The organism is Puniceibacterium sp. IMCC21224 (genome assembly GCF_001038505.1).
Taxonomy (GTDB): domain Bacteria; phylum Pseudomonadota; class Alphaproteobacteria; order Rhodobacterales; family Rhodobacteraceae; genus Puniceibacterium.
The window spans coordinates 1-57,671 of the sequence record NZ_LDPY01000001.1; the positions used below are offsets into that span (position 1 = coordinate 1).

The window sequence follows — 57,671 nt, forward strand, 5'->3', positions numbered from 1 at the left end:
GCCTTCGGAGGTGGTCCTCCGATCTTCGAACAGGATTTCACGTGTCCCCGCCCTACTTAATACGTTCCATTGAGCTTCCCATACGGGGCTGTCACCCGCTATGGCCGACCTTCCAGGTCGTTCTGGTCACTCTCAGGACTCGCTGGTCCCCCGTTCGCGTCGCCGCTACTAGGGAGTCTCTATTGATGTCCTTTCCTCCGGGTACTTAGATGTTTCAGTTCCCCGGGTTTGCTCTTAAAACCCTATGTATTCAGGTAATAAGTACCTGTTTCAGCCCATTATAAGCAGCCCGAAGGCTATTATAACAAACTGTCAGGTGGGTTGCCCCATTCGGAAATCCATGGATCAAAGCTTATTCTCAGCTCCCCATGGCTTATCGCAGAGTATCACGTCCTTCATCGCCTCTTACTGCCAAGGCATCCACCAAACGCCCTTTTCGCGCTTGATTTGATCCAGTAAAAGCTAGGCTCTTTTACACCGCTATTGCGTTGCTACTTGAGCGCTCTTACTGCGGTCACAGAGCCTTTTGACTTCCCTGTGACACTAATCAAAAGCATACTTTTCCCGCTCAGACCCTTTGGTCTGAACTTTTGCGATGGTTAAATCGCAGTGGCCCAACATCCGTGCGAATGTTGAACCGGGTTAGTGTACTTGACTTGGACAACTCTGTTCGTTTTCAGCGAGGCAGACAGGGGTTCGGTCGAGGAAACAACCTAAAGTCCTGCTCGCATCAGCCTTGCGGCCTTTGCTCCCCACTGAGATCATTCCCATACTCGGGTGATCAAACAGTGTTGATTTTGTATCTCTCTATACGATGTCAATTCGTCCGATTGGACGGTTAAACACTTAACAGTGCTTAACGATCTAATCGAAGAAGAATGGTGGGTCGAGGAGGACTTGAACCTCCGACCTCACGCTTATCAGGCGTGCGCTCTAACCACCTGAGCTACCGACCCATTCTTAAGGGCCATCAGCGCATCAGTTGGAAGGGTCGCCAAATTCGTGGTGGAGCCTAGGAGGATCGAACTCCTGACCTCCTGAATGCAAATCAGGCGCTCTCCCAGCTGAGCTAAGGCCCCTTGCCCGGAATTCCGCGGATATCCACCCTATTGCCTTACGGCTACCTAGGGCAGGATCCATGCGGAACCTAGCGTTTCTGAAGAGATATGAGGACGGCCTGGCCCGTATGATGTTTGGTTTCCAAAGGTAGAAACCATGCTAAGTGATCCACGTTGATAGCAAGCTATCAATCTAGGATCATCCTTAGAAAGGAGGTGATCCAGCCGCAGGTTCCCCTACGGCTACCTTGTTACGACTTCACCCCAGTCGCTGAGCTTACCGTGGCCAGCTGCCCCCTGCGAACAGGTTGGCGCACCGTCTTCGGGTAAACCCAACTCCCATGGTGTGACGGGCGGTGTGTACAAGGCCCGGGAACGTATTCACCGCGTCATGCTGTTACGCGATTACTAGCGATTCCGACTTCATGGGGTCGAGTTGCAGACCCCAATCCGAACTGAGACAGCTTTTGGGGATTAACCCATTGTCACTGCCATTGTAGCACGTGTGTAGCCCAACCCGTAAGGGCCATGAGGACTTGACGTCATCCACACCTTCCTCCCGCTTATCACGGGCAGTTTCTCTAGAGTGCCCAGCCGAACTGCTGGCAACTAAAGATGTGGGTTGCGCTCGTTGCCGGACTTAACCGAACATCTCACGACACGAGCTGACGACAGCCATGCAGCACCTGTCACTAGGTCTCTTACGAGAAAGCCAAATCTCTCTGGCGGTCCTAGGATGTCAAGGGTTGGTAAGGTTCTGCGCGTTGCTTCGAATTAAACCACATGCTCCACCGCTTGTGCGGGCCCCCGTCAATTCCTTTGAGTTTTAATCTTGCGACCGTACTCCCCAGGCGGAATGCTTAATCCGTTAGGTGTGACACCAACAAGCATGCTTGCTGACGTCTGGCATTCATCGTTTACGGTGTGGACTACCAGGGTATCTAATCCTGTTTGCTCCCCACACTTTCGCACCTCAGCGTCAGTATCGAGCCAGTGAGCCGCCTTCGCCACTGGTGTTCCTCCGAATATCTACGAATTTCACCTCTACACTCGGAATTCCACTCACCTCTCTCGAACTCTAGACTAGTAGTTTATGAGGCAGTTCCGAGGTTGAGCCCCGGGATTTCACCCCATACTTTCTAATCCGCCTACGCGCGCTTTACGCCCAGTAATTCCGAACAACGCTAACCCCCTCCGTATTACCGCGGCTGCTGGCACGGAGTTAGCCGGGGTTTCTTTACCAGATACTGTCATTATCATCTCTGGCGAAAGTGCTTTACGACCCTAAGGCCTTCATCACACACGCGGCATGGCTAGATCAGGCTTGCGCCCATTGTCTAAGATTCCCCACTGCTGCCTCCCGTAGGAGTCTGGGCCGTGTCTCAGTCCCAGTGTTGCTGATCATCCTCTAAAACCAGCTATAGATCGTAGACTTGGTAGGCCATTACCCCACCAACTATCTAATCTAACGCGGGCCGATCCTTTCCCGATAAATCTTTCCCCCGAAGGGCTTATACGGTATTACTCTCAGTTTCCCGAGGCTATTCCGTAGAAAAGGGTACGTTCCCACGCGTTACTAACCCGTCCGCCACTACACCCGAAGGTGCCGTTCGACTTGCATGTGTTAGGCCTGCCGCCAGCGTTCGTTCTGAGCCAGGATCAAACTCTCAAGTTGAAAAGCATTACTGCTTATCCTTGACGTTCGAACCTCTGCACATCGTTCTTTGTCTCACCGCTTCACTAATCGATAACAGTCACCCGCCATCTCATAATAAAACGTTAAAACCAAAGAACAGTCTTCTGTCTGATGTACATCAGTTTCCATTGGAAACCGAAGTCCGTCAAACAGTGAAGCTGACACTAGATCATCGGGTTGCCCCTACTAGCGCGATATGCAGCGTCTGTTCATCGATTGAACCAAACCGCCCACATATCTCTTCAGATATTAGCAATGTCAAAGAGCACGAGACAAAAACAAACCAAGATGCGCCCTAACTTTCGGCGCGCCCCGCCTGCAATACCTCTAATTTCCGTCGCCGCCTTCCGATCCGAACCAACCTCGGTGACCTGCGCCACCCCGTCCCGTCCGCCCCGTCCGGCGTCCCGTTAGCACCTCAGCGCCGCCGGTAGGGGGTGTCTAAGGTTTGATGCCAAAGTCCGCAAGCGATTTTTTCATCGATCGTCACTTTTTCTTCAAAAACTCTATTTTCTTAGGAAAATCAGCCGTTTGCGAACCTTTCTTGCGTCGGACCTAGCGTCGCACGCAACATTTTTCCCGCACGTTAAGGGGAGTAATACCCACATCTTGGGTTACCCACAGACTTACCCCCAGCCAGCCGCGCGAGAACGGCGAATCCAAGCGTGACGCGACTCGGATCGCCCGACTCGAGGCGTAAAAAAACCGCCCAAAGGCGGTTTTTAGTCTCCGAACTGCGAATCCGACTTCAGGCGGCGACTCGCTGGCGCTGAGTCCATCGTAGTCGCAGGGTCAACAGCCCGATGATTGCGCCAAAGTACAGCAGCGGTTCGATCTGAAAGCCTTTGACCAGCATCACATAGTGAATCGCCCCCAGCAGCACCGCGCCATAAGTCAGCTTGTGTAGCTTGCGCCAAGTCGGCCCCAACCGACGGACCGACCAGTTGTTCGAAGTAACGGCCAAGGGAATCAGCAGCGCAAAGCCCGCCATCCCCACAGTGATATAAGGACGCTTGAGAATATCGGCCCATATCTGCCCGACGATCTGCACATCCAACACCAGCCAGACCAGCAAATGCAGCGCGACATACGTAAAGGCGATCAGGCCAACGGCGCGGCGAAACTTTAGAAGGTTGACCCCCAGATGCCGCCGCAGCGGTGTGATCGCCAACCCGGCCACCAGCAATTGCAGCGCCAGCTCACCCAGGCGGTGCTCCAGTTCTTTGATGGGTTCAAAACCCAGCCCACCATTGAAGCCCTGCCAGACCAGCCAAACAACCGGCAGCACGCCCACTATATAGAGCGCCCATGCCGGTACGCGGCGAACCGTGCGGTTCAGTGGGTCAACAAGGCTGCGCATCAGTGGAACTCCGCCAGATCCATGCCGTCATACAGGCTGGCCACTTCGTCATAGCCGTTGAACTTGGTCGTTGGCTGGCGTTTGGAAAAGAACCCGCCCCCGACACGCCGCTCGGACGCCTGGCTCCAGCGCGGATGATCCACCTCGGGGTTCACATTACTATAGAAGCCGTATTCGCGGGCGCTCGCCTTATTCCAACTGGTCGGCGGCTCTTTGTCGGTCAGAGTGATGCGTACAATCGACTTGATGGATTTGTAGCCATATTTCCACGGCACCACCAAACGGACCGGCGCCCCGTTCTGATTTGCGATATCGCGGCCATAAATGCCCGTTGCCATCAGGGTCAGCGGATGCCGCGCCTCGTCCAGCCGCAGACCTTCGACATACGGCCATTCCAGAACGCGACTGGACACACCCGGCATTTCATCCGGGCGTAGCGCGGTTTCAAAGGCCACGTATTTCGCGCCCGACTGAACCCCCGCCATATCCAACAGATCCGCCAGTTCAAAACCGTTCCACGGCACAACCATCGACCAGGCCTCAACACAGCGGAACCGGTAGATCCGCTCCTCAATCGTCATCTGCTGCTTGATATCAGCCAGCGCATAGTCGCCGGGCTTATCCACCATGCCGTCGATCTTGATCGTCCAAGGCGCGGTTGTCAGCGACCCGGCATAATTCGCGGGATCTTCCTTGCCGGTTCCGAACTCATAATAGTTGCAGTAGCCGGTGATCTCTTCCCAGCTGTTGGGCTCCATATCCGGGGCGTCCTGCGCCTGCGCGCTTGTGCCGAGCGCCCCCGCTATGCTGCCCGCCGCCAACCCCGCCATAATCTGGCGGCGGTTGAGGAACAGCGCCTCAGGGGTCACGTCATCATGTGTTAGGTCGTTCGTCCAGCGGTAGGCCATCTATCTCTCCTGCATATGTTGAGAAAGATGTAGGCCAATGCCACATATTCACCAAACCACGTCTCGTCACGTTGACGTGCCGGGATTGTAACGTTCACCAGCCCCGCCGAGGTGTTTGGATTTCCGCGCAGCATCCGGCTATACTGACCGCAGCACAATCCGAAAGGTTCGCTATGTTTCGCCCCCTTGCCTTGCTCTGCCTGCTTGCCGGTCCGGTGCTGGCACAGGATGTTGTCACCTATGATACCGATCAAAGCTTTGATGACGTGCTCTTTGGATTGGAGAATGCGATCGTCGATCAGGGGTTGGTGGTCAGTGCGACCAGCCATGTCGGTGAAATGCTGGACCGCACCCGCGCCGATGTCGGATCTGATGTGGTGCTGTTTGAACAGGCCGAGGTGCTTAGCTTTTGTTCCGCGGTTGTGTCACGCAAGGTGATGGAGGTCGATCCACTCAACATCCGGTTTTGCCCCTATGACATTTTCGTCTTTACCAGCCCGGACACGCCAGACCAGACCACCATCGGATTCCGCAGTTTTCCCGAAGGCGCAATGAAAGAGGTCGAGACCCTGCTCGACACCATCACCCGCGCCGCTATCGGATTGGACGACTGACCCAGCGGTGACTTGATTTATCGGAAATGGGTCAGATCGCAGCCCGGTAAACGCGCCCGGCTTAAAAACACAAAATCTCGGCTTCGGCCTGCGCGCGCCGCAAGTCGGCAACAATCACATTGGCCATCGCCGCCGAGCGAAAGATCGACATCCGCTCGCCGCCCGTCAAGCGCAGCGACAGCACTGTCTCGGCCTCGACATATTTATCGTACGGCAGGATCGACGCGATTTCATCAATCGAGCACGAGCAGTTCTCAAGCGCCTGACGGCTTTGTCCATTGCTCGCCATACATCCGAAAACGTAATCCGCCCGTGCCACAGTCGGATAATCGTTCAGGCGCTCTGCCACGCTTTGGGCTGATGCCGGTAGCGCCATTACCCCGGCCAGAGCCACACAGAACCATCTCATTTAGACTCCTCCAGTTCCGAGAAGCTCAGAACAGAGCTATAAACCGGCGCTTCGGCGCCTTGGGCCGCAGCACTTAGCGTCAGATACCAGCCGGGCACGGCATCCGACATTGTGACACTAAGCGCGAGATCTCCGAATCCCTTCATCTTGTCCCGGTTCGGATCCTCGGCAAAGGGGTGCAGAACCACCGTCTGAGTCGACACAATGCGATCCCCGAACTGCGCCTCGCCCTCAATCACATCAGTCGGTGTGATCAGCGCTTCTTTCACCCTGTTACGGATATAGAACGGACTGCCTCCCGCAGATTCGGCCATATCCCGCACCACGGTTTCGACAAAATACATGATGATCGGATTACCGACGCTCGCTGGAAAAGTACCAAGGTTGCGATGCTTGCCATCCCGTTCGAACAGCAGGCTTACCTGTAGCGGCTCTCCGCCCTCAAAGGATAGGGTCACATCGCCAGTGTCGCGCGGCCCCGCTTCGGTGACCAGCGCATTTGTGACATCGCGCTCGTAATGCAGCATTACATCCTTTGACACGGAATCCAGTGTACCGTCGCGAAACAGCAGATCATAGGTCGCCGCTCCATCAGCCTGCGCTGCCGTGCCCAGCATTATGGCCATAGCGACTCCGCACAGGCGTGTTCTCAGTTTCGACATGTCGTGATCCTCCCGGTGTCTGAGCCTAGCCTTCAGCCCGCCGCTGTCATGCGATACTTTTGTCGGTGGCGCGTGGCGCAGGTTCGGCACCGGGCCGGGTCTTCCAGTCAATCAGCGGCCGCAACCGCGACAGCTGTACCGGCTTGGTAAGCACGGTAAAGTCCTCCTCTTCGCCGATGCGAACCAGTGCCGGACCCCTGTCAGCCGTGATCATGATCGCGGGCACCGCCACGCCAGTCGCCGCACGCACCGCCCGGATGGTGTGAACCCCGGTGTCATCGCCGTCCAGCTGATAATCCGCCAGCAGAATATCGGGGGCCATGCCGATATCCGCCACCAGCGCCAACGCCTCTTCGGTGGATCGGGCGGCCAGAACGCTCGCGCCCCAAGTCTCAAGCTTTTGCGTCGTGGCAAACAGCACATAGGGGTCATTTTCGACCACCAGCGCAATCAGGTTCATATCGCCGTCATGGCTGGCCTGTTCCGGCACTTCCCGGACAGGCTGCGTCGGACGTCCCGCCACCATCTCCATCTCGATGGAAAAGACCGATCCAACCCCGGGCTTGGAGCGCACGCTGACCCGGTGGCCCAGATGACGGCAGGTCCGGTCGACAATCGACAGCCCCAGCCCCATGCCTGACCCTGGCGGCACATTGTCTGCGCGGGTGAATTCGTCAAAGATCCGGCCCTGATCCTTGTGTGAGATACCCATCCCGGTATCCCAAACCTGCAACACCACTGACGAGCCACGCTGGCGGCATCCGACCAGGACGCGACCCTTTTCGGTGTACTGGATCGCGTTGACCACAAGGTTCTGCAACGACCGCAACAGATATCGCTGATCACTGCGCACCCAAAGCGAACAGGGCACCACATCCAGCCGCACCCCTTTTTTTGCCGCGACCGGGGCGTGATCTTCGATGATGCCCTGCATCAGCGAATTCAGGCAAACATCCGTCACCGTCAGCGCACTTTCCGTGCTTTCCAGCCTCGAAATGTCCAGCAGCGCATGCAGCAGCGATTCGATCGAGACGAATGACCCCTCTAGCCGCTCGACCGTCGGGCCCAGCGACGTGTTTTGCGACATATCCCACAGGGTCGAGATCAGCAGCTTGGCAGCATTGATCGGTTGCAGCAGATCGTGACTAGCCGCAGCCAGAAACCGTGTCTTGGAGGATACGGCCGCCTCGGCCAGCTCCTTGGCCTTGCGCAATTCCTCTTCGACGTCCGCCTGCGCTTCATATTGCTCGGTCAGACGTTGGTTCGCCTTGGTCAGATCCGATGTACGCTCTTCAACCCGCCGCTCCAGCATTTCTGTGGCGCGGCTTTCCAGCGTGACATCCTTGATATCGACCAGAAACCCACGATCCGGCAACAGATGCGCATGCAGATCCAGCACCCGCCCGCCGCCATGACGCAGCCGTTTGCGCAACCGCCCTTCGGTGCGCAGCCGATACGGCCAGCGGTCGATATCCGTGATGTCCGACTGCACCAACAGCCCGTTGGCCTGTACAAATGCCAGCACCTGCGGAAACGTGGTGCCCTGATGCATCAGCGTGAATGGCAGCCCCAGCAATTCGCGAAACCGGTCGTTGTGAATCATCACCGAACCGTCGCGCGAAAACGTGCAGATACCTGCCGTCATGTTGTCGAACGCCGCTTGCAGGTAATGCCCCTGCATGTCGATCAGCCGGTCCTTTTCCGACTGGTTCTGCCGCACAATATCGGTAATCTCGGTTTGCAGGATGACCACATTGTCCGAAGACGTGCGCTGTTGGCTGATCTGAAACCAGCGGTCGCCGGTTAGCGCCATGACAAATGACAGCAAGGTCGCGCCTGACGGCCCTTGACGTGCTTCGGCCAATTGATTGCGGATTGCACGATCAGGATCAACCAGATGGCCGCTGCGTTCCAAAGCGCTGAAATAGGCGGACATGCTCAGCCCCGGCAGAATGCGGTCGGTAATATCTGGCAACAGCGTCTTGAACAGATCGTTGCAGACCTGCAAATCCCCATCGGTGAATAGCGCGAATCCCCCCTCCATCGCTGACAGTGCATCGGCCAGATTGGCCTGCGTCCGCTCGCGGTCGAACCGTACCAGCTCAAGCTCGTTCGAGGTACGTTCCAGATCACGGGTCTTGGCCCAGACCTGCCCCTGAAGGGCGATTGCCGACTGGAAGGCCGCATAGGCTGACTGGCCGACGTCATGCTGCCGCGCGTGGCGTCGCACCAGCGCGTCAATAATCTTGCCCTGCTTGACGACCTGAATGTCGAGTGGATCGTCAGGATTGATCAATGCAGGTCCCGCCTTTGAGGTTCAAAGAACGCCACGCCAACAAAGGTCTGGTTCACATGCACCCCGCAATGTTGTTCGCCATAGGTGTTGAACCCCAGCACCTTGAAGTTGCGGAATATCTCGGACACCGGGCCGCTCAGCTGTTTTTGCTCGATCTCTAATTTGCGCAGCACGCAGTCGAACCCAAGGATAAAGTCCGGCCGATTGCCCTGTTCGTTGCGTACATCCAACCCGGCCTCAAGGGTCCGCAGGATTTCCTTGCCGCGGCCCAGCGTCAGCAGCAGGCCATCGTCGATCGCAGACAGGAACGACAGCGCATGCGCGCCCGGCGCCTCCTGAATTGCACGCACGTGATAGTTCATGTGGTTGCGCACCAGCACCGGGTTTTCGGCAAAGACCTGCGGCGACAGGCTGTCCACATCAACACCTACAAGCCGGGCATATTCCAGCGCGGCGGGCGATCCGTTGATTTCCAGCACCAGCCGCTCTTCGGGCAGGGCGTGGGTCACGACCATCTGCTTGTCCGTCGGCAGGAAATGGTCGAACCCAAGTCCGGTAAAGCCAAGGTCGGTTTCCAGCAGAATCAGCAGCGCCGCATTGGTATGAAATGTGCCGTTGTGCAGCACAAAGGTTTCGCGAAAGTTCAGCCCGTTGCCTGCGGACCCGCCAAAAACCGGCATATCGTCCAGCCCGGTTTCCAGTGCGGTGACCAGCATGTCCTCTTGCTTGGACAGACCATCGGCAAAGATCAGCGCCAGCCGGTTCCACTCCGCCGTCCGCTGGAACTGCGCGGCGTGGCGCCGGGCATCCGCCGCGATCTGTTTCATCGACAGCGGCTTGAGCGGCTCGATCAGCATCGACGCGCAACGGAAATGCTTTTTCGGAAAGGCGATGATTTGCAGCGCCTCAGTCTCGTATCCTTTGGGCGTGATCTGGCCAGCCGTGGTGCAGCCAAAGACCGGCACCCCTTCGTAGTGCCGGTTCAACGCGATCGCCAGCGCGTCAAAATCCAACCCCTCCGGCACCAGCACCAAGGCAAAGCAAATCTCGCGCAGGTCAAGCTGCGTTACCGTCTCTTGAACGGCGGTGTCGGCATCGCGGGCGTAGGATACCGCCACGCCCACCGACGTCGGCGACGAAAGCGGTTGATGCAGCATTCCGGCTACTGGCTCAGAAACGCGCGGGCATCCGCGTCACCAATATTGCCAGCCGGATCCAGATTGCCACTTTCCACCAGAACTGCGGCCTGTGTCCGATTCTGCACCCCAAGCCGCCGCAACAGCGCCGTGATATGCGCCTTGACCGTCGCCTCGGCCAGATTGAGCTCATAGGCAATCTGTTTGTTCGGCTTGCCGGCGCAGATCAGCTTCATGATCCTCGTCTGTTGCGGTGTCAGATCGGCCAGCTTGTGGTTGACTTGCACGCAATCAGGGCGTTGCTGTTCGGCATTTGCTGTGCGCTGATAGCCCTTGGGCACATATTTGCGTCCCGAACTGACATCGAACAACACCGCGCGCAGAATCTGCGACGACGCGTCCTTTGGCAGAAAACCCGCCGCGCCGGCATCCATCAGCGCATGCACCACATCAACCGAGGTCAGCGACGAGATCACCAGAATCGGCGAATCCGGGATACGGTCGCGCAGCGACAGGAACCCGCTGATGCCGCTGACATCGGGCAGTTTAAGATCAAACATCACCAAATCGGGTTCCATCCCGCGGTCAAGCGCCTCCATCGCCTCACCCAGCGATCTGGCCGTCTCAATTCGGCAATCCTGAAATTCATGGCGCAAAGCCGAGGCAAGCGCATCGCCGTACAGTGGATGATCGTCGACGATCAATACCGAACGGATGCGGCCAGCGGGGTGCGCTACCGGTGCGTGTTTCATAAAATGTCCTCCCTGCCGCAAGGATATCAACAAAACCGGGCATCACGCAACTCTGACGCATCCTCGTGGCGGTTATCACTGGACCGGGGCGTGGGTGGCCCCTGCCCAGGTTAGGCGCGCCAGCGCTCAGCCCTTTTGCGTGCCGTTCGCCTTGCCGATATGTGTTGCGATGGCATCCATCAATGCAGGCGACAGGCAATCATAAGGCGTTAACCCCAGCTCCGTCAGACGCCCCCGAACCGGGCCCATCTTGTCCGGTGCATACCCAGCTTCGAGGATAGAGGACACAAAAGCCGCGAATTCCGGCGCCGCCCAGCCTGACGCCTGCGATAGTTCGGTGTGAACAAAGTCCAGACCGTGGAAAGGATGATCCTTGTTCTCAATCCGACCGTACATATGCACGCCGCAGCCTTTGCAGGCATAGCGCTGGATCGCGGCATGGGCATCTACCCGGTCCAGCTTTTCCCCGTTTTCGGTGACGGCCACCTTGTCGCGCGAAACAACGGCCACCTGCGAAAAGGTGGCGCCTTTGGGTTTCCAGCATTTCGAACAGCCACAGACGTGGTTGTGCGCGGTCTGGCCGCTGATTTCGACGACAACCTTGTCCGTTGTGCAATGACACTTGAGTGCGCCGCCACCAAAACCCGCAGCGCCCGGTTTGACCCCGTTGTCCACCGCTGGATGAATCCGCACGCTGGTATAGCGCGGCGCGTCATTCGAGCCTGCCGACGAACCGCCGCCAAAAAGACTTGAAAGGAATCCCATGAATATCTCTCCCCCTAGACCGCCAATTATTTTTCTACGGCGGCACGCCGAATGGTGCCTGCCACGCCAGATCGAAGCAATTTAACCAAAGGTATCGGTTTTGCGACGGCTTTGAGACAAAAAACGACGGGCAAAGGCGCGGCTGTCAGGCGTTCCGGCGCCGGGATCAAAAACGGCGCGATCCAACTCTGACAGCACTGCCATACGGTTGGAATCAGCACCATCGCGGCGCATCATCGCCACCGCCGCGCGCCGCAGCCCCGACAGATCCCGCGCCACCGCCGCCGCCTGCAAGGCCCGCCGCAACGGATCGAACAATGGCAAACGCCGCACCTGATCCAGTCCGCCGAATCGCCGCCCCAACATCGCCGCCGCCAGCCCAAGACCCAACGACAATACCAATGTCGTCAGCACTGCCCCGCGATAGATGTGCCCGGCTTCGGGCGACGTTTCCGGTGGCGGCAGCGTGGCGGCATCCATCGCCACCCGCTGCGCTGAAATCGTGACCGTCCGTGCCACCCGGTTGCGGGTGTCGAAATAATCAAAACTCAGCGGTTCGACGATGGCTGAAGTGTCGTTTCCAGGCCGGATCGTCCAGCGCCAGTAAGCGACCGAGACCGGCCCCTCGGGCGACAGATCCACCAACCGCTTTTCCGGATGAGCAAAGATCATTGCTGATGGCGAATGCAGCTCAGGCATCGGCGGCAGCATGTCGGGACCGACACCAACCGCCTCGAGACGGATCACCCGCAAGACACCTTCGCCCGGCTGCAGCTGATCCGGTGCGTTCGACCAGTCGTCTGATACCCGCAACTGCCGCACAGGGAGCCACCAGCCCGCGACCTTGGGCGCCGGCTGAACCTGAATGGTGAACGGCTCGGACCGGATTTCATGATCGAACCAGTCGTCACCTTCGTCCGTCAGCGTCAGATGATGCACAAAGGCACCAATTTCCAGCGTGCCCGCCTTGTCGGGGTACAGCGCCATGCGCCGCACCAGATTCTTGACCTTTTTGCCCGCGACCTGGGTATCGAACCAGTGATCCTGTCCAAGTTGCAGCCAGTTGAAGCCGGGCATCTCGGGCTGTTCCAGCTTTTCCAGCGTGATGTGGCGGCGGTATTCTCCGTGGATCGTCACCAGCACCATCTCTTGCTCGTATGGCACAACATCGTCGTTTTCGACCGAAACGGTCAATTTCAGCTCGCCGGGGAAAACCTCGGTTGTCTGCGCCCCGGCGATACTGGCCCAGATCAGAAACACCACGATCAGCGCTCTCATGACGGATCCTCCGGGTCGGGTGGAGTCAGGCCCAGTTTGTTGCGCCGCTTGAACTCGTGCAGAATTCGCGCCGCCAGATAATCCCCCGGCACGTCCTGAAGCGTACTAAGCCAGCGCGTATTTGCCACCATGAATTTATCATCGAACACCTTGCGCACACCGACCCGACCACGGCTGTCGAGTTCCGGTAATCCGATCAGTGCACCTGCGTTGGTCGTGTCCGATCCGGTGCTCGCGGCGCGGGCGTTGCCCTTGGCGATCCCCGATTCCACCTTTGGACCATCGGGGTCACGCTCACTCTCCCACAGGAGCGGCGCGTCCGGGTCGAGCGCCAATCCAGCGTAATAGGCTGAGACCAGATTGAAATTCGCCGCCGCCTCGTCGTCGCCGCGCATCCGCGCCACGTCATAGGCTTCTAACGCGGCTGCATAGTCGCCTTGGTACACCTGCGCATTGCCGAGATTCAGCATCATCCGCGCGTCGCGAAACGACTCGGCGGCACCCGACATATCGCCCGAACGATAGAGCGCGACGCCCCGCCATCCCGGGTCGCGGAACACCTGCGCCGCCAGTCCGGGCTGACCCGCGCTGAGCAACACACGGCCCAACGGGGCGGTGCCCCCCAGCGCCAAAGATCCCAGCAGGCAGACAATCGCCACTCCAAGTATCCAGCCCAGCCTCATGCCATGCCCCTGCGCCGGAACAGCATCAGCACCGGAATCATAGCCAGTACCAACAGCCAGCGGCCATAATCGGCCCAAAACAGTAGCGGGTAGTCCTGCTTTTCCAACCTGTCGCGGCCCTGTCCAGCCAGAAAAGCCGCAAAGGCATCGGTTTCGTGCAACCCAAAGATCTGGCCGCCACCGGTTGCGGCCAGGGTCTGGATCTCAGGCCCCAAAGACCCGAGACTGACGACCGATAGCCGCCCGCCCTGCCCCTTGATCCGCGCCGCCTCTTCCATTGCGCCCGCCCCCAAGCCACCACCGTCGGTCAGCAACACGACGTCACCGGCCAGCACTTCGGCCTCGCTCAGCATCCTTGCGGCCAGCGCAAGGCCGCGTTCGGGCCGCGATCCAGGATCGGGCAGCGTGTCGTCATCGACAACCGCCAACATCTGGCCCAGTTGCCGCGTGTCGCCGGTCAGGTCCATCGCGACATAGGCGTCGCCGGCAAAGACAACGAGACCGCCGGGCCGCGATCCCAGCGCGCCGGTACCGAACCGCCCCATGGTCAGCAATTGCGGCCAGCGGTCGCTTTGCAGCACCGAAGGTGACGCATCCAGCACAAAGACCACCCCATCAAGATTACGAAACGCAGCTGCATCCCGCCGCTCGATTGCGGGGCCCGCCAATGCCAGCATTATGAGCCCCGCAGCCACCAATGCGCCCATACCACGACGTGCGGCCCCTTGCTGATCAATACGCCCCAACGCGCGCAACCCGGCCATCAGTGCAGGGTCCACCACCTTGTCCCAGTCGCCCAAACCGGTCCTGCGCCGACGTACCAGCACCGCCAACACCGCCAATGCGGGCAGCGCAATCAGCCACAGCGGCCGCAGCAGGGACAAATCAAAGGTCACGTATCCGCCCTCCAGGCGACCCAAAGGCACAGGATAGCCGCCAATAGCGCCGGGTACACCCAGAATTCGCGGAACACCTCGGCGGCCAGCCCGTCGTTGTCGGTCGCCTCAAGTTTATCGAGCGCCTCAGCCACGTTTTGCAGATCCTCGGTCGTGCGAACCCGAAACGAGGTGCCGCCGCTAAGGTCGGAAATCGCGCGCAGGGTGGCCGCGTCGACCACGCCGTTTTCACCCGGCTCCGAATCGGTCAGATCCTTGGGGCCCATGGCAATCGTGTGGACCCGGACCCCCAGATCTGCGGCAAGGCCCGCAACGCCGCGCGGATTGGTGTCACCTGCATTGCTGATCCCGTCCGACAGCAGGATGACCACCTTGCTCGCCGCTTCTGACGGCTCAAGACGTTTCAGCGCAAGACCCAGCGCGTCGGACACGTTCGTGGCCCGCCCGGATATACCGATGACCGACGTTTCGATCGCCCGCGCAATCGCTTCGGTATCGTAAGAGAATGGTGCGGCGTAATAGGCCTCGGACCCAAAGACGATCAGCGCAACGTGGTCGCCTGCCCGGCGTCGGGCAAAGTCGGCGCCGACGCGCTGCACCGCCTCAAGTCGGGTGATCGGCTGACCGTCAAGAAAAAAGTCGTCGCGCACCATTGACCCAGAAAGGTCGAGCGCAATCGCAAGGTCCCGCCCCGACACCTTGAGCGCAGACACAGGCGTCAGTTCGCGCGGCCCCGACAAGGCCAACACCAGCAGCGCCCAGATCATCCACGGTAACGCGCGCCGTCGCCAGATCGGCGCCCCCCCCTGCCCCGCACCGGCCAGAATACCCAGCCCAATCCGTTCCGGCACGTCGAGTGCAGCGCCCTGTGCCGGAACCGGCGGCAAGAATCGCGCCAACAGCAAAGGCAATGGCAGCAACACCAAGGCAAGGGGCGTCGCCAGATCAATCATGCGCCAACACCTGGGCGCGCAGCGCAACCAGTTCGGGCATCCCGCCGGGACGATAAATCTCGCCCACCAGCGCGCGATACCGTTCGGGCGCGCGGGCTTTTAACAAATGCAGCAATGCGATTCGTTGCGCATCATCGGGCAGCACCTCTAGCGACGTTACCTCTCGCTTTAGGCTAGTTCGCGATGCTTTGGGCCGGGACAGAGTCACAAACCGCGCGAGCAACCCCAGAAAAACCGCGCACAGCAGCCCAATCGCCAAGGCCGCAAGCAGATCTGCCGCCAACCCGCCAGCCGCCTCCATCGGCAAGCGGATATCGCGCAAACCGCTGCGCACCGCCTCTTCTGTCAGGGCGCGGTCTGCCATGGTTCAGGGCTCCCGATCTGGGGGAAAGGCGGCGTTCAGCAGCCGTGCGGTCATCTGCGGTTCGGCCCCGGCATCCAGCGCCAGTGCCGGATGTCCGGCGATGTGACGTTCGAGCACCGGAGCGGCCACTTGCGCTCCGATCCGTGCCCGTGCCCGCCCGCCGTCCGGAAGGCGAATCGGATAGTTTCCGGGGGGCAAACCTGCTGCGACGGCATCCTGCACCAGCAACAGACGCGGCACCCGGCGCTGCGCCAGCGCACTAAGCCGATCGGCCAGCCCTGCACCCGGCGCATCAAACCCCGAAGCTATGACCAGTTCCGCCCCCTGCGGCGCCACCCGCGCCAGTCGCTCAAGTGCCGCGTCCAGCGGCGGATCCTCGGTCACACCGGCTAGCGTCAGCTGCAGCGCCGCGTCATGCGCGCGTACCATCCCGCCGATCACGGCAAGCATTCCGCGCGCCCGTCCCCGTACCGGGACGGCCACCGGATCACCTGCCCCCAACGCAAGCAGACCGACGCGACCACCATCCTCGACCACGCGCCAGCCGATCATTGCCAACGCTTCGGCAGCCGCCACTGACCGAAACGCCCGCCGCGTCCCCCAGAGCATCGAGGGACGGAAATCTGCCACCAGCAGGGTGACGCGGTCCCGCTCTTCCTGAAACCGTCGGACATGCAGCGTGCCGGTCCGTGCCGTGCTGCCGCGATCCAGATGCCGGATGTCATCGCCGTCGACATATTCACGCACGTCAGCCACCTCTTGGCCATGGCCGCGCCGTTTCGTCACAAACCCGCCCGGAAGCGTCGACAGCGGCACGGTTTCGGCCCCCTGCCCGGACAAACCGCGCAGGCCAATCAGCGCCTCGGCCCGCAGCGCAATGCCCGGAGCGTCAAGCGCGGCGGTCACAATGCCTCCACATCGCGCAGGACATCGGCGATCAGCGCACGGGCCGTGCGCCCTTCGGCCACCGCGCGCCAGGTCATCACCATACGATGCGCAAGCGCGTCGCCCGCTACATCGGCCACATCCTCGGGCATGGCAAAGTCGCGATTGTGCAGATACGCCCGCGCCTTGGCCGCCGATGCCAGCGCCAACGATCCACGCGGACTGACTGCGTGGTCGATGTCGCGCGCATAAGGATCGGCGCGGGTCGCCGTCACCAACCGCACGATGTAGTCGCGCAGCGGTTCGGACAGATGCACCGCCATCGCCGCCTTGCGCGCCGCGCGCACATCTTCGAGAGACAGGGACATCGGAGCGGGGGCAACGCCCTGCCCCTCGGCCTCGACCAGATCAAGGATACGCCGTTCGGTTGCTGCATCTGGCAAGTCCAAAACCACATGCATCAGAAACCGGTCTAGCTGTGCCTCGGGCAGCGGAAAAGTGCCATCGTGTTCGATGGGATTCTGCGTAGCCACCACCAGAAAGGGATCCGGCAGCGGCATCGTCTCGTTGCCGCTGGTGACCTGGCCTTCGGCCATTGCCTCAAGCAGGGCGGATTGCACCTTGGGGGGGGCGCGGTTGATTTCATCCACCAGCACAAGATTGTGGAACACCGGGCCGGGGACAAATTCAAAGGTGCCAGTCTGGGGACGAAACACCGGTGTACCGGTGAGGTCGGCCGGCATCAGATCGGGCGTACACTGAATCCGGGCAAAGGCAGCGTCCATCGCACCGGCAAGACGCTTGACCGCCCGTGTTTTGGCCAGGCCCGGCGCACCTTCGATCAGCAGATGCCCCCCTGCAAGCACCCCAATCAAAAGCCGTTCGATCAGCACTTCGTGGCCGATCAGTCCCTCCGCCAGATGCCGGGACAGCGCCGCAACACCCCCCGGCGCGTTGTCCGTCAATGCGTCCATAGCTCCTCCCATGCCGCCATATTGGGCGTGCTTTTGGCGACAGCCTAGCCCAGCCGTAGAAACAGTCAAACCTGTTCGTAGGTATCAGTCGGGCAGCTTCCGGCAGCGTCGGCCACGACTATCGACGGCAATCATCAACCGCGTTGTCAGCTGACAAGAGGCTATTCCACCGTCTGCGGAATCGGCTTTCCGGGGGCGCTGCGATAGACCAGCTCAGCAGCATCGTTTGCCGCATGGGCGTCAGCCTGTGCCTGCAATGCGCCGTGATGCGGAGATTTAATGCAGACTGGATCGGTGGCCGACGCATCGCCGACAATCGCCATCGCCTGACAACGACACCCGCCGAAATCGACGGTCTTACGCTCGCACGACTGGCAGGGTTCGGGCAGGAAATCAGTGCCGCGATAGGCCTGAAAGGCGCTGCCGTGGTACCATATCTCGCGCAGCGATTTGTCCTTTACGTTGTCGAACACCAGATGTGGGATGGTTTCCGCTGCATGACAGGGCAGCACCTTGCCTTCGGGGTTGATGTTCAACCCAGTGGTGCCCCAGCCGCCCATACAGCGTTTGGGAAAATCCGAATGATAATCAGCGGGAACATAGTCGATCACCAGAATGCCCTTGAGCCGCGTGCGGGCGTCCTTGACCAACGCATCCGCCTCGCGGGCCTGTTCCCGCGTCGGCATCAGCGTATCGCGGTTTTTCAGTGCCCAGCCGTGGAATTGCACGGTCGCCACCTCGATCCGCCGCGCGCCCATTTCAACCGCCATCTCAATGGCCCGGGGAAGTTGATGCAAATTGCGCCGATGAAGAACTGCGTTCAGCGTCAGGGGAAACCCGATTTCCTTGATCCAGGCGGCGACCTGCATCTTGCGGTCAAACCCGCCGCGATAACCGCCGATCTTGTCGGCCATTGCCGCGTCGGTTCCCTGCAACGACAATTGCACATGATCAAGGCCCGCCGCGTCCAATTCGGCCAGACGTTTCTGAGACAACCCGATCCCGCTGGTGATCAGATTGGTGTAAAGCCCGGCATCACGCGCAGCGCCAACCAGTTCGACCAGATCCCGGCGCGAGGCGGGCTCACCCCCCGACAGGTGCAACTGCAAGACACCAAGATCGCCAGCCTGGCGGAAAACCGATTTCCAAGTCTCTGTGTCAACCTCCTGATCCTGACGCGCCAGTTCCAGCGGGTTCGAACAGTAGGGACAGGACAACGGACAGCGATGCGTCAATTCGGCCAGCATTGCGATGGGGGGACGAACGGTCATGACAGCACCTCCAGAAAACGCCGACCCTGAAGCGCCGTCAGAAATCCTGTTGAATCCTTGATGATCTCTTCGGCCGGGGCGTTGTATTTTGTGGCAAGTGCAGTCGTGATCTCACCCAGGCTGCGGATGCCGTCTACCTCGGTCAGGATCGCGTGGCCGATGGCATCCAGTGTGATCGCCCGCTCCGGTGCCAACAGCACCCAGGCGTCGCGCACACGGTCACGGTGGACCCGCACGCCGCGCGGCAGATAGGGGATATCCTGCGCCGAAATCATGACGCACGGGCCAGCAACAGACCCTGATCGGGCTGCCATGCACCGGGCGGAATCCGGGCGGGCGCGACGTAGGCCGAATACAGCGCATCAAGCTGCGACCACAGCACATCTGTCTTGAACTCAAGCGCCCGGGCCGCCGCATCCTGTTTTTCCTGCGTATCGGCATGATCCAGCACCCAAGCGAGGCCAAAGGCCACATCCTTTGGTGCCTCTTTCAGCCGGTTCTGAAAATACGACAGCGAAGAATCGTCGGCAAAGGCATAGTTTTTCAGCAGCCCGGCGATTCGGTCCTTGTGGATCTTGGGCGCGAACAATTCGGTGAGAGAGGCCGCAACAGCCTCTAACAACGTCTTGTCCCGCACAAACCGCACATAGGCATCCACCGCGAATTTCGTCGCGGGCAGTACCCCGGCAGTTGAGGCGACATAGTCTGGGTCCAGACCCACCGCTTCGGCCAGTCGCAGCCAGCGGCGGATTCCGCCTTCGTTCGTGTCGGTTCCGTCGTGATCCTCGATCCGTGACCGCCATGCGCGGCGCAGGGCAGAATCCTCGACCCGCGACATAAAGGCGGCGTCCTTCATCGGGATGGAATACTGGTAGTAATAACGATTTATAACCCAGGCGCGCACCTGATCAGGCGTGCAATCGCCGCCATGCAGCAGGTGGTGGAACGGGTGTTTGTCATGATAGCGATCGGCGCCGATCTGGCGCAGGCGCGCCTCGAATGCATCGCGGCTCTGGGTCATGTGGTGATCTCCATTCCGTCGTGACCAATGATCCATCCTGCCGCCTCGGCCTTGGCCTTCTCGGCAGAGTCGGGTCGTAGGACGGGGTTGGTGTTGTTCATGTGAACATAGATTTTGCGGGCGACATCCAGTCCCGCGAACCCGGCAATGGACCCGTCGGGGCCGGACATCGACATATGGCCCATACGCTTGCCGGTCTTAGCACCCAACCCGGCGCGGACCATCTCGTCATCCTGCCAAAGCGTGCCGTCAAAGAACACCATCGATGCGCCACGCAGTCGGTCACGCAGATCGTCGTTCAGCAGGGCGCAGCCGGGAATGTAATAGGCGTCATCATCGCCAGCTCGCAGATGCACCCCCACTGTCTGTTCGCCGATCAGGTCGGTCTGCACCGTCTCGCCCTCAAGATACAGCGGCACCTTGCCGGGGACCGCAAACAGCGTTGCGTACAGACCCGGCGCAATCTCTGCCGGCGCATCAAGCGCAACAGTTTCGCGCGGGACGACCTTTTCGTTCACAGCCGCAAAGATCGGATTGTCGCGCAGCACATCATGGATGCCACGCGTTGCAAATATGGTAAACGGCTGCATTTCGCGCAGGGTCAGCAGACCTGCCACATGGTCGATGTCACCATTAGTCAGCAGGACCGACCGCAACGGCATTTCGCGCAAGCCGGTTGGATGCAGCGCCGGGGCATCCGCAAGCTGCTGACGTATATCAGGTGATGCATTGAGGATCGCCCAATCCGTCCCATTGGCCGACACGGCCAGCGACGATTGAGTCTGCGCAGGAATACGACCCGCGCGGGCCAGATTGCAGTTTTCGCAACCGCAGTTCCATTGGGGAAGGCCGCCGCCGGCTGCCGCCCCCAAAATTCGCGCGCGGATTGTCATACTACTCTCCGCGCGCCGGATCTTAGAACAGATCGCTGTCGTCTTCGCTCTCGGGGCCGTACATGTTGATTTCCATGCCGCACTCGATTTCGCGCATAATGGGTTTTGCCCAAGCCATGATATTTCCTCCTCATTGGGTTACGTGAACACCTTTGGAGCATTCTCTTCTTTCCGATTCCGGTCAAAGCTTATGCTCTAAGAAAAAATAAAATCCGTTCAATTACAATAAATTAGTCGATCTCAGGACTCGCGCCATCCAGCATGAAGCCACGATTGCGCAGCGTCTTGATCTCGAATCCGAAATCCGAAATCGGGTCAAGCTTGCGGCGCAGGTACCCCAGATACACATCCACCACGTTTTCGGAACTGGTGCCCTCGCCGGCCCAGAGCGTGTCAAAGATCATGCCGCGCGACTGGACCTTACCAACGTTGCGCGCCAGCAGCAAAAGCAGCGCGAATTCACGTTCCGTCAACGCCACGTCGCGCCCTGCGGCGCTGACCCTGCGCGTCGCCGTGTCGAGGCGCGCGCGGCGCGGTTTGTGAACCTGCGCCCGTCGTTCCTGCACCTTGAGTCGCGCAACCAGCTCATCAAACGAAAACGGCTTGACGATGTAGTCGTCTGCCCCGGCCTCAAGCCCGCGGGCGCGATCCTCGACCTCGGACAAGGCTGAGAGCATGACAATGGGCAGATGGTGCCCTTCGGCACGCAGCGCACGAACGAGGTCAATGCCGCTGTCAGCGCCGATCATCACGTCGACTATGGCCGCGTTCAGTGGTTCGGCCCGAATCCGTTCAATCGCCGCAGAAACGCCGTGTTCGGTCTGTGTATCATAGCCGTGCAACGTCAGTCCCCGCGACAGGGCCGAGGTGATTTCCGGGTCGTCATCGACAATCAGGATGCGCGGCATGGTCATAGGGTTGAATCTAGGTCCGACCGCTGGGAATGCCTACCGTGACTTTTGTCCCGGGCGCATCGCCCAGCGCGGCGGCGCGCGGCAGGGGGCTGGTGACGGCGATAGTTCCCCCCTGCTGTTCAACCACCCATCGGGCCAGCGACAGGCCAATCCCAAAACCTTCGGAGCGCGCACTGCCGCTGCCTTGCTCAAAGCGATCGAAAATCCGGACTTGCTGATCTGCGTCAATACCTGGGCCGTTGTCGATGACATGAATCCGGGTGAAGTCGGGGGTCAGCTCGACCTGCAACGCGATCAAACCACCGCTTCGGGCATGGCGCGCCGCGTTCTGGATCAGGCTCAGGATCACCTGGCGAATCCAGTTGCGATCCCCAATCACAGGAACCGGCGCCGCGCCGACGTAGCGAATCTGCATCCCCGCGCTGCGCAGTTCCGACTCGGCCTCTTCGGTGGCCTCACGCAACACCTGTGACAGGTCAAATGCGCCGGCCTCAAGGGCAAGCTGTCCGGTTTCCGAACGGGCGATGCGCAGCAGATCGTCGATCCGCCGGTTCAGGCGCAATGCGCGGGCTTCGATCGTCTCGAATGCGGCGGCGGGGTCGGGGATACCTTTCTGGCCCAACTGCGCCTCCATCAGGATCACCGTCAGCGGGGTGCGCAATTCGTGGCTGATGTCGGCAAAGAACCGGCGGCGGTTTTCGTCGATGCGTGCCAGTTCCTGATTGGCGGCGCGCAGATCCTCGGTGCGGGCGGCGATGGTGGTGTTCAGACGATCCCATTCCCGCGCGACTTCAGCCTCGCGCGTGGCGAGAGCAGTCGCCATTCGGCTGGTTTCGACAAACAGACTGCCAATTTCGTCGCTGCTGTCCTGCGGCAGGGAAATGGCGAATTCCTGACGCGCGATTTGCTGCGCTGCCCGGCGCAATATATCAAGTCGCGCAAACTGCGGCCGCACAAGCCCGAGATAGTAACCAGCCATCATCAGCAGCACCGCCCCGGCCACACCAAGAGCGGTCAGCGTCAGCCTGCGCCGCAGGTCCGCGATGCTGTCAATAATCTTACTGCGCGCGCGCAGCTCATCCGTGATGACGCCATTCAGCAGCGGATCGAATCCTATGGCAAAAATGTCGATATAGCCCTGCAACCGCTCGCGGTTGGCGTCATGCGACAGAAAGGCATCGCGCGTGGACAGAAACAGTGCCTCCATCCGGGCGATGCCGATGCTCTGGGTGGCGCGGCGCGATTGTTCGTCGAATCCCAGCTCTCGCGCTTCGGCCACCGCCTGCCCAAGATCAGAGCGCAACCCTGCAAAGGTGCGCGTGATATTGGCCGTCACGGTGTCGAGTCGCGCAACCCGTTGATCGACGGGCAGGCCGGACTGAAGCGATTCCGCCGCGACCACGATAAACGTCGACACCTGTGTCGAGAGGACGGAATACCGTTCGACCCGCTGTTCAGCCACAACTGCCGCATCGATTCGCAAAGCCACACGCTGCATTCCGACGATCAGTAATCCTGCCATGATCAATGCAGCAAAGCCTAACAGAAGGGCCCCAAGGCCAAGCCGCGCTCGTAACGAGATGCTGCGACGTGGCGTGCCTGCGGCTCTGTTTCTGATAGCATCTGGGCGCGGACTCATCTGAATTCTGCCCAACCTATGATCTATTGATTACGTATTGTGCCGATATTTGGGAGATTTCTGCCGACAGCCCCCAACGACCGCGAAGTTTTCGGGTTTTCTACCGGCTTGTCTCTAGCTTTGGGACTACGACCAAGGATTCAATTGACAAGAGGGTAACATGATAGAACTCGTATTTGTAACCTGCCTCAGTTTGGCACCGACAGAATGTCGTGAGCGCAGCCTGCTGTTTACCGACATCACTCCGATGACCTGCATGATGGGTGCGCAGCCGGAACTCGCGAAATGGGCCGACAGCCACCCGAAATGGGTTGTGAGCCAGTGGAAATGTCAGTCGATCCGCACCGCCGGAATGAAGGCCTGACCGGATTACGCGGCTCCACGGGAGGGCCGGTCGCGTAATCCACCCAACCCCGCGTCCAATTCGGCGCGGTCCCAATTTTTCCGGAACCCCATTTCAGGATATGCACGGCCCGCTTCAAACCCCACAGGCCGCCGGTTTTTGCAACCTGATGATATCGCCGCCCGCAGCACCAGCGTCGTCGGCGTCATGGGTGACCATCAGAACCGGCAACGCCAGCGCCCGCGCGCGATCAAAGACCAGCCGCCGCATCTGATCACGCAGGGCGGCATCCAGCCCCGAGAACGCCTCGTCCAGCAACAGCGCGCGTGGCTCGGATAGCAGCATCCGCATCAGCGCCACCCGCGCCTTTTGCCCGCCAGACAACGTGGCGGGATCGCGGTCGGCGTAGCCATTAAGCCCGACATCCGCGAGTGCTGCGTCAATACGGGCGCGCCGCGCTTTGGTTGTGCCCCCGGGGACCAGGCCGAACCCAAGGTTAGCACCAACCGACAGATGCGGAAACAACAGATCGTCCTGAAACAGGATACCGAGTCGGCGCTGTTCGGCTGGCAGATCAGTGATGTCGGTCGCCCCCAGGCAGACCCGGCCCATTCCAGTAAACCCGGTCGGCAGCGTCCCGGTGAGAAAGGCCAGCAAGGTCGATTTTCCGACGCCGGATGGCCCCATCACGCTGAGCACCGTGCCGGGAGCGATGCAATGGTCGACCTCGATCAGGGGGGTGTCGCCGCGCAATATGCAGATGTTGTCGAGCGTCAGTGCCTCAGCCATGTAAACCCTTTCGGTTGCGCCAGATCAGGGCGGGCAGGATCAGCGCCAGAGCAAAGGGGCCCAACACCGCCAGCGTCTGCGCCACCGCGTAGGCGCCGATCGCCCGCCGATCACCGCCCGACGCAAGCGCCACCGCCTCGGTTGTCAGGGTCGGGACCCGGCCACCTCCGACCAGCAATGTCGGCAGGTATTGTCCGACGGAAACAGCAAACCCTACCGCTGCTGCGGTTAAGATCGGGCGCAGCAGCATCGGCAGACGTATGCGCCACAGCACAGCCCAAGGCCCGGTGCCAAGGGCCGCGGCGACACTGCCCAAACGCGAATCCCAGGCGCGCCAGGGATCGCCCAGCGACAAAAAGATATAGGGCAGCACAAAGACCATATGCGCCAGCACCACAGCCCCAAGCGTCCGGTCCGCACCAAGCGTCAGCAGCAACGTCTGCAACCCCGGCAAAAATGCGATCTGCGGCACCAGAAGCGGCAGATAGATCAACCAAAGTCCGCGACGACTGAGGCGCCAGCCTGATCTGTATTCGGATTCCAGGCAGCCGATGACCAACGCCAGCGCCAGCGCGGTCGCCAGCAGCGCAACAACGGCCGTGGTCGCGGCGCTGCCCGTGATTGAGGGAAGATGCCGACTCCAACTGCGCAGATCAAAGCTGACAGGGAGCGCGTCGGGAAAGCCCCAGAACCCGGCAAACGACCACACCACGAGCCCTGCCAGCCCAAACAGCACAACCAGCGCAGATCCCGCCCCGGCAATCAATCCAAGCGGACGCAGCACCCCATCACCGCCCCCCGTCTGCCGCCCGCCGCCCAGCGCAGCCCAAGCCGCGCCACGACGATTTCCCCCACCCGCCAAAGGCACAGCCCACCAACGACCAGCACCAGTTGAAGCAGTGCCGCCGCCGAGGCGGTCAGGCGTTGGGACAGATCCGGATCCGACATCCACCGGACGATTTGCACCGACAGGGTTGGCGGTGTTGATGGCCCAAGGATCATCGCCACGTCCACCACGGACATCGAAAATGCCAGCACCACATAAACCGGCAGCCGGATTTGTGCATAGATCGCCGGGAAAACCGCCCTGAGCCAGCCGCCAAGCCTACCGTACCCCAGCGTTTGCGCCACGCGCATTCGCCGTGACGCATCGCTCTGGCCCTGCGCTGCCAGCGCCATCAGCAGCAGAAACGGCATCTCTTTGGCAGCCAGACCTGCGATCAGCGCCAGCCCCATTGGATCCTGTACGATCAGCAGATCGGGCGGTCGGTCCCAACCAGTCAGGCCCGGTGACAGAACCCGCGCGATCCAGCCCGACGGTGCGATCAGGAAAGCAAGGCCAAAGGCGGTGGCAGCATGAGGCACCGACAGCAGCGGCGACAGCAAACGCTCGATCACGCCAAAGACTCGGGTCCCCGACCAGCCAGCCATGACCAGCGTGACGATGCCCAGTGACAGAGCCGTGGCCGCAAGGCCGGATTGTAGTGACAGTTGCGCCGCAAGCGCCAGGCCGGGCCAGTCCAGCAACGCCCGCACTGGTTCGATCGAGATATCGCGCAGACCGGCGGCGGGCAGATATCCAATGGCCGGCAGGATCGTTCCGCCAAGTCCGGCGATCACCGGACCCAGCATGGCCAATAGCGTCAGCGCCGGAACCAACCCCAGAAACGACAGCTTTGGCAGGGCACTTGCCCGTGCCGCGCGGGTGGCGGCAATCCTTCGGGCAAGCGCTCGCATAGTTTATTGTCCGGCGCTGTAGCGTCGGGTCCAGTCCTCGCCGATGCGGGTCATCCAGCTTGGATGTGGTTCTGGCTGCACCTTGCCCAGCGCAGCGGGACTAAGGGTTGCGATACCCAACTCAAGCGCGTCAAAGGTTGCACGGTCATCGTCAGACAGCGCGTCCATGTTCAGTACCGTGCCATATCCCAAAATCGCCGGATCCTGCGCCCGCGCCTGCGCGGCTGGGGACAGCAGCGCGTTGGCAACAATCATCGCGCCCGCCTTGGCGCCCGAATTGTACGGGATCGCCACAAACGAAGCGTTGCCCAGCGTGCCATCATCCAGCACGTAGGTCCGCACCGTCGGAGGCAGTTGATTGTTGGAAATTGCAGTCGACGCCTCACCCGGGCTGAACGAGATCGCGAGGTCAATTTCGTTATCCGCCATCAGCTGAAGCTGCGCGGGACCGGTCGCGGGATAGGCCATGCCCTGCCGCCACAAAACCGGCGTCAGCGCATCAAGATACGCCCACAGTGGCGCAGTCACGGCTGCATAGCTCGCGTCATCCACTGGGTGCGACAACGTTTCGTTGTCGTCGGCCAGGTCGATCAGCACCTGTTTCAGGAATGTCGTGCCCAGAAAATCCGGCGGCTGCGGATAGGTGAAACGGCCGGGATGTGCCTTGGCCCAATCAAGGATCTCTTCGACGCTGGTTTGGGGATCCATGTCGGCGGTATCGTACATGAACACAACCTGCGCCATCGCCCATGGCGCTTCGTAGCCTTCGGTCTGCACGGTGAAATCGGTTTGAACCGTTTTGCCCGCCACATCAACATATTGCCAGTTCGGCAGGGCCTCGGCAAACGGGCCAAACAGCAGATCCGCCGCCTTCATCGCGGCAAAATTCGGCCCGTTGATCCAGATCATGTCGACCGCGCTATCGTCATTCTGACCAGCCTGCTTTTCGTTCAGCACGCGGGTCACAGCGTCAGCGGTGTCAGACAGCTTCACATGCTCCAGCGTGACGCCCTGCTGCGCCACTTGTTCGCCGATCCATGCGATGAAATCATTGGTGGCTGTCGATCCGCCCCAGGCGTGCCAATAGACGGTCTGGCCCTGTGCCTCGATCAGCACGGCGTCCCAATCCGAGGGATCGGGATCGGCAAGCGCGGGCAGCGGCATCATCAGGGCGGCCAGCAGCGGCAAGGTTGATGTGAATCGTGTCATGGGATCTCCGTTGGTTCGGTGAACAGGGTGCGGGCGGCAAAGATTCGCAAAGTTGCAGTGGCGTAGCAGAGGGCGCCAAAGACCCAGGCCATCAGCGCAAAGCCTTGGGGAAACAGGCACAGCAGCACAAAAAAACCGATGGTTTCCGCCCCTTCGAGCAACCCATTCGAGAAGTAGAGTGATTTTGCCCCCTGCGCGTCAGTTTGCATCCCGCGCTTTTCGGCAAGAATTGCATAGCCGAGAAAGCTGGTGCCGTTGAAGTAGAATGACGCCAGCAGAAACGCCCCGGCGATGCCGTTGGCGGCGGGGTCAAGCAGCACAAAGCCCAGCGGCACCGCGCCGTAGAACAGGAAATCGCAGGCGATATCGAGGTAGCCACCGAAATCGGTCTTGCGACCGGCGCGTGCCACGGCACCGTCCAGTCCATCGGCGATCCGCGACAGCAGCAGCGGCAGCAGCGCCCAGCCCGGCGCACCGCCCGCAATCATCGCCGCCGCCAACAAGCCAAGCACCAGGCCCGTCAGCGTCACATGATCCGCCCCCACGCCCCACCCGGCCACGCGCCGACCCACCGCATTCAGCGGCGGATCAATCAATTTGCGGGCGGTCGCGTCAAACATGAGGGCCTCATCAGGGTTGCGTCGCATAAAGCCACGAGGCGTCCCATCGGGCAATGGCAATACGGGAATGTGAAACTTTGTGTGTCGCGGCGATTTGCGGCCGACCTCAACTGTCATTGCGGCGCGCCAAATATGCTGCGGATGCAGCGACGGGGCTTGCCTCTGGTCGCGACCTTGCGCATCTTCCACCCGTCTGGCCCATATCCCCGAGAGGACCTCTGATGGACCCTGCCGACCTGACGGCCCTTGATGCCCTGAGCCTGATCCGGTCACGCAAATTGTCGCCGGTCGAGCTGGCCCAAGCCTGCATCGCACGCACCGAGGCGATCAATCCAGCGGTCAACGCTGTCATCGCCTGGAATCCGGATCAGATCCTGACCGAAGCGCGCCGCGCCGAGACTGTGCTGACACGGGGGCGGGCCGGTGCGCTATGCGGCTTGCCGGTGGCGATCAAGGACGAGATCGACGTAAAGGGCCTGCCAACTACCAATGGATCCGAGTTGTTCGCCGATCACATCGCCGACGGGGATGACGCCATAGTGACGGCGCTGCGCACCGCAGGCGCGGCGATACTGGGAAAGACCAATATCCCGGAATGGTCAGCCGGTGCCAATACCCGCAACCGGGTCTGGGGCGTCACGGCGAACCCCTATGATCTGGACAAAAGCTGTGCCGGATCATCGGGCGGTTCGGCGGTGGCGCTGGCCTGTGGCATGGCGCCGCTCGCCACCGGGTCCGATATGGGAGGGTCGTTGCGCAATCCGGCAGCCTTTTGTGGCGTTGTGGGATTTCGGCCCTCACCTGGCGTGGTGCCCGGCAATACAAGGGGGCTTGGGCCGCTGTGGCTGTCGACCGCCGGGCCGATGGCGCGCAATGTTTCAGATTTGGCGTTGCTACTGTCGGTGATGGCGCGCCCTGACGCCGGGGACCCTTATACCACGGTGGTGGATGGGCGCACGGCGTGGGATCCCCGCGACCTGGCCCTGCCGGGGCGTGCGAACCTGCGGCGCATCCGCGTCGCTGCGACGGCGGATTTCGGCTTTGCCCCGACGGAAAAGCGTGTGCGCCAGACTTTTGACGCAGCTCTGGCGGCACTTGCACCGTCACTGCCCATGCTCGAAGAATGTGCGCCCGATTGTACCGGGGCTGACCGGATCTTTGCCGTGCTACGGGCCATTGCGTTTCTGGCGCAGCATCATGACCGCACCGTCGCCCACCCCGACAAGGTCGGCCCGAACGTGACCCGCAATGTCGAAGAGGGGCTGCAGTATCGCGCGCTTGATGTCGCCCGTGCCCTTGCTGATCAAACCAGCTACCAGCGGCGCTGGGGCGCATTCTTTGAGGAATGCGATGTGCTGATATCGCCGGCGGTCTGTCTTGCTCCGCGCCCCTGGCGCGAACATTTCCCGACACAGATCGACGGCACACCGACACAAAGCTACTTTCACTGGCTGGCTAATGCCTACGCTGTGACATTGGCCGGACATCCAGCGGTCACCCTGCCGTGTGGACTCGATGCTGACGGCATGCCGTTCGGACTGCAACTGATCGGGCGGCGGCATGGCGATGCAGCGCTGCTGGCCGTGGCAACCGCGGTTGAGGCCACGATTGCCGAAATCCCATCGCTTGTAACGCCGACACCGGATATCGCCGCATTACGCGCGGCACAGCCGCTGTCATTGGCCACCGGATTTCGCGATGCGGGATAATATGTCGGACGTTTTGGTTCTGGGCAGCGGCATCGCTGGTCTGGGCGCGGCCCTTGCGCTTCAGGCACGGGGCGTGTCCTGCCGGATCATCGACCGCGCGGAACCCGGGACCGAAACCAGCTATGGCAATGCAGGTATTTTGCAATCCGAAGCGTCCGAGCCCTACGCCCTGCCACGCCACCCCGGCGCCTTGCTGGCAATGGCGCTGGGGCACGAGAACGCTGCCGTGCTACACCCTTCGGCGTTGATGTCGCAAACCGGACCCTTGCTGCGGTACTGGCACGCCTCACGGCCCGCAAATATGGCGCGGGTCGCTGCCGTCTATCAGCGCCTGATTGCCGAATCTATTCCGGCCCATGCATCGCTGATCGAAGCGGCAGGGCTAGACAACCTGATCCAGCGCGACGGCTATTGGCAGGTCTATTACAGCCCGACAACGCTGGATATTGCCGCCACAGCGGCAGAACGGATGCGCGCCCTTTACGGTCATCGCATGCGCATTGTCGACGGCATGGAGCTGGCGCAGGCCGAACCAGAGCTAAAGTTCAGGCTGGCGGGCGCGGTGTTGTGGTCCGATCCCTGGCGCGTGACGGACCCCGGCGCATTGGTGCAAGGCTACGCCGCATTGTTCCGGGCGCGTGGTGGCGAAATCGTGACCGGCGACGCTATGACGCTGGAGCAGGACGGCGCTGGCTGGCGGGTCGGGCCGCACCGTGCTGGCAGGGTCGTCGTTGCGCTGGGACCGTGGTCGCCAGATTTGCTGCGCCGCTTTGGTTACCGCATACCGATGGTGGCCAAACGCGGCTATCACGCGCATTACAACGGGGAACAGCAGCTGAACCGCGCCATGGTCGATGCCGAGCACAATATCGTCCTGTCACCAATGCGGCAGGGTCTGCGCATCGCCACCGGGGCCGAGCTATCCGCGCGGCCGCCCGCCGAAGATCCCCGACAGCTGCGTCGCGGCGAAGAGGCTGCCCGCGCACTGTTGGACATCGGCCAACGTGTCGAACCCCGCGCCTGGGCCGGGACGCGGCCCTGCCTGCCGGGTATGTTGCCGCTGGTCACCGAGGCACCGCGACACAAGGGCCTTTGGCTGCATTTCGGGCATGGACATCAGGGCTTTACCCTGGGTCCCGCCACCGGCAATCGTCTGGCCCGCGCCATGACCGGCGAAGCCAATGCAATTGACGGCCTCTCGATAGGTCTGTCCTAGACGTTGTTTGCTCTGGGGTTTGGCTTGGCTGCACCCCAGGACGGACTCATACCAAGCATAGCTGTAACAAGGAGCGACCTCATGACTCAGATCACCCGCCACCACTCTGGCCCACGCATGAGCCAGATCGTCGAGCATGGCGATACCATATATTTGGCCGGTCAGGTCGGCACAGCGGGCGACGACGTCGCCACGCAGACCCAAACCTGCCTGTCAAAGATTGATACGCTGCTGGCCGAGGTCGGATCAGACAAGACCCGCCTGCTACAGGTCACCATCTGGCTGGCCGATATGGCCGATTTCACTGCGATGAACGTGGTTTGGGATGCCTGGGTTGCGCCTGGCCACACCCCGGCGCGTGCCTGCGGCGAAGCAAAGCTGGCCACGCCGGACTACCTTGTCGAGTTCCTTGTCACAGCCGCCAAAGGCTAAAATTTGACGGCGGGGGTCACCGCGTTGATCTGGGGCCCGATGCAATATTCCCAGTCGCAGGACCCCCGCCCGCGTCGGCGGCACAGAGCCGCCACGCAACATCCATGCGGCTAATATTGATGCACTCCGACGGATGAAAGATATCTGACAGAACGGAATCGACCCGCATTCGGGGCCTTGTACGCTCTGGTCTATCAAAGTGACGCAAACAGACCGACAGGCCGGCTGAAAATGACGCAAATGAATCGGGATTGCCCCTGATTCCAACCGTCATTGCAGGACCATACACATGCTACGCGACGCAGACGTTCTGTCCCTTCTCCTGTCCCGCCAGCCCGGCTATTCGCTGGAGCAGCCGTTCTACACCGATCCCGGCCTATATGACGCCGACCTGCGCCATATCTGGTACAAGGATTGGCTGATGACAGCGGTGAGCGCCGAACTGCCCAAGACCGGCAGCTATGTCACCCGACAGATCGGGGACTATTCAATCATCGTGGTGCGCGGCGCCGATGGCGTGGTCCGGTCGTTCCACAACTCTTGCCGCCACCGTGGCAGCCGGATCTGCGCGGCGGACAAAGGCACCAATCCGAAATTGGTTTGCCCCTACCACCAGTGGACTTATGAACTGGACGGTCGGCTGCTGTATGCCCGCGACATGGGGCCGGATTTCAAAACCGCCGATCATGGCCTGAAACCGGTGCATTGCGAAGAAGTCACAGGTATGATCATGATCTGCCTCGCCGAAGTAGCGCCCGATTTTGCCCCGTTGCGCGCTCAGGCGGAAAAGTACCTGACGCCGCATGGCCTCAAGGATTGCAAGGTTGCGTTCCAAAGCACCATTGTCGAAAACGGCAACTGGAAACTGGTGATGGAGAACAACCGCGAGTGCTATCACTGCTCGGGATCACACCCGTCGCTGTGCCGCACGTTCCCCGAGGATCCCGCGCTGTTTGGTGGCACCGACGGTTCAGGTGCGCCCGAGCTTGAGGCGCATATCGCCAAATGCGAGGCGGCGGGCCTGCCGTCCAAATTCTCGATAGCGCAGGACGAGCAGTGGCGGTTCATCCGCATCCCGTTCCTTGGCAACGCATCCAGCTACACGATGGATGGCAAACCTGCTGTGACCAAACGAGTCGGCGATGTCCCGTTTGATGAGGCGGGTAGCTGCCTGCTGTATCATTTTCCCAACTCGTGGAACCACTTCCTGTCGGATCAGGGGCTGGTGTTCCGCATGACGCCGATTTCCCCGACCGAAACCGAAGTCACCACCATCTGGCTGGTGAACAAAGATGCGGTCGAAGGCGTGGATTATGACCTGAACCGTCTGACCGAAGTCTGGGTCGCGACCAATTCCGAGGACCGCGCGATTGTTGAGGAAAACCAGCGTGGTATCAGATCGCCCGCCTATGTGCCCGGTCCCTATTCGGCGCATCAGGAAGGCGGCGTGATACAGTTCGTCGACTGGTACGCCCGCACCCTTCAGGGCCGACTGACCGGACGCGGCAAACGCGGCCTGATGGCGGCGGAGTAAGCGCATGATCCCGATGCCCACGGCGGACTCGCCTATCTGGAAAGACGACGAGCATCTGGAATGCGTGCAGACCATTCCCGAGGCCCCCGACACCATGAGCTTTGTCTTTCGCCCGCCATCAGGGTCGCGATTTTTGTACAAGGCCGGGCAGTTCCTGACGCTGGATCTGCCCGTGCCTGGTGGCAATGTGCAGCGTACCTACACAATTTCCTCCAACCCGGCGGCCACGTCCTATGTGTCGGTCACGATCAAGGCGCAGAAGGGCAGCATCGCGTCGCGTTGGATGCTGGATCACCTCAAGCCAGGGATGCGGATCAAGGTATATGGCCCAACCGGTCTGTTTCACCTGCCGCCGCAGCCGGACGACAAATATCTGTTCATTTCGGCCGGGTCGGGTGTTACCCCGATGATGTCGATGACCGCATTCTTGTGGGAACGCGGCGAAGATCCGGATGTGTCGTTCATCTCCTGCGCCCGCCGCCCCTCCGAACTTATTTTTCGCCGCCGACTCGAACATATGGCCAGCCGGGTACAGGGGCTAAAGCTGCATTTTGTCGTGGCCCAGGATGATCCCTATGACGCCTGGACCGGCTATCGCGGACGATTCAACCAGTTGATGCTGGGTCTTATGGCGCCGGACTACCTTGATCGGGAAGTGTATTGCTGCGGGCCGGAATCCTTTATGGATTCGGTGCGCGACATGCTCAACAGCCTTGGCTACGACATGGCGAAATACCATCAGGAAAGCTTTGCCGCACCCGCCGAGACCAAGGCCGAACTGACCGATTTCGACGATGTTGTGCCGCAGGAAACGGTGTTTGCCGAACTGGTCTTCGCCCGTTCCGGCAAAACGGTGCAATGCCACGAAACCGATACGGTTCTGGCGGTGGCCAAAGGCGCGGGCCTGAACATTCCGTCCGGCTGCACATTCGGCGTCTGCGGCACCTGCAAGGTTCGCAAAGTCTCGGGCGAGGCGCATATGGTCCACAACGGCGGCATCAGCGATGACGATATCGCCGACGGCTATATTCTGGCCTGCTGCTCCAATCCGATCGGACGGCTTGAGGTTGAAATCTAACGGGGTTGCGCGGTTTTCCGACCCCGACGCGCTAAGGTATCATGACCGCATCCACGCCCTGCCCCGTTCGGGATCAGGTATGCGGCGACCAGTCACTTATCCTCGGCGCGCCACCGGCCGTCGGGTTTTTCAGCCATTGTCAGCCTCTCGTATCTCTTCGCCTGCCGTACCCCGCTTGAGCAGCTGTGCTGGCACTGGCGGGCAATTCAACCGGCCCTGTGTCCGGCGACTTCATCCAAGGAAAATCTGCCCCGCCGGATAGCGCACCTTGGCAACCGAATGCATCGCCAGAAAAAACCCCAGCGTCAGCGGGCCGACCCGCCCCAGAAACATCACCAGCATAATGACACAGCGGCCCAGCGTGTCCAATTCGGGCGTTGCCCCCATCGACAGGCCGGTTGTGCCAAAGGCCGATGCCACCTCGAACGCCAGGGCGATGAACGACCCGTCATGGCTGATCGAGATGATGAACAGACCGACAAAGACGATCAGGATGCTGACCGTGGTCAGGGCAAGCACCTTCATCACTTCATTCAACCCGAGCGAGCGGCCAAAGGCATGCAGCGTGGCACGGCGGCGAAAAAATGCGACGGTCGCCAGCAAAAGTACGATAAAGGTCGTTACTTTAATCCCTCCGGCGGTCGACGTGCTGCCGGCCCCGATCAGCATCAGGGTCATCGTCATCAGCGCCGTCGAATCATGCATTGCGGCGGTGTTGATGGTGTTGAAACCAGCAGTGCGCGGGGTGACGGCCTGAAACCAGCTTGCCTGCAGTTTGTCCCAGACCGAGTCGAGACCGCCCAGCGTTCCGGGATTGCGCCATTCCAGCGCTGCGAACATCATCCAGGCCAGAGTTATAAGCGCGAGCGAGCCGACGATCATTAGCTTGCTGTGCAGCGACAGGCGGCGCCAACTCCGTTTGGTATAGAGATCGCCCAGGACGATAAATCCCAGCCCGCCAGTGATGAACAGCGCCGGGATCACCAGATTGATCAACGGGTTTGCCACCCATTGCGACAGGCTGTCCGGCCAGAGCGCGAAGCCCGCATTGTTGAACGCCGAGACGCTGTGAAACAACGCCTGCCACAGACCTGGCCCCCAGCCCGACGCGGGCACAAAGACCAGAGCCAGCAGAACGGCGCCGACCGCTTCGCAGGCCAGTGAAACGACGAAAATCATCCGTACAAGGGTGGCAAGATCGCCGATCGAGCTTTGGTTGAGGTCTTCGCGCAGAATCAGGCGCTGGGAAAACCCGATCGGGATGCCGATGGCCGACAGTACAAAAACGGCAAACGTCATCAGCCCCAGCCCGCCCATCTGGATCAATATCGCGATGACCGCCTGACCAAAGACGGTAAACGCCGATCCGGTATCGACCACCGCCAAGCCCGTCACAGTCACCGCAGACATCGAGGTAAACGCCGCATCCCAAAGGCCGACAGTGCCGTGATGTGACCAAGGCAACCAAAGGGTTAGCGCGCCGATCACCACCAGCCCAAGGTAAAATGCGGCCAGCAAAGCCGGCGGCGTCAGCCGCATTGCCCGGCGACCAAGACCAAGCCGCATTCCGCGTAGCGCCATCTCAGAGGCTCGCCGTGAATTTTCGCAAGTCCCCGCGCTGCCCCAGCAACAGCACCAGGTCGTCGCGGTTCAGCTCGCAGCTATGCGCATCACTACCCAGAAACTGCGTGCCGCGCATGACGCCGATGCAACGCAGGTTAAAATCCTCGCGGTGCGGCAGATCAGCCAGCGACTTGCCCTCCAGGCTTTCGGGTATGCGGAAGTTCACCACATGATAGCCGTTGCCAAGACTCACGTAATCCCGCACCAGCGGGTTGTGCAGGACCTGTGCGATGTGCTGACCCATCTCGACCTCGGGGTGGATGATCCGATCGACACCCAACCGGCTGAGGATCCGGTGATGGGTTTTGGTGCGCGCCTTGGCCCAGATCTTTTCGACGCCCACCAGCTTGAGGTTCATGGCCGACAGGATACTAGCCTCAAGATCGGTGCCAAGGGCGATGAGCGCGACGTCGCAATCGCCCAAGCCCGCCTGTTTCAGCGCCGATTCGTCACGCGCATCCACGATCAACGCCTGACTCAGGCTCTCGGCGTGGGTGCTGGCACGGTCCTCGTCGATGTCGATACCGATGACGTGGTTGCCGAACCGCATGAGTTCCGTAGCGACCGTGCTGCCGAAATTCCCCAGCCCGATAACGCCAAACGCGCGTTTTTTCTCTGGCATGGACAGGACTCCTTGTGTGTCGCGCATATGACGCGCCGATGTCCGCAGTTTTGTCAGGATACGCTGGCTGGTTCAATCCGGTGTAGCATCCCGCGCCCGGGCGGTGTCCTGAGAGACAGTTAACCATTCCTGCGCAGGTTTGGCCGTCAAACCGCACGGCTGGGCGTCCCGGCCAGTGCGACCGCGCCACCAGGGAGAATGCGCATGGGACTATTGAATCCGAACGATGCACAGCAGATGCCCGCATATTTTGCGGCACCGGTGCCTTATGCCCGGCTGCTTGTGCTTGCACCGGGTGCCGACACGCTGTGCGCGATTTACCGCGACCCGGACCTGACCGAGATGCTGGCCAATCCGCTCAAGGCCGATGCCGACGGCCGCTTTGACCTTTGCCATGTCGTAGATGGTGTCTACCGCATCGTGGTTCAGACCATGGACGGGCAGACGGTGCTGGATCAGGACAATCTGGCGATTCGGTCCAGTCGTTCGTTCGGGGTGGCGCACGGGTTTCGCACGACTGACGAAATGCGCGCCGATACCGTGCTGTCTTACACCGACGGTTTCGGGCGGCAAACGGTTTCGCCGGGTGGCATCGTCAGCGTCGCAGATGGCGGATACAGCTATGCTGTTGCACATTTTGACGCGGTGGATCACCATCTGGCAACGGCTGGCGGGGTCAGGCTTTATGTTCAACCGCGCGACAACACCGTCACGCCTGAACAGTTCGGCGCCGATGCCGGTTACGTCACCACGGCGGACGATACACCGTATATTCAGGCCGCGCATGATTTTCTGGCAGCGCGGGGGGGCGGCCGTCTTCTGCTGTCGCGGCCTTACCGGCTTGGCTCGGCCACGGCGCGGGGGGCGGGCCTGACCCGGTCTCTGGAGTTTTATGCCGACGATCTGACGATCGAGGCCCATGGCGGCGCACGACTGATCTGCGACGTGCCGGGGCAGAGTGACACCTATCACCCGGTGATGTTCTTTGGCGGCGGCAAGATCGCGAGCGGGACCGGCAACCGGACCACACAACGCTGCGCTGACAAGACAGTACATGCCATTTCTGGCCCACTGCCCAAGGGCAGCCGCATCATTCCCCTCGCCAATGCCAGCCACGCGGCGTGGTATCAACCGGGCGACATTGTGTATATCCGCACCGGTCAGCTTGGCTCTGATCCCGGCAGCACCACCGAACCCACGGCCGAGTTGGGTCAGGTCCATACAGTGGGCGCGTCCAGTATCACGTTGGTTGAAGGGCTGGCGCACGGCTATGCGCCAGAATATTTTCCTGATTCCGCCATGACCGGCCCAACCTCCGGGATCGTGACCGCATGGCCTGCTGCATATGGTGTTTGCAAAGTCACCGACCGGGTGATGCGTGGCCTCAAGATCCTAGGGAAGTTGGAGATTGATGACAGCAGCCAGTCACGGCAGGCACTGACCGCGTGGGGGCTATTTGACTGCGATTTTGGCGAAACTGTCTATCGCTACCGCTGGCTGGGCTTTGGCGCGCGCGATGCGTTGCATGTTCGCGGTCGTCTGATCGCACGCCATTCTGGCGCGGCCACCTTTGCGCCCGGCGCATCCTGCGGCTTTCATCCTGGCACCGGATGCAGCCGCTGGAATTGTGACATCGACAGCCTGTCACCGACCTTTTCTAGCGTGCTGATGCATCAAAACATTGGCGACAGCGCCTTTCGGATTCGTACCCGGAACGGCGAAGATCCCGCCGACGGGTCGCCCCATGGCGCGGGTATCAGCGTGACGGCCGGTGTCGATGACCTGCACCTTGATCTGGATTGTCATATGGGAAACCTGCCGCTGCCCGGCGTGCACGTGGACGTCGTATCCAAAGGCGGTGTGCGGTTTGGCCTTTGCCGGGTGTCGCATGGCGACAGCAGTGTTTCTGCCATCGTTATTGATGCGGGTAGCGTGGCCTTTACTCAGGGCATCACCCTGTGCGGCAGCAACAAGCGTGTCAGCCTGAGCGGTACACAATCAGCCGACCAGGCACTGGGCACGATGGGGATGATCCAGTACCTGACCGGCGTGGTGACCCACGACCGACCATGCGATCTGGGCACCCTCCCGCGCGAGGCGATCCCGCTGTTCCTGTCCGTAAACGTTACAAGCGCTGTCAGCGGCTCTAGCAACCGGATCAACGTCGGCCATACCGATCAGGGCGCGGCCTATGTTGATCAGCTGATCTGCGGTTCTGAGGGTGGGCATATGGTCGACATCCGCGACACCGCCGCCGGTACAGCACTCAATCGCCAGCAGGCACAGGACCGCGCGGTGATCGCACGCTGTGTCGATGCAACAGCTGGGGCTGCGGTTGTCGTGATGGCCTATGTGATCGCGGGCCATCAGAGCTGACATCGCCACCACCGGCGGCCCACAGTGCAGAATTTCCCATTTCCCCGACGCTCATCCGTGCGTCGGGGAGCAGATGAAGCAATCGCCCCCTCTGCTCGCGAATGATCTGTGGCCGACCACTCAGAGCAGAGCGTTGGTTGCCATGAATGCGTCCAGCTGCGCCTGCTGCGACGGCGACAACGGCCAGGCGGATGGCGGTCGCGTCGGACCGCAATCCAGGCCCTGTGCCAGCAGCGCCGCCTTGACGCCCGTCACATTGGTGCCGTTCAATTCCTCGGCACGGATGTCTTCAAAAACCCGCATTTCGGCGATCAGCCTGTTGGCCGTGGCATAATCACCCTTGTCGAGTGCGGCGTGGATCGCCACCGACCGCTCGGGCCAGACGTTGATCAGCCCCGAGGTAAAGCCACGCGCCCCAACGGCATAGAGTGGCGGAGCCCAGACTTCGGCCAGGCCATTGACCCAAACGATTCCGGGGTCACAAGCCGCAATCGCGGCGGCCAGTTTCAGCGGGTTTGGGGTGGCCCATTTCACGCCTTTGACACCATCAATCGCGCAGAGGTCAGCAATCCCGCCGGTGCCGATGGCATCGTTGCGCAGATAAAGCATCAGCGGCAGCCCAGCCGCATCTGCAACAGCCCTGATGTAGTCCACAGTGCCGCGCGGGCTGACAAACGGATCGGGCGGCTGATGCACCATCAAGGCAGTGGCCCCAGCGTCGGCGCTGGCCCGCGCCAGACGACAGGCATCTTTGATCCCGCGACCGACCCCCGCCAAAAGCGGCGCACGCCCGTCGATCAGCCCGGCCACTTCCGTCACCATGGTACAAGCTTCGTCGGTGGTCAGGGCGTAGAATTCGCCGGTATTGCCGTTGACCACCGGCATGTGGACGCCAGCGTTCAAAGCCCGGTCAATGATCGGGGTCAGCTTTTGCGGTGCCACCTCGCCCGCGTCGTCATAGGGCGTGACAAGGATACCGGAAATGCCCGTCAGGGCGGTGTCGAGGTCGAGGGCCATTGTGCCTCTCCTTATGCTTAGAAAATGTCAGGTTCGCCTGCGGCCGCGCCGAAATCGCGTTGCAGATAGTCAAAATCACATCCGGTGTCGGCCTGACCCACATGTTGCGAATACATCCAGCCCCAGCCGCGCTCAAACCGGCGTTCCGGTTTCACCCATGCGGCACGGCGGCGAGCGATCTCGGCCTCATCCACCAGCATATCAAGGCGGCGCCCCCCAAGATCCAGCCGCACGATATCGCCGGTTTGCAGCAACGCGAGCGGTCCACCAACAAAGCTCTCTGGCGCGACATGCAGGACGCATGCTCCATAGGACGTACCGGACATCCGCGCGTCGGAAATACGCAGCATGTCGCGGTGACCTTGCTTGATCAGCGCCTTGGGGATTGGCAACATACCCCATTCTGGCATCCCCGGTCCGCCCTGCGGCCCGGCATTGCGCAGGACCAGAACGGTGTCGGGCGTGACGTCCAGATCTTCGTCATCTATCGCCGCCTTCATCTCGGGATAGCTGTCAAAGACCAGTGCTGGCCCCTCGTGGTTATAATATTTTGGGTCACAGGCGGCGGGTTTGATCACGGCACCGTCCGGGCAGAGATTGCCGCGCAGAACCGCCAGAGATCCCTCTTTGTAGACCGGGTTGGACAGCGGGCGGATCACGTCATCATTGTAAACTACGGCCCCTTCCAGATTCTCGGCCACCGATTTGCCGGACACCGTCATGCAGGACGTGTCGAGCCTGTCCTCGATCTGTTTCATCAGCGCACGCAGGCCGCCGGCGAAATAGAAATCCTCCATCAGGTAATCCTTGCCCGAGGGGCGGACATTGGCGATCAACGGCGTCACGCGCCCCAACGCATCAAGATCATCCAGCGTCAGATCGACACCCGCGCGCCGCGCCATTGCGATCAGATGCACTACGGCATTGGTCGAACAGCCCGTCGCCATCGCGACAATGGCCGCATTGCGCACTGCTGCGTCGGTGACGATGATATCAGGGGTCAGATCCTCCCACACCATGTCGACGATGCGGCGACCACATTCGGCACCCAGCCGGGCGTGACCCGAATCGACCGCCGGTACAGACGAGGCCCCCGGCAACGTCAGCCCCAGTGCATCGGTGATCGCCGTCATGGTCGAGGCGGTCCCCATTGTCATGCAGGTGCCCGCCGACCGGGCGATTCCGCCCTGCACGCCGACCCACTCAGCGTCCGAGATATTTCCCGCGCGCCGTTCGTCCCAGTATTTCCACGCGTCCGACCCTGATCCCAGCGTCTTACCGGCATAGTTGCCACGTAGCATCGGTCCGGCGGGCAGATAAATCATCGGCACGCCAGCCGTGATCGCCCCCATGACCAGACCCGGCGTGGTCTTGTCGCATCCCCCCATCAGAACCACGCCGTCCAGCGGATGCGAGCGGATGTTTTCTTCGACCTCCATCGCCAGCATGTTGCGGTAGAGCATCGAAGTCGGCTTGGTAAAACTCTCGTCAACAGACAGAGAGGGCAGTTCCACCGGAAGTCCGCCGCCCTGCAGAACGCCGCGCTTCACATCCTTGACCCGTTCGGGAAAGTGGCTGTGGCAGGAATTCAGTTCTGACCAGGTGTTCAGGACACCGATGATCGGCTTGCCCCTGAACTCTTCCTCGGAATAGCCCAACTGCATCATGCGGGACCGATGACCAAAGCTGCGCAGGTCGTCCGGGCCGAACCAGCGTTCACTGCGCAGGGTTTGCGGGGTTTTGCGTGTGCGTGTCATATTGACCCTCGTTTGTCCTTCACCTGATGTATGCGTATACATTTTTCGTTGTCAATGCCATTTGCATATAATCAAGGCACGGCCTTTATGAGCAATAAATGATTGACAGAGCGCCCATTTATGTGATGTGAATAAATGTATGCGCATACATCGCATGGTTTGGCGCAAGTCAAAACAGAGACCGGGGCAGTGGCCCCGAAAGGGAGGATACCATGACTATCAAACGCAGAATGCTCTTGGGCGCCGCAGCCGCCACCGCGCTGTTCGCCACGACAATCACCGCAGTGGCGCAGGAATTGCCGCGCAACGTGCGACTGGTGATCGGATCAACATCGACGGGTGGTGACACCTATCAGAACTCTGCCATCATTGCGGATGCACTGGCCGAAGAGCTTGGCATCAACATCAAGGTCGACGCAGTCGGCGCGTCCGAAGCGTTCAAGGCACTGGGGCGTGACAGTCGCGGCACGACGCTGATGATCTTTCACGATCAGTCCTATCTGGGCAATCTGTATGGTGTGACCGGCTATGCCGATCCGTTTGCAGAATACACTGTCGGCCCGACGGTTGCGATCAACCCCGGCAACGCCTACCTCGTTCCAGCCAATTCGCCCTATGGATCAATGGAAGATATCCTTGCCGCCGCCGAAGCCGGTGAGCGTGTGCGCGTCGCCATCCAGCCCGGAGGTGTGTCCGAAATCGGCTTTTCCGCCATGAAAAACGCCGCCCATCTGCGCAGCCCCGGTTCCGAGGCGAACATCGTCGCTGTGAATACCGGCGGGCAATCCGACAAGAACCAGACCATGTGGGACGGGTTGTCCGACGTCATCAACGGGTCGATTCAGGGCAACGAACAGTTCACCCAACTGCCGGCCGACGATGCCAAAGCAATGCGGTTCGTCTGGATCACCGCCCGCCCCGCCACGCTTGAGCAAGCACCCGAAGCAGGCATGGGCGGCACGACCCGCGACGACATGCTGGCCTTTGCATCACCTGAAACATCAGTTCCGGTGGATGCAGACGCGGATTTCACCTTCGATAAGGAATTCTTTTTCCTCTACAACAAGGAAATGGACCCGGCCATCGCGGCACAGATTGATACCGCGCTGGCGGCCATCTTTGCCCGCGGTGACATCCAGACCCGTCAAAAGGAATCCTTTTTCATTCCGAACTTCCTGCCGATGGCCGAGGCGCAGCAGCACCTTGGCGCAAAACGCGACACCTATAAGCAGGTGATTTCGGACATCTCGGGCGACTCCTGATCCCGACCCGGCCTCTGCATGGCATTCGCGCAGGGGCCGGATTCTCTGACCAAAGGTGGATACGATGGGTTCACTCACCCAGGTGACGATTGATTTTGACAAATCGCACCTCGTCTTTCCGACAATCATTGCCTGCGTTCTTGGCCTTCTTGGGGTCACGATCCTGCTAACGCGGTACCGCCGCATTGCGCACTCCGGCGGCAACTTGTCTGCAGTCATGTCCGGAATGGACAAGCCGCGCTTTTTGGGAACGCTGGTACTGACGCTGATCTATTTCTCGGCGATGGTGCCGGTCGGGGATTTCTGGCCCAACACCGGACGCGGGTTTCTGATCTGTTCGATCCCCTACGTGCTGCTGACGGGCCTGCTGTTCATGCACGACCGCACCCTGCGCAATGCCGTGCCGCTGATCGTGGTATCCCTGATTGCACCGACGCTGATCTGGTACCTGTTCACCGAGCTTTTCTTTCTGACCCTCCCCTGAGAACCTGAGAAAAGGGCCCCCCGTGGATTTTCTGTCCGACATCACTCCGCTTTTCATCCTCCTTACCATTGGGGGCACTTTCGTCGGGATCATTTTTGGTGCCATCCCCGGCATGACGGCAACGATGGCTGTAGCCGTCTGCCTGCCACTGACCTATTCGCTGGGGCTGGAAAATGGTCTGGCGCTGCTTCTGGGGCTGTATGTCGGGGGCATCTCGGGTGGGCTGGTGCCCGCGATTTTGCTGGGCATCCCGGGCACACCCAGTTCGATCACCACGACATTTGATGGCTACCCGATGGCCCTGCGCGGCGAAGGCGAAAAGGCGTTGCGCATCGGCATCGTCTCGTCGCTGGTTGGTGGCATCGTCAGTCTGGTCGCGCTCTATTTCTTTGCCCCCGCGCTGGCGGATTTCGCAATCGCGTTTTCGTATGTTGAAAAGTTCCTGATCATCCTCTTTGCGCTGACAGTCATGGCCGCTCTGTCGTCAGATATGCTCATGGGGATATTCTCGGGGTTCCTGGGGATCTTTGTCAGCCTGATCGGCACCTATTCCATCGAAAAGGGTGGCAATGGCAAGCTGAGGATGGTGCCCGACGGCACCGAATACTGGCTCGACAGCGGGTTTTCCCTATTGCCGGTTTTGATCGGTCTGTTCGGGTTGGCCGCTATCCTGTCCGAGGCTGAGATCGGAGTGCCAAAGGGCCAGTCCCGCGACGATGTGAACATCAGCGGTGCCCGGAACTTCAGCTTTTCGGTATTCAAGGGCCAATGGCTGAACCTGCTTCGGTCGTCCGGGATCGGAACATTTGTCGGCATTCTGCCCGGTGTCGGCGGATCGGCGGCATCGATCCTAGCCTATTCCAACGCCAAGACGTTTTCGTCCCACCCCGAAACATTCGGCAAGGGCGAACCGGCGGGCATCATGGCATCCGAATCCGGCAACAACGGCCTGACGGGCGGCGCGCTGGTGCCGTTGCTATCGCTGGGCATTCCGGGCGATTCCACCACCGCCCTGCTGATCGGCGCCTTTACCCTTCAGGGGATTCAGGTCGGCCCGCTGTTCATCGGTAACAACCCCGACACATGGAATGCGATGATCCTGGCAATGTTGCTGGCGAATGTCGCGATGTTCGTGATGATGTACTACGCAATCCGGTATTTCGCTTTGGTGGTCACGATCCCCAAACATATCCTCTTTCCGATTATCCTGATGATGTGCGTCATCGGCGCCTATACGATCAACTACGGCATCATGTTCGACGTCTGGACCCTGCTGATCTTTGGCCTGTTCGGCTGGGGCGCAACCAAGATCGGGCTTGAGATCGCGCCGTTTATCATCGGGTTCATTCTGGGACCGGCGGCGGAAATCTACTTTGTCAAAAGCCTGGAATCCTTTGGCGATCTGACGATCTTTTTCACCAAAAGCTGGATTGCCGTGATTTTGTGGCTGCTCATTGCGGGGTCGCTGATTGGGTCGGCGTTGATGGCACGCAAGCGTGGCGTGGACGACGCCGCCGATCGGTCCTTGTAAGTCACCCTGCGAGGTTCGAATATGCCCCGGATGGCAAAGGAACGTTCCCACGAAAGCAGCAAGAGCCGCGTCACAATGGCGGCAGTCGGGCGCATGGCCGGCGTGTCTCAGGTCACTGTCTCGCGCGCACTTTCGCACCCCGGCAAGGTGTCGCCAGATACACTGCGGCGCATCCGCGACGCGATTGAGGCGACCGGCTTTGTTCCCAATGCGCTGGCCGGGGCCCTCGCGTCAAAACGGTCGAACCTGATAACCGCGCTGATCCCGTCGCTGACCAACATCGTCTATTCGTCCTTTGTCGCGACCTTCTCGGAACATATGCGCAGCCATGGGTACCAGGTGCTTTTGTCGGAAACCGGTTTTGACGCCCAGGCAGAAGAGGCGCTGATCGCCACGCATCTGTCGCGGCGCCCCGACGCCATGCTGCTGACCGGCATCCATCACAGCGCACAGGCGCGGCGGTTGCTGCTGGGCGCGGATATTCCCGTGGTCGAAGTGTGGGACGTGACCGACAGCCCGATTGATATGTGCGTCGGCTTTAACCATGCCGAGGCAGGGCGCGCCGTGGCCGAATATCTGCATGGGCTGGGACATCGCTGCGCCGGAACCATCACCGCCAGCGATGCCCGCGCGGTCAGACGTCAGGTGGCCTTTGCCGACCGGTTCTTTCAGCTTTCCGGTTGCCGGGTCGAGGATTCCAACACCGGTGGACCCGCCAGCATCGGCGCCGGCCGAAAGGCGCTGACCGACCTGATCGAGACGCGGGGATTTTCTTCTGGTGCGATATTTTGCAGTTCGGATCTATTGGCGCATGGCGTCATGATCGAAGCCCGCGCCCGCGGCCTGTCGGTTCCCGGAGATGTGTCGGTGGTGGGGTTTGGGGATCAGGACTTTGCCCGCGATCTGGACCCGCCCCTGAGCACTGTGAGGATCGACCGCCTGCGACTGGGCGATGTCGCTGCCGACGCGTTGCTGTGCCGGATTGCAGGCGGCACACCAGAGAAATCTGTTGTCGATCTGGGGTTTGAAATCATCCGCCGCGCCACGATCTGACCGCTTGATCATCTCGCCGTCGAAACACGGGCCTACAGCGCGACCAGATGATTGTCCCACGCACGATCGAGCGACTTGGTCGCGGTAAAGCTATCCAGGATGCGCCCAACCCCACCAAAGCCGTCCGTCACGACAAATCCCGCGCCCGATGGTCCAATACCACAGACATCCGGGCGAACATGTGCCTGCACAAACTGGCCTTCGGCATCGAACACATGGACTTTGCCGCCGCGCGGCGCGGTGATCGCCACCTGCGCACCAGAGGCGTCAAACGCGATACTCCCGGCATAGCCCTTGGTGCTTAGCTGCTCGGCCTCGGTCGCGGTGGCCAGCACGGGGTCAGCCCCCCGCCGATGCAGCCCGACCAGCGGCAGCGCCGCCCCCTGCGTCCCCTCCCATTGCATGGCAAAGGCCACCAGACCATCAGCGCGCAGGGCCAGGTGGCGGATCGAATTCTGGTTCAGTTCCGCGTCCAGCGTCAGCGTGTCCAGCAGCGTGCCATCCATCGACAGATAGCCTAGATTGGGTTGCATCGTGTCGATATTCAGCTTGTCGCGCCCGTGATCCGGATGGGTCAGGATACCACCATTGGCGATCACCAAATCGTCCCGGCCCGGCAGGCGGCGCAGTTCGTGCGGGCCAATCCCACCCGAGGCGACCGCACCGATGCGGGCATACCCGGCGCTGCGATCCCACAAGCCGATGCGCCCCTCACCGCTCTCGATGTGGTTTTCGGTGGTATACAGAACCGAACCATCGCGCGAGAAGCAGCCATGCCCGTAGAAATGATGCCCCGCAGGAGTGTCGAGTCGGCGCAGAACTTCGCCCGTGACACAGTCAAGCACCAGCGCGAAAGTCCCCGGTCGGCGGGCAAAGGCCACGGCTTCGGGCCGTTCCGGATGGGCCGTGGCAGCGTGCCCGCGGCCCGGCAGCGGAATGCGAAACCGTTCCTCACCTGCGTCGGTCATCCCGAACAGCGCAAATCCGCCGTCCGGTTCACGCGCCGCCGCCAGCCAGTCGGGGCTGCCCGCGTCCGCCCATGTCAAAGTCGGAATCGCCGACGCGGCGAGCAGGGATGTCAAAAAGCGGCGGCGCGTGGTCATGACTAGTCCCCGTCCGCCGAGTTGAACCCGGCGCTGACGCCCAGCGCGACGCCGATTTCCCCCTGCACTGCGTTGCTGACCGACCGAACCGCCTGTTGCAGCGCCTCCAGCTCGAACCGCCCCTGCATCGTGTTGGCAGCGGCAAAATCGGGGTCATCCAGCCGGTCAGTCAGCATGATCGCGCGTTCGAACGCGGCGTCAGTGACAGGGATCGGCGCATCGCTCAGTGCAGTCGCGAGGGTGTGCATCGCCGCCAGTGACAGCGCCACATTGCGCTGCGAGCGACCCGCGCGGCGCGCCTCGGCACGCTCCGGGCGCGGGCGGTCAAAGGTGCCAAGCGGGCGACCCAAACGCTGATCAGCGTTGAATTCCAGCCCGGTCATCAGCGCAGTATACAACCGCTGCCTGGCCTCGCGCAGCGACAGGAATGTCTGATTTCCGGTCTCTCCGGCTGTGCGCAGCTCCTTGCCATAGCCGCCCCGCCATTCGCTTTCCAGACTCGCTGCCAGCACCGCCAGATCCGACGATAGCGCCGCAATCAGCTGGCAGGTATAGCTTTCGCTCGCGCCTTCGGATGGCATGAATTGTGGGTCATACAACAAAAATTCCAATGCAAAGAGCCCCCGCGCCGCGACCGAGATCTGCGCGGTGCCTTCAGCGGTGCCGATGATCGGATCTTTGTCCGCGATCAGCCCCGCCAGCGACCGGGGCGTTGCCCCCCGCCCATCGGGCCAAAAGGCGATGATGACGGCCCGGCCCTGCGATTCAACCGGGCCAAAGTTCAGATGGCTGACACCCAACCAGGCATCAAAGCTGTCGTTCCAGGCCACGCGCAGCGACGGCAAATCGCACCCGGAAGCAGTGTCAGTCAGCAGCTTCGTCTCGTGGGCGAAACTGGCGTAGCCGGGCAGAATGTGCTGGTCAATCACCCGGTCCACATCGGACAGGGCCGGCCCCGCAAGAAACGCAAACGCAGCTATACAAAGGGAAATTCTCATAGCGACTCCAGATAGCGGATAAGGGCGGCCCGATCGACGGGCGGCATTTCGACCACACGATCGCGGGCGGTCAGCGCCTCGCCTTCGTGCCACAGGACTGCTTCGAGGGTGGTACGCGCGCGTCCATCGTGCAGGAAACTGGCTGTTCCACTGACCTGTTCGGTCAGACCGATCCCCCAGAGCGGGGCCGTGCGCCATTCGCGTCCCGTCGCCAGGCCCTCGGGGCGGTGATCGGCCAGACCTTCGCCCATGTCGTGCAGCAGCATGTCGGTGAACGGCCAGATCAGTTGAAAGCTTTGCTCGGGCTGATCGTTCAGGCGGTGGGTGACATATTTCGGCGTGTGGCAGGCGGCACACCCAGAGGCAAAAAACACTTCTTTGCCGCGCAGCGTCTGTGGATCGCCTTCGCCACGTCGCGCGGGCGGGGCAAGGTTGCGGGAATAGAACGTCACAAGATCCAGCCCTTCAGCGGTGACCTCGGGGGCATCCGACGTGCCGCCATGCGGTGCTGCGCGGCAATCCGTCTGCGCGTCGGTGCAATCCCCCCAAGCGGCAGGAAACAGCGGCGTGGAAATGCCGATATCACCGGCAAAAGCTGCTGCGGACTGTTCGCGGATCGTCGGCGCACCTGCCTTGTAACCAAACCGACCCAGCATTGGGCGACCATGCTCGGTCGACCAGACAATCTGTGCCCGTCCCGAAATCCCGTCGCCGTCGTGGTCATCTGGATCGGCCTGCGCCAGAATATCGGCGGCTGGCACCGCTTCGAGCAGGCCAAGCCCGATCATCTGCGGCGCAACGCGCGGCGACAGCATCGCGTCATCAGCCAGCGGCCCATAGCCCAGATCGGCAGCGCGGTAGGTTGGCATGCGCAGCGTCGCCGTCTCACCCCCCGACAGCGCCATGGGACGTTCGCGATAGCTCACGTCAAGCCGGTATTCCGCCGCTTGTCCCGCCGTACCAAAATCCTGCAATTGCCCGCCATAGACCGGATCGGGTGCGGTCGGATGCGGCACCTCTCCGATGCTGGCAAGATAGTCGCGCAGCGCAACCGGCAAAGCCGCGCCATCCGCCGGAACCGAAACACGCAGAAACAGTGAAACGGCGTTATCCTCGGGACCGGTTGGCGCATGGCCGCGCCCATCCTTGAGGTGGCAATTCTGACAGCCCCGCGCGTTATAAAGTGGCCCCAACCCGTCCGACGCCAGCGTTGACGACGGTGACGACACCCACAGCTTGCGAAACAACCCGTTGCCGACCTTGAAATCCAACTCTTGCGCAAAGCCGATATTCGCAGAGGGCAATGAGAAGGCGTCGGCGCTGTCCAGCACACCCACAGTTGCGGCACCGCCGGGGCGGGCTTCGAACGGCTCTGGCGCTGAGAAATCAGTGGTGGGGCGGGTGACTGCGGCAATCCGCCCGGCTTCGGTCTGGGTGCGTGGCACGACATCCAGAAACGGATGCAGCAGCGAGTCGTCCCCTGCCAGAACCGCCCCAGCAAGAGAGAAACAAAAGATCATTGGCAGCGCAGGGCGCATTGGCTGGCGTCTTCCGTCGTAGTGCAAAAATGACGGGACGGCCAAAGGAAAAGGCCGCCCCGGTCGTGTCTTACTGGAACACGGCGTTCGGATTGTCGAGGCTGTCCGACCCTTCGATTCCGATTTGATCCACGCCCAACGCAGCAACCGCCCGCTCAATCCCGCGGGTCTGGGCCACAAGCGCGTCAACCGCATTCATGATCAGCGCCTCACCTTCGGCATTGCCGCGCGCCAGCATCATGTCATAGCTGAACCCACCTTCGGCCGCATCGCGCAGCTCGGTCAGGCGGGCCATGGTTGCGGCCAGGTTTTCGGTCAACCCGGTGTCGACGTTGGCATCTGCGTCGGCCACAAGTTCTGACAGTGACGGCCCCGATACGGTGTCGCCACCAACGGTGACATAGCGGCCCAGATAGACGTTCTGCATCCCCAGACCATCATAATAGTGGCTGTTGTGGGTGTTGTCGGAAAAGCAGTCATGCTCTTCTTCGGGATCGTTGAGCATGACGCCCAGCTTCATCCGCTCACCTGCCTGTTCGCCATAGGACAGCGACCCCATGCCGGTCAGCATCGCGACGATACCGGCATTTTCGTCAGCCAGAACGGCGCTGCGCGCCTCGCCACCATTGCTCCATTCCGCGACGATGTATTCCAGATCACTGATCAACAGGTCGGTCGCAGCCTGCAGATAGTCAGCGCGGCGGTCGCAATTGCCGTTGGTGCAGTCGTCACCTGCGGCGTAATCGGTCCAGGGCCGGTCGCCGGCGCCTGCATCGGTGCCGTTCAGATCCTGACCCCACAGCAGAAATTCGATGGCGTGATATCCCCGCGCCACATTGGATTCGACGGCATCCGCTTCGTTCAAAACATCGGCGATCAGATCAGGTGTGATTTCGGTGGCGTCCACCTCTTGACCCGACAGGGTAAAGGTCGGATTGGCCACGACGTTCAGCGCGGCATAGGCGTTTTCGTCGGTCGCGCCGCCATAGGTCGCGTCGACATAGTCAATCAGCCCCTCGTCCAGCGGCCAGGCGTTTACCTTGCCCTCCCACTCGTCGACGATAGGGTTGCCGAACCGATACACTTCGCTTTGCTGATAGGGTGCGCGGGCGGCCAGCCATGCAGCGCGTGCGGCCTCAAGCGTCTCGGCTGACGGGGTTGCGACCAAGGCATCCACGGCGGATTTAAGAGTCTGCGCCGTGCTGAGGCTATCGCCATATGTCGCCTCGGCGATACGGACATAGGTGTCGAGAACCTCTGCCTTGGTCGCCGCCAGAACCGGGGCAGCAGAGCAGATTGTAGTGGCAAGCGCGGTGATCAGCACGCGGGACATGGGAATTCCTTTCGGTCAGACAGCCCTGCGCGATGCGGGCAGGATACATGTGTCCAGAGGCCCGGTGGACGGGCCATCCGGCGCTGATCACATATCTGATAGAAATGGTCTGTTATGTAAACCCGATATTTTTACTCGGGATACCATGCCAGTCTGGCGCGAGCGCCGAAGTCGCACAGCGTCAGCCCCATTGTTTCGCGAAATATTGCTGCCGGGCGACGCCCGCCCCGACTGTCAGCTAAGCGCCTGAAATTCAACTCGACGGTTTTCGTCGGCGCGCGGATTTCCGGCGTTATAGGGGAATCGTTCGCCCATACCGACGGTTTCCAGCCGCGCCGGGTCGATACCGCAGTCATCCGTCAGGTGGCGGGCGACCTCTTTGGCACGCAGGACCGACAGGCGTTCGTTGTAATCTTCGGACCCCGAAGTATCGGTATGGCCGACAATGCGGATCAGGTGGATATCACTTTGTTGTAGCACCTGGCACATGGTGTTGAGCTTGGGCTTTTCCTCATCCGCGAGGGCCGCAGAATCAAAGCCAAAGGTGATGTGCAGATTGACCTGAAGGTCAGCGTCAAGCTGGCCAAATATCAGCGGCTTGTCCGGATCGGCAGCGGCCTGAATCGGTTGATTTGGGTCGATTGCAGCCCGCTGCGCGTCTGCAGTCACCGAAACGGATTCAGTCGCGGCTTCGGCATTTACATCCTCGACCGTCACCAGCTTAAGCCCGCGCGTGGCACCCAGCCCGTTATTCTCGGCTTCGCTGAATACCTGTTTCTGCCGATCAAAAAGCCGGAGCAATTCGTCAACCGACAACGCATCCTGGGCAAGGGCAGGGGTTCCGACGCAGAGGCCGGACAAAGCTAGGGCAAATGGCAGGGCGTGGCGCATGGCGATCACCTTGGATAAAAAAGGGTTTGTTGCGAACAGGGGCTAGGGTATCATCAAACCAGTTTGAAAACAGCCCTTTTCAGAGTCATTGCATGTCCAACCCGTTCACAATCCCTCGCGTCCTCTCTGGTTCAGGTTAGGGCGCGGCGTGTCCGCCCCCACGACCCGAGTGCCGCCAATCTGGCCCGTGGCCGCCCCGTCTTTTTTCGGCGCAGGGCTGACCCATGCCGGTCTGGTACGCGAACGCAACGAGGATTCGATCCTGACCGATCCGTCTGGCGCGCTTTGGGCGGTGGCGGACGGGATGGGCGGCTATGGGCACGGCGATGTAGCCTCTGACATCGTGATCGACCGGCTTTCTCAGGTGGCGGACCATGCGTTGGCCGGTCAAGCACTGCGCGCAAGACTGACCGAAGCCAACCGCGAGATTCTGGCCCGTGTGCGCGAACCCGGCATGGATCAAATGGGGTCAACCGTGGTCGCCGCACTGATCCAGAATTCGGTGGCAACCATAGCCTGGGCCGGGGATTGCCGCGCCTATCTGATGCGGCATGGCACCCTGCGGCTGCTGACCCGCGATCACACCGTGGTTCAGGAAATGGTGGAACAGGGCCTGCTGCGCGACGACGACCGCGATCACCACCCCGAAAGCCATGTGGTGACCCGCGCCATCGGCTGCGAACCCGATGTCGAGATTGATACAACCACGGTGCCGTTGGTGCCGGGGGACCGGATGATGCTATGCAGCGACGGTCTGACCGCCTGCCTGACAGAGCAGGATATTGCCGGGCATATGCGGCAGGCGACAACGCCACAGGTGCTGTGCAATGCGCTGGTTGTTGCCGCTCTCGAAGCCGGGGCTCCGGACAATGTGTCGGTCGTCAGCGTTTTTGCGACCGGAGGATAGGCGATGCGCGACGGGGCGGTGATCGGGCCCATCATCGTGGCCATCGGTCTGGTCGTCGCCGCCATTTCGCTGGCTGTGGTCGGCGCGCTGCTGGAAACAGCGGACGGCAGCACCGAACTGCGGCTTGAACGGGCCGAGGCCGAGACCGCCCAACTGCGCAGTCAGATCGACACTCTGCGCTCTGAATTGCGCGACGCCCAGTCCGAGCTGAAACAGCTTGCAGAGGACGTGGCGCTTGCTGCGTCGTCCGCACCTTATGTGCCGTCCGCCGGGGAGATACCCGTGATCGCACCGGTCATCCTGGGCCAGGACGAGGGCGAAGAGCTGGGCGGCACCGAGGCAATGACAGAAGTGATGAAGCTGGCCAAGGCGCGGTTCAACAAGGGGATCACCCAGCCCCGCAACTCTGTGATGCTTGAGGTGCTTGGCGCGCCGCGCGACGGCAAAACGGTTGAGTGCAGCGGCGTGACGCAGCCCCGGCTCAAGGCACTGCTTGAAACCCGGCAGGTCGGACCGATTCGGGTGACAATGCTGAAACCGGCGCTGGAAAGTCTGGAACGCATCGTGGCAAAACTGAAGGAAAGCGAGCCTGACATTCACGATGCGCTGGGGACGGCCGGCGCGCTGTGCGCACGGCTGATCCGGGGATCACGGTCGTCCTGGTCGAACCATTCCTGGGGCACGGCGATTGACGTGAAACTGCAGGGGCGACTCGACGGGTTCGGCGATGGCGGCACCCAGTTCGGCCTGCTGCTGCTGGCCGAACTGTTCAACGACGAGGGCTGGTACTGGGGCGCGACCTACAACCGCGAGGATTCGATGCATTTCGAGGTCGGCGTCGAAACGCTGCGCAAATGGCAGGCCGAGGGCAAGCTGTAGCGCATGGCACCGCGACCGGACCCATCCGCGCTGGACCGCGCCGCCGCCCCGGTTTTGGGCCTGATCGACGATTTCAACCGACAGATAAAAGCCGGAGAGCATGCGATACTCGGCTCGGCCCAAAGCGCGCTGGCCGCATTTGAACGCGATGCTGCGCGCGGTGGCGCGCCGGCGACCACGATCAAGCCGGCGCGCTACGCACTGGCTGTGCTCCTGGACTTGCGGGCGCGGCAGGCGACGGGCGTGTCGCTGGGCACGTGGTCGGTTCTGGCGCAACGCCAGCTGTTCGAGGGGCGCGACGTTTCATTGGCCCGGATTCGGGATTTCCGCGACACTGCGGCGCGACAGGGCGCGGACTATGCCGATCTGGAACGGTTCCTGAGCCGCCTCATCGCGCAAGCCGAGGTCGGTCGCGATGCGCACCGGACCGTGACGTCGGGCAATTGGGGCCTCAGGATTGGCGGATATGTGGTGGTGCTGGCGCTGGTTTTGATCGGCTACACGGGCTGGCTGGAGTACCGGTTCCACCAACGCCTGTCCGCAGTTTTTGCCCAAGAAGCGCTGAGCATCGGACTCGACCGGCCTCAATCCGGCACCGGGTTGGTACAGCGGCTGGACGACATGCAGGCGGCGGTGGAACACGTGGCTCAGGCCGCCAGCCGCGCGCCGCTGCGCCGGGTGATCCGATTGCCATTTGGCGATGGCGAAACCCAGGCCCGCGCGACCTATGCCGCCGCCGTTCGGCGCCACGTTCCCCCGGTGATTGCCGCCGGGATCGAAGAGGTGCTGGCCAGCGAAGGCGACGGGCTGATCCTTTATGACGCGCTTCGGGCCTGGTCGGTCCTGACCGGCGAGGAGGATTGGAGCCCGGCCTACCTGACCGGCTGGCTTGAGGACAATGGCAAACGGGTGGGTTTGGCCGGGCTCGGCGCGCATTTGGGGCCACTGGATGGCCCCGCCACCGACATCACACCCAACGATAGCACCGTGATGGATCAGGCCCGCGCCTTCGCCGCCGAAGTGCCTGAACCGGCCCGCGCCTGGCTCGAACTGTTGCGGGCTGAGCGCATGCGCGCCCTCCCCGCCTGGCATCCGGTGGCCCAGGTGCCCGGCATCGGCGACGTTCTGCTGCGCCGGTCTGGCCTGCCCATCGACACGCCACTGCCGGGGCTGTTCACCGCCCATGGCTGGGACGAGGCGCGGGATTTTGCCGTTGGGGGCGCGGTGCAGCAAGCCCGCGCGCTGGCCCAGCGGATCACCGGACAGGTGTTGCCAACGCAGAACCGCTCTCCTGACCTTCTGATGGACCGGCTGCATCTGGAAACCATCGCGTTCTGGAAGGATTGGCTGGCCGATTTGCGGGTGCGCCCATTTGCCCAGCGCGAAACCGCGATTGTCGTCTCCGGCGCGCTGGCGCAGGCCGAAAACCCGCTGACCCGATTGCTGCGGCAAGTCTGGGCGCAGGCTGGTGGCGCCGACCGGGCGCGCAGCCACCCGCAACAACTGGTGCTTGCCCGCGAATTTGGCGCGATGATCCAATATGTCGAACAGGGCCGGATGCGCGAAATCGCACGGCTGTTTTCCACCCTAAACGTCGCACTGGGCGCCATCGACATCAGCCAGAGCCGGGGCAGCCAGCGGCTGATGTCGGTGCAGGATCGGGCGCGGTCGATCACCGCACTGAAAAACGCGCCGCGCATCGTGGTGCAGATTGCCGAGGATGTGCTGGCGCAATCGGCCCAACCCGAATCCCAGGGCAACGCCTCGAACCCGCTGACCCGCGGCTGGCAGCAAGAGGTGTTTCCACTGTGCCGCGATGTCACTTCGGCGCATTATCCCTTTGCCAACGGGCCGGATGTGGCGGTCGGCGACCTGACCGCACTGCTAGGTCCGCAGGGCGTCCTGACCACCTATACCCGCCAAAGCGCCGCGCCATTTCTGGACACTGAAACCAGCCCGTGGCGCTGGAAGCCCGAGGCGCGGTTTGCCGGGCTTGTGCCCGAAAGCGCCGCATTTCTGGAACGCGCCGCACAGGTATCGCAAGGGCTGTTCGGCCCGGACGGCACATTGCGCCACGATCTAACGCTCGCGGCGCTGGCGGAACGCGGTCAGACCATGTTTGCCATTGGCGGCGTGGCCGAACCGGTGCGTGCAACCGGGGCACCCGCCGCGCTGAGCTGGCCCGGGCCACAACCACAGGCCGGGGTCGAAGTCAGCTTTCGCGACTCGGCTGACAGTGCGCGCCTCCTGCACTCCGGTCCCTGGGGGCTGTTACGTCTGATGGACGGGCTGCGGCTGCGGCTGCGCGACGATGGCGCCCGCGTCCTGCTGGATCTGCGCACTGAATCGGGGCGGGTGTTCCTTGAGATGGGATTTGCCGAGCCGCTCAATCCGGTGTCGGTGCGCCCTGCCCTGCAAGGGTTCGCCTGTCCGCCTGCCCTGTGACGGATTTTCCTGCACAGGTGGTGATTCCTCGTATACTCTGACCAGATTGACACATCCGATTTTCCAGCAAAGCCCTGATGGAAGGTGCCCACGCAATGGCCATTGATTTTTCCTTAGACCGTATTGCCTATCTTGTAACGCCGCTGCCGCTGTTTGACGGGAACGACGCGCTGTTGTTCGCCCATCTCGCCGGACGCGACGAGGTCAGCCAGTGTTACCGCTATAGCGTTCTGGCGCGCAGTTTTGACCCAAACATCGCTGCCAACGACCTGCTGGGCAAGACGGTAACAGTCGCGGTCGCGGCAGACCCCGACTCGCCGTTCCTGCTGCGGTTTTTCAGTGGTATTGTCGATCAGTTCCGGTTCGAGGGCAACGACGACGAGGACCGCTTCATGTACCGCCTTATCCTGCGGCCGCAGCTGTGGATGTTGTCCAAGACCACCGACAACCGTATCTTTCAGGATATGTCGGCCACCGACATCATCACCAGCCTGCTCACGGAACATAACGTCCTGGACTACGAACTGAATTTGCGCGGCTCGCCCGAGGTCCGCGAATATTGCGTGCAATACGGCGAAAGCGATCTCGATTTTATCCAGAGACTGATGGAGGAAGAGGGGATCTTTTACCACTTCATCTTTAACGATGGGGAGCACAAACTGATCCTGTCCGACGATCCCACCGAACTGTTCCCCGCCCAAGGGATCGAGCAGTTGCGGTTTGAACCCAACTATGTGCCGGGACGGGACGGCGCCGGTGTGGTGACCAAGCTAAGCCGCACCGACAGGATCGTGTCCGGATCTCACACCCTGACCGACTATAATTTCGAAACACCGTCAGCCGATCTGATCGCACGGGTCGAGAACCTAAAAGGCCACGACAATGACGGTATGGAGCGCTACCATTATCCCGGTCGCTACCGCGCGCAGGGCATAGGGGAAAATCTGGCGGGGATTCGCAACCAGCAGGATCAGGCCCACGCGCATCAGATCTGGGCAGATTCAACCGCCCCGACGCCCTGTTCCGGCAACCTGTTCCAGCTGCTCGACTATCCGCGCGACGAAGAGAACATCCGGTATATGATCCTCGCCGTCGACTACGATATTTGGGACGGACAATATTCTTCGCGCGCCACCCGCGACCGGCCCGAAGGCTTTGCTGCGACCTATCGCATGGTGCCGTCGGATGCCGCCTATCGTCCGCTGCAACGCACGCCCAGGCCGGTGATGAAGGGGCCGCAAACCGCCATCGTCGTCGGCCCCGCAGGCGAAGAGATTTATACCGACGAATACGCCCGCGTTAAGGTGCAGTTCTACTGGGACCGCGAGGGCGGGCTGGATGAACATTCGACCTGCTTTATCCGGGTCTCTTCGGTCTGGGCCGGATCAGGCTGGGGATTCATCCAGATCCCCCGCATCGGCCAAGAGGTGATCGTCGACTTCCTCGATGGCGACCCCGACCGCCCGATCATCACCGGTCGGGTCTACAATGCCGAACAGATGCCGCCCTACGCCCTGCCCGGCAATGCAACGCAATCGGGTTGGAAATCCAACTCGTCCAAGGGCGGCGGCGGCTGGAACGAATTGCGGTTCGAGGATTTGAAAGGCTCGGAAGAGGTCTATTTTCAGGCAGAAAAGGACCACAACGAATGGATCAAGAACAACGAGACCCGCAACGTCGACAATGATTTCGCCGAAACTGTGGGCCATGACGCCAAACAGGATGTGGTCAATGATCGCGACGAGACGGTCGGCAACA

50 protein-coding genes, 2 tRNA genes, 2 rRNA genes and 1 pseudogene (1 of these 55 running past the window's edge) are annotated in these 57,671 nt (G+C 61.2%); 16 read left to right on the forward strand and 39 right to left on the reverse strand.

The genetic code is table 11. From position 1 onward, the window contains the following. The 6 genes from IMCC21224_RS00005 to msrP form a co-directional block, all read right to left on the reverse strand. Positions 1-448: ribosomal RNA gene (locus tag IMCC21224_RS00005) — 23S ribosomal RNA — on the reverse strand; the annotation flags it as partial. Positions 449-879: 431 nt separating this feature from the next. Then, positions 880-956 (reverse strand) — tRNA-Ile (locus tag IMCC21224_RS00010). A gap of 47 nt (positions 957-1,003) precedes the next feature. Further along, positions 1,004-1,079, reverse strand: a tRNA-Ala gene (locus IMCC21224_RS00015). Between the two features lie 188 nt (positions 1,080-1,267). Continuing rightward, positions 1,268-2,733, reverse strand: a 16S ribosomal RNA gene (locus IMCC21224_RS00020). Positions 2,734-3,502: 769 nt separating this feature from the next. Next, the gene (gene msrQ, locus IMCC21224_RS00025) at positions 3,503-4,114 is read right to left on the reverse strand and encodes a protein-methionine-sulfoxide reductase heme-binding subunit MsrQ (RefSeq protein WP_047993586.1); all 612 of its coding nucleotides are present in this window, start codon (positions 4,112-4,114) and stop codon (positions 3,503-3,505) included. Further along, on the reverse strand, positions 4,114-5,022 hold the full coding sequence (msrP, locus tag IMCC21224_RS00030) for a protein-methionine-sulfoxide reductase catalytic subunit MsrP (RefSeq protein WP_047993587.1): 909 nt from the start codon (positions 5,020-5,022) through the stop codon (positions 4,114-4,116). The genes msrQ and msrP overlap by 1 nt, the downstream gene beginning before the upstream one ends. Before the next feature lie 173 nt (positions 5,023-5,195). On the opposite strand from msrP, the gene IMCC21224_RS00035 reads away from it, so the two are divergent. Next, the gene (locus tag IMCC21224_RS00035; RefSeq protein ID WP_047993588.1) at positions 5,196-5,636 is read left to right on the forward strand and encodes a hypothetical protein; all 441 of its coding nucleotides are present in this window, start codon (positions 5,196-5,198) and stop codon (positions 5,634-5,636) included. A 61-nt stretch (positions 5,637-5,697) separates the two neighbouring features. Here the strand turns inward: IMCC21224_RS00035 and IMCC21224_RS00040 are convergent, their stop codons facing one another. The 20 genes from IMCC21224_RS00040 to IMCC21224_RS00135 form a co-directional block, all read right to left on the reverse strand. Further along, on the reverse strand, positions 5,698-6,045 hold the full coding sequence (locus IMCC21224_RS00040) for a hypothetical protein (RefSeq protein ID WP_047993589.1): 348 nt from the start codon (positions 6,043-6,045) through the stop codon (positions 5,698-5,700). After that, positions 6,042-6,707, reverse strand: a complete 666-nt coding sequence (locus tag IMCC21224_RS00045; protein WP_047993590.1) for a hypothetical protein — start codon at positions 6,705-6,707, stop codon at positions 6,042-6,044. Before IMCC21224_RS00045 ends, IMCC21224_RS00040 begins: the two co-directional genes overlap by 4 nt. A gap of 46 nt (positions 6,708-6,753) precedes the next feature. Beyond that, complete coding sequence (locus tag IMCC21224_RS00050) at positions 6,754-9,003, reverse strand: PAS-domain containing protein (protein WP_047993591.1); 2,250 nt, start codon at positions 9,001-9,003, stop codon at positions 6,754-6,756. Further along, a complete protein-coding gene (locus tag IMCC21224_RS00055) occupies positions 9,000-10,160 on the reverse strand; it encodes an FIST N-terminal domain-containing protein (protein WP_047993592.1) in 1,161 nt (386 codons plus the stop codon). Before IMCC21224_RS00055 ends, IMCC21224_RS00050 begins: the two co-directional genes overlap by 4 nt. A 5-nt stretch (positions 10,161-10,165) precedes the next feature. Continuing rightward, complete coding sequence (locus tag IMCC21224_RS00060) at positions 10,166-10,891, reverse strand: response regulator transcription factor (protein WP_047993593.1); 726 nt, start codon at positions 10,889-10,891, stop codon at positions 10,166-10,168. Positions 10,892-11,017: 126 nt separating this feature from the next. After that, the gene (gene gfa, locus IMCC21224_RS00065) at positions 11,018-11,656 is read right to left on the reverse strand and encodes an S-(hydroxymethyl)glutathione synthase (protein ID WP_082135092.1); all 639 of its coding nucleotides are present in this window, start codon (positions 11,654-11,656) and stop codon (positions 11,018-11,020) included. A gap of 81 nt (positions 11,657-11,737) precedes the next feature. Beyond that, positions 11,738-12,934 (reverse strand): BatD family protein, encoded by a 1,197-nt coding sequence (locus tag IMCC21224_RS00070; protein ID WP_047993594.1) that lies wholly within the window; start codon positions 12,932-12,934, stop codon positions 11,738-11,740. Then, a complete protein-coding gene (locus IMCC21224_RS00075) occupies positions 12,931-13,617 on the reverse strand; it encodes a tetratricopeptide repeat protein (RefSeq protein ID WP_047993595.1) in 687 nt (228 codons plus the stop codon). Before IMCC21224_RS00075 ends, IMCC21224_RS00070 begins: the two co-directional genes overlap by 4 nt. After that, positions 13,614-14,513 (reverse strand): hypothetical protein, encoded by a 900-nt coding sequence (locus IMCC21224_RS00080; RefSeq protein ID WP_047993596.1) that lies wholly within the window; start codon positions 14,511-14,513, stop codon positions 13,614-13,616. The genes IMCC21224_RS00075 and IMCC21224_RS00080 overlap by 4 nt, the downstream gene beginning before the upstream one ends. After that, entirely contained in the window at positions 14,510-15,466 is a 957-nt protein-coding gene (locus IMCC21224_RS00085) for a VWA domain-containing protein (protein WP_047993597.1), read from the reverse strand. The genes IMCC21224_RS00080 and IMCC21224_RS00085 overlap by 4 nt, the downstream gene beginning before the upstream one ends. After that, positions 15,459-15,830: a hypothetical protein gene (locus IMCC21224_RS00090; protein ID WP_047993598.1), complete on the reverse strand. Its 372-nt coding sequence runs from the start codon at positions 15,828-15,830 to the stop codon at positions 15,459-15,461. Before IMCC21224_RS00090 ends, IMCC21224_RS00085 begins: the two co-directional genes overlap by 8 nt. 3 nt (positions 15,831-15,833) lie before the next feature. After that, positions 15,834-16,736 (reverse strand): DUF58 domain-containing protein, encoded by a 903-nt coding sequence (locus tag IMCC21224_RS00095; protein WP_047993599.1) that lies wholly within the window; start codon positions 16,734-16,736, stop codon positions 15,834-15,836. Then, positions 16,733-17,689 carry a MoxR family ATPase gene (locus tag IMCC21224_RS00100; RefSeq protein ID WP_047993600.1) on the reverse strand — a complete coding sequence of 319 codons (957 nt, stop codon included), beginning with the start codon at positions 17,687-17,689 and terminating at the stop codon, positions 16,733-16,735. The genes IMCC21224_RS00095 and IMCC21224_RS00100 overlap by 4 nt, the downstream gene beginning before the upstream one ends. A gap of 161 nt (positions 17,690-17,850) precedes the next feature. After that, positions 17,851-18,960 (reverse strand): pyrroloquinoline quinone biosynthesis protein PqqE, encoded by a 1,110-nt coding sequence (gene pqqE / locus IMCC21224_RS00105; RefSeq protein ID WP_047993601.1) that lies wholly within the window; start codon positions 18,958-18,960, stop codon positions 17,851-17,853. Next, positions 18,957-19,235: a pyrroloquinoline quinone biosynthesis peptide chaperone PqqD gene (gene pqqD / locus IMCC21224_RS00110; protein ID WP_047993602.1), complete on the reverse strand. Its 279-nt coding sequence runs from the start codon at positions 19,233-19,235 to the stop codon at positions 18,957-18,959. The genes pqqE and pqqD overlap by 4 nt, the downstream gene beginning before the upstream one ends. After that, positions 19,232-19,981: a pyrroloquinoline-quinone synthase PqqC gene (gene pqqC, locus IMCC21224_RS00115; RefSeq protein WP_047993603.1), complete on the reverse strand. Its 750-nt coding sequence runs from the start codon at positions 19,979-19,981 to the stop codon at positions 19,232-19,234. The genes pqqD and pqqC overlap by 4 nt, the downstream gene beginning before the upstream one ends. Beyond that, positions 19,978-20,874: a pyrroloquinoline quinone biosynthesis protein PqqB gene (gene pqqB, locus IMCC21224_RS00120; RefSeq protein ID WP_047993604.1), complete on the reverse strand. Its 897-nt coding sequence runs from the start codon at positions 20,872-20,874 to the stop codon at positions 19,978-19,980. Before pqqB ends, pqqC begins: the two co-directional genes overlap by 4 nt. A 22-nt stretch (positions 20,875-20,896) precedes the next feature. Beyond that, positions 20,897-20,992 (reverse strand): pyrroloquinoline quinone precursor peptide PqqA, encoded by a 96-nt coding sequence (pqqA, locus tag IMCC21224_RS00125; protein ID WP_047993605.1) that lies wholly within the window; start codon positions 20,990-20,992, stop codon positions 20,897-20,899. A gap of 112 nt (positions 20,993-21,104) precedes the next feature. Further along, positions 21,105-21,788, reverse strand: coding sequence for a response regulator transcription factor (locus IMCC21224_RS00130; protein WP_047993606.1), 684 nt, complete (start codon positions 21,786-21,788; stop codon positions 21,105-21,107). 10 nt (positions 21,789-21,798) lie between these two features. Then, entirely contained in the window at positions 21,799-23,310 is a 1,512-nt protein-coding gene (locus IMCC21224_RS00135; RefSeq protein ID WP_231581981.1) for a HAMP domain-containing sensor histidine kinase, read from the reverse strand. Positions 23,311-23,587: 277 nt separating this feature from the next. Between IMCC21224_RS00135 and IMCC21224_RS00140 the strand changes: the two genes are divergently transcribed. After that, positions 23,588-23,791, forward strand: coding sequence for a hypothetical protein (locus tag IMCC21224_RS00140; protein ID WP_047993608.1), 204 nt, complete (start codon positions 23,588-23,590; stop codon positions 23,789-23,791). Between the two features lie 114 nt (positions 23,792-23,905). Here the strand turns inward: IMCC21224_RS00140 and IMCC21224_RS00145 are convergent, their stop codons facing one another. From IMCC21224_RS00145 to IMCC21224_RS00160, 4 genes and pseudogenes are all read right to left on the reverse strand, one after another. Next, on the reverse strand, positions 23,906-24,559 hold the full coding sequence (locus IMCC21224_RS00145; protein WP_047993609.1) for an ATP-binding cassette domain-containing protein: 654 nt from the start codon (positions 24,557-24,559) through the stop codon (positions 23,906-23,908). After that, positions 24,552-26,191 (reverse strand): annotated as a pseudogene (locus tag IMCC21224_RS00150) (ABC transporter permease). The gene IMCC21224_RS00145 and the pseudogene IMCC21224_RS00150 overlap by 8 nt, the downstream one beginning before the upstream one ends. A gap of 108 nt (positions 26,192-26,299) precedes the next feature. Further along, positions 26,300-27,505 (reverse strand): ABC transporter substrate-binding protein, encoded by a 1,206-nt coding sequence (locus IMCC21224_RS00155; RefSeq protein WP_047993610.1) that lies wholly within the window; start codon positions 27,503-27,505, stop codon positions 26,300-26,302. Continuing rightward, positions 27,502-28,125 (reverse strand): CDP-alcohol phosphatidyltransferase family protein, encoded by a 624-nt coding sequence (locus IMCC21224_RS00160; RefSeq protein ID WP_047996749.1) that lies wholly within the window; start codon positions 28,123-28,125, stop codon positions 27,502-27,504. The genes IMCC21224_RS00155 and IMCC21224_RS00160 overlap by 4 nt, the downstream gene beginning before the upstream one ends. Before the next feature lie 221 nt (positions 28,126-28,346). On the opposite strand from IMCC21224_RS00160, the gene IMCC21224_RS00165 reads away from it, so the two are divergent. From IMCC21224_RS00165 to IMCC21224_RS00185, 5 genes are all read left to right on the forward strand, one after another. Then, positions 28,347-29,834 carry an amidase gene (locus IMCC21224_RS00165; RefSeq protein ID WP_047993611.1) on the forward strand — a complete coding sequence of 496 codons (1,488 nt, stop codon included), beginning with the start codon at positions 28,347-28,349 and terminating at the stop codon, positions 29,832-29,834. 1 nt (position 29,835) lies between these two features. Beyond that, positions 29,836-31,050 (forward strand): FAD-binding oxidoreductase, encoded by a 1,215-nt coding sequence (locus IMCC21224_RS00170; RefSeq protein ID WP_047996750.1) that lies wholly within the window; start codon positions 29,836-29,838, stop codon positions 31,048-31,050. A gap of 81 nt (positions 31,051-31,131) precedes the next feature. Next, positions 31,132-31,482, forward strand: coding sequence for a RidA family protein (locus tag IMCC21224_RS00175; protein WP_047993612.1), 351 nt, complete (start codon positions 31,132-31,134; stop codon positions 31,480-31,482). Between the two features lie 289 nt (positions 31,483-31,771). Beyond that, complete coding sequence (locus IMCC21224_RS00180; protein WP_047993613.1) at positions 31,772-33,016, forward strand: aromatic ring-hydroxylating dioxygenase subunit alpha; 1,245 nt, start codon at positions 31,772-31,774, stop codon at positions 33,014-33,016. 4 nt (positions 33,017-33,020) lie between these two features. Next, positions 33,021-34,094: a hybrid-cluster NAD(P)-dependent oxidoreductase gene (locus IMCC21224_RS00185; protein ID WP_047993614.1), complete on the forward strand. Its 1,074-nt coding sequence runs from the start codon at positions 33,021-33,023 to the stop codon at positions 34,092-34,094. A 231-nt stretch (positions 34,095-34,325) separates the two neighbouring features. Here IMCC21224_RS00185 and IMCC21224_RS00190 read toward each other — a convergent pair whose 3' ends face one another. Both IMCC21224_RS00190 and IMCC21224_RS00195 read right to left on the reverse strand, forming a co-directional pair. Beyond that, positions 34,326-35,675, reverse strand: a complete 1,350-nt coding sequence (locus IMCC21224_RS00190) for a TrkH family potassium uptake protein (RefSeq protein ID WP_231581982.1) — start codon at positions 35,673-35,675, stop codon at positions 34,326-34,328. A 1-nt stretch (position 35,676) separates the two neighbouring features. Next, complete coding sequence (locus tag IMCC21224_RS00195) at positions 35,677-36,339, reverse strand: TrkA family potassium uptake protein (RefSeq protein ID WP_047993615.1); 663 nt, start codon at positions 36,337-36,339, stop codon at positions 35,677-35,679. Between the two features lie 204 nt (positions 36,340-36,543). Here IMCC21224_RS00195 and IMCC21224_RS00200 point away from each other — a divergent pair, with 204 nt between their 5' ends. Next, a complete protein-coding gene (locus tag IMCC21224_RS00200; RefSeq protein ID WP_047993616.1) occupies positions 36,544-38,715 on the forward strand; it encodes a hypothetical protein in 2,172 nt (723 codons plus the stop codon). A gap of 120 nt (positions 38,716-38,835) precedes the next feature. On the opposite strand, the gene IMCC21224_RS00205 is transcribed toward IMCC21224_RS00200, so the two are convergent. Both IMCC21224_RS00205 and araD read right to left on the reverse strand, forming a co-directional pair. Continuing rightward, positions 38,836-39,732 (reverse strand): dihydrodipicolinate synthase family protein, encoded by an 897-nt coding sequence (locus IMCC21224_RS00205; RefSeq protein WP_047993617.1) that lies wholly within the window; start codon positions 39,730-39,732, stop codon positions 38,836-38,838. A gap of 17 nt (positions 39,733-39,749) precedes the next feature. After that, on the reverse strand, positions 39,750-41,489 hold the full coding sequence (gene araD / locus IMCC21224_RS00210) for an L-arabinonate dehydratase (RefSeq protein ID WP_047993618.1): 1,740 nt from the start codon (positions 41,487-41,489) through the stop codon (positions 39,750-39,752). Between the two features lie 212 nt (positions 41,490-41,701). Here araD and IMCC21224_RS00215 point away from each other — a divergent pair, with 212 nt between their 5' ends. The 4 genes from IMCC21224_RS00215 (at position 41,702) to IMCC21224_RS00230 (ending at position 45,819) form a co-directional block, all read left to right on the forward strand. Further along, complete coding sequence (locus tag IMCC21224_RS00215; protein ID WP_047993619.1) at positions 41,702-42,751, forward strand: ABC transporter substrate-binding protein; 1,050 nt, start codon at positions 41,702-41,704, stop codon at positions 42,749-42,751. Positions 42,752-42,815: 64 nt separating this feature from the next. Next, positions 42,816-43,235 (forward strand): tripartite tricarboxylate transporter TctB family protein, encoded by a 420-nt coding sequence (locus IMCC21224_RS00220; RefSeq protein ID WP_047993620.1) that lies wholly within the window; start codon positions 42,816-42,818, stop codon positions 43,233-43,235. 22 nt (positions 43,236-43,257) lie between these two features. Beyond that, entirely contained in the window at positions 43,258-44,766 is a 1,509-nt protein-coding gene (locus IMCC21224_RS00225) for a tripartite tricarboxylate transporter permease (protein ID WP_047993621.1), read from the forward strand. A 21-nt stretch (positions 44,767-44,787) separates the two neighbouring features. Next, the gene (locus IMCC21224_RS00230; RefSeq protein ID WP_231581983.1) at positions 44,788-45,819 is read left to right on the forward strand and encodes a LacI family DNA-binding transcriptional regulator; all 1,032 of its coding nucleotides are present in this window, start codon (positions 44,788-44,790) and stop codon (positions 45,817-45,819) included. Positions 45,820-45,851: 32 nt separating this feature from the next. On the opposite strand, the gene IMCC21224_RS00235 is transcribed toward IMCC21224_RS00230, so the two are convergent. From IMCC21224_RS00235 to IMCC21224_RS00255, 5 genes are all read right to left on the reverse strand, one after another. Beyond that, a complete protein-coding gene (locus IMCC21224_RS00235; protein ID WP_047993622.1) occupies positions 45,852-46,922 on the reverse strand; it encodes a DUF1513 domain-containing protein in 1,071 nt (356 codons plus the stop codon). 2 nt (positions 46,923-46,924) lie between these two features. Next, a complete protein-coding gene (locus IMCC21224_RS00240; protein ID WP_047993623.1) occupies positions 46,925-47,920 on the reverse strand; it encodes an imelysin family protein in 996 nt (331 codons plus the stop codon). Continuing rightward, complete coding sequence (locus IMCC21224_RS00245) at positions 47,917-49,440, reverse strand: di-heme oxidoredictase family protein (RefSeq protein WP_047996753.1); 1,524 nt, start codon at positions 49,438-49,440, stop codon at positions 47,917-47,919. The genes IMCC21224_RS00240 and IMCC21224_RS00245 overlap by 4 nt, the downstream gene beginning before the upstream one ends. Positions 49,441-49,528: 88 nt before the next feature. Next, a complete protein-coding gene (locus tag IMCC21224_RS00250) occupies positions 49,529-50,791 on the reverse strand; it encodes an imelysin family protein (RefSeq protein ID WP_047993624.1) in 1,263 nt (420 codons plus the stop codon). 234 nt (positions 50,792-51,025) lie between these two features. Beyond that, positions 51,026-51,682: an OmpA family protein gene (locus IMCC21224_RS00255; protein ID WP_053078849.1), complete on the reverse strand. Its 657-nt coding sequence runs from the start codon at positions 51,680-51,682 to the stop codon at positions 51,026-51,028. 148 nt (positions 51,683-51,830) lie between these two features. Between IMCC21224_RS00255 and IMCC21224_RS00260 the strand changes: the two genes are divergently transcribed. From IMCC21224_RS00260 to IMCC21224_RS00275, 4 genes are all read left to right on the forward strand, one after another. Next, the gene (locus tag IMCC21224_RS00260) at positions 51,831-52,589 is read left to right on the forward strand and encodes a PP2C family serine/threonine-protein phosphatase (protein ID WP_047993625.1); all 759 of its coding nucleotides are present in this window, start codon (positions 51,831-51,833) and stop codon (positions 52,587-52,589) included. Positions 52,590-52,592: 3 nt separating this feature from the next. Next, positions 52,593-53,468 (forward strand): M15 family metallopeptidase, encoded by an 876-nt coding sequence (locus IMCC21224_RS00265; RefSeq protein ID WP_047993626.1) that lies wholly within the window; start codon positions 52,593-52,595, stop codon positions 53,466-53,468. Positions 53,469-53,471: 3 nt separating this feature from the next. Beyond that, positions 53,472-55,913, forward strand: coding sequence for an ImcF-related family protein (locus tag IMCC21224_RS00270; RefSeq protein WP_047993627.1), 2,442 nt, complete (start codon positions 53,472-53,474; stop codon positions 55,911-55,913). A 95-nt stretch (positions 55,914-56,008) separates the two neighbouring features. Then, positions 56,009-57,671, forward strand: the 5' portion of a protein-coding gene (locus IMCC21224_RS00275; protein WP_047996755.1) for a type VI secretion system Vgr family protein. It continues 662 nt past the right edge of the window; 1,663 of the gene's 2,325 nt are visible here — the first part of the coding sequence; the start codon lies at positions 56,009-56,011; its stop codon lies off the right edge, out of view.

Excerpts from the sequence above, each read along its gene's own strand:
- IMCC21224_RS00180 (WP_047993613.1), top strand. The coding sequence starts at position 31,772 with ATGCTACGCGACGCAGACGTTCTGTCCCTTCTCCTGTCCCGCCAGCCC.
- IMCC21224_RS00055 (WP_047993592.1), bottom strand. The coding sequence starts at position 10,160 with ATGCTGCATCAACCGCTTTCGTCGCCGACGTCGGTGGGCGTGGCGGTA.
- IMCC21224_RS00175 (WP_047993612.1), top strand. The coding sequence starts at position 31,132 with ATGACTCAGATCACCCGCCACCACTCTGGCCCACGCATGAGCCAGATC.
- IMCC21224_RS00060 (WP_047993593.1), bottom strand. The coding sequence starts at position 10,891 with ATGAAACACGCACCGGTAGCGCACCCCGCTGGCCGCATCCGTTCGGTA.
- IMCC21224_RS00250 (WP_047993624.1), bottom strand. The coding sequence starts at position 50,791 with ATGTCCCGCGTGCTGATCACCGCGCTTGCCACTACAATCTGCTCTGCT.
- pqqD (WP_047993602.1), bottom strand. The coding sequence starts at position 19,235 with ATGATTTCGGCGCAGGATATCCCCTATCTGCCGCGCGGCGTGCGGGTC.
- IMCC21224_RS00135 (WP_231581981.1), bottom strand. The coding sequence starts at position 23,310 with ATGGCAGGATTACTGATCGTCGGAATGCAGCGTGTGGCTTTGCGAATC.
- IMCC21224_RS00245 (WP_047996753.1), bottom strand. The coding sequence starts at position 49,440 with ATGATCTTTTGTTTCTCTCTTGCTGGGGCGGTTCTGGCAGGGGACGAC.
- IMCC21224_RS00130 (WP_047993606.1), bottom strand. The coding sequence starts at position 21,788 with ATGACCATGCCGCGCATCCTGATTGTCGATGACGACCCGGAAATCACC.
- IMCC21224_RS00145 (WP_047993609.1), bottom strand. The coding sequence starts at position 24,559 with ATGGCTGAGGCACTGACGCTCGACAACATCTGCATATTGCGCGGCGAC.
- IMCC21224_RS00035 (WP_047993588.1), top strand. The coding sequence starts at position 5,196 with ATGTTTCGCCCCCTTGCCTTGCTCTGCCTGCTTGCCGGTCCGGTGCTG.
- IMCC21224_RS00160 (WP_047996749.1), bottom strand. The coding sequence starts at position 28,125 with ATGTTTGACGCGACCGCCCGCAAATTGATTGATCCGCCGCTGAATGCG.
- pqqE (WP_047993601.1), bottom strand. The coding sequence starts at position 18,960 with ATGACCGTTCGTCCCCCCATCGCAATGCTGGCCGAATTGACGCATCGC.
- IMCC21224_RS00085 (WP_047993597.1), bottom strand. The coding sequence starts at position 15,466 with ATGATTGATCTGGCGACGCCCCTTGCCTTGGTGTTGCTGCCATTGCCT.
- pqqC (WP_047993603.1), bottom strand. The coding sequence starts at position 19,981 with ATGACCCAGAGCCGCGATGCATTCGAGGCGCGCCTGCGCCAGATCGGC.
- IMCC21224_RS00265 (WP_047993626.1), top strand. The coding sequence starts at position 52,593 with ATGCGCGACGGGGCGGTGATCGGGCCCATCATCGTGGCCATCGGTCTG.
- IMCC21224_RS00100 (WP_047993600.1), bottom strand. The coding sequence starts at position 17,689 with ATGGACGCATTGACGGACAACGCGCCGGGGGGTGTTGCGGCGCTGTCC.
- IMCC21224_RS00090 (WP_047993598.1), bottom strand. The coding sequence starts at position 15,830 with ATGGCAGACCGCGCCCTGACAGAAGAGGCGGTGCGCAGCGGTTTGCGC.
- IMCC21224_RS00045 (WP_047993590.1), bottom strand. The coding sequence starts at position 6,707 with ATGTCGAAACTGAGAACACGCCTGTGCGGAGTCGCTATGGCCATAATG.
- msrQ (WP_047993586.1), bottom strand. The coding sequence starts at position 4,114 with ATGCGCAGCCTTGTTGACCCACTGAACCGCACGGTTCGCCGCGTACCG.
- IMCC21224_RS00235 (WP_047993622.1), bottom strand. The coding sequence starts at position 46,922 with ATGACCACGCGCCGCCGCTTTTTGACATCCCTGCTCGCCGCGTCGGCG.
- IMCC21224_RS00255 (WP_053078849.1), bottom strand. The coding sequence starts at position 51,682 with ATGCGCCACGCCCTGCCATTTGCCCTAGCTTTGTCCGGCCTCTGCGTC.
- araD (WP_047993618.1), bottom strand. The coding sequence starts at position 41,489 with ATGACACGCACACGCAAAACCCCGCAAACCCTGCGCAGTGAACGCTGG.
- IMCC21224_RS00205 (WP_047993617.1), bottom strand. The coding sequence starts at position 39,732 with ATGGCCCTCGACCTCGACACCGCCCTGACGGGCATTTCCGGTATCCTT.
- IMCC21224_RS00040 (WP_047993589.1), bottom strand. The coding sequence starts at position 6,045 with ATGAGATGGTTCTGTGTGGCTCTGGCCGGGGTAATGGCGCTACCGGCA.
- IMCC21224_RS00240 (WP_047993623.1), bottom strand. The coding sequence starts at position 47,920 with ATGAGAATTTCCCTTTGTATAGCTGCGTTTGCGTTTCTTGCGGGGCCG.
- IMCC21224_RS00195 (WP_047993615.1), bottom strand. The coding sequence starts at position 36,339 with ATGCCAGAGAAAAAACGCGCGTTTGGCGTTATCGGGCTGGGGAATTTC.
- IMCC21224_RS00075 (WP_047993595.1), bottom strand. The coding sequence starts at position 13,617 with ATGAGGCTGGGCTGGATACTTGGAGTGGCGATTGTCTGCCTGCTGGGA.
- IMCC21224_RS00155 (WP_047993610.1), bottom strand. The coding sequence starts at position 27,505 with ATGACACGATTCACATCAACCTTGCCGCTGCTGGCCGCCCTGATGATG.
- IMCC21224_RS00190 (WP_231581982.1), bottom strand. The coding sequence starts at position 35,675 with ATGGCGCTACGCGGAATGCGGCTTGGTCTTGGTCGCCGGGCAATGCGG.
- IMCC21224_RS00215 (WP_047993619.1), top strand. The coding sequence starts at position 41,702 with ATGACTATCAAACGCAGAATGCTCTTGGGCGCCGCAGCCGCCACCGCG.
- IMCC21224_RS00220 (WP_047993620.1), top strand. The coding sequence starts at position 42,816 with ATGGGTTCACTCACCCAGGTGACGATTGATTTTGACAAATCGCACCTC.
- IMCC21224_RS00165 (WP_047993611.1), top strand. The coding sequence starts at position 28,347 with ATGGACCCTGCCGACCTGACGGCCCTTGATGCCCTGAGCCTGATCCGG.
- IMCC21224_RS00170 (WP_047996750.1), top strand. The coding sequence starts at position 29,836 with ATGTCGGACGTTTTGGTTCTGGGCAGCGGCATCGCTGGTCTGGGCGCG.
- IMCC21224_RS00270 (WP_047993627.1), top strand. The coding sequence starts at position 53,472 with ATGGCACCGCGACCGGACCCATCCGCGCTGGACCGCGCCGCCGCCCCG.
- IMCC21224_RS00230 (WP_231581983.1), top strand. The coding sequence starts at position 44,788 with ATGCCCCGGATGGCAAAGGAACGTTCCCACGAAAGCAGCAAGAGCCGC.
- pqqA (WP_047993605.1), bottom strand. The coding sequence starts at position 20,992 with ATGGCTTGGGCAAAACCCATTATGCGCGAAATCGAGTGCGGCATGGAA.
- IMCC21224_RS00070 (WP_047993594.1), bottom strand. The coding sequence starts at position 12,934 with ATGAGAGCGCTGATCGTGGTGTTTCTGATCTGGGCCAGTATCGCCGGG.
- IMCC21224_RS00200 (WP_047993616.1), top strand. The coding sequence starts at position 36,544 with ATGGGACTATTGAATCCGAACGATGCACAGCAGATGCCCGCATATTTT.
- msrP (WP_047993587.1), bottom strand. The coding sequence starts at position 5,022 with ATGGCCTACCGCTGGACGAACGACCTAACACATGATGACGTGACCCCT.
- IMCC21224_RS00140 (WP_047993608.1), top strand. The coding sequence starts at position 23,588 with ATGATAGAACTCGTATTTGTAACCTGCCTCAGTTTGGCACCGACAGAA.
- gfa (WP_082135092.1), bottom strand. The coding sequence starts at position 11,656 with ATGGGATTCCTTTCAAGTCTTTTTGGCGGCGGTTCGTCGGCAGGCTCG.
- IMCC21224_RS00185 (WP_047993614.1), top strand. The coding sequence starts at position 33,021 with ATGATCCCGATGCCCACGGCGGACTCGCCTATCTGGAAAGACGACGAG.
- pqqB (WP_047993604.1), bottom strand. The coding sequence starts at position 20,874 with ATGACAATCCGCGCGCGAATTTTGGGGGCGGCAGCCGGCGGCGGCCTT.